The sequence below is a fragment of the Howardella ureilytica genome (assembly GCF_054657495.1).
Window position 1 is genome coordinate 57672 of the sequence record NZ_BAAHYP010000005.1, and the last position, 57671, is coordinate 115342.

Consider the following 57671-nt stretch of genomic DNA (forward strand, 5'->3'; position numbering starts at 1 on the left):
TATAGATCCGATAAATACAGCTGTCACAGCAAACTTTTTCCTCTTGCTTCTTTTCATACTATCATCTTCTTCTATAATTATCGTCGCTTTTGCCCGGTATTATTACAAAGTCATAAATAATCAATATATCCAACCGTCATCCGGTTTATTATCTTTCTTATCTGACTCGTTATTACCGTGTTCCTCATTTGAACCCTTTTCATCCTTTTGATCGGAATCGGAATCATCCGTGGTTTTAATGTCCGTAACATTATTTTCAACCGTCGAATTGTTATCGGCATTATTATGTCCGTTAATTCCTGCAGAAACGTTATCGGATTTTTCTTTGCTTTCAGCATTATTTGAAACACCTTCAGGATCCTCACCCCTGAAAATCGCTTCAAATTCTTCCCTCGATATCTTCTCTTTCTTAATAAGATATTTAGCCGTTCTCTCTAATACATCCTTATTGTCGAGAATAATCTGCTTTGCCCTTGCATAACACTCATCAATAATTTCCTTAACGGCTTCATCAATCTTTGTTGCCGTCTGTTCACTGAAGTTATTGCTGTGGGCAAGTTCTCTTCCTATGAATAATTCATCTGACTGTGTGCTGTAATCCAGGAATCCCAAATCTTTTGAGAAACCGTACTTGGTTACCATGTCTCTTGCAAGCTGAGATGCCTGCTTAATATCTTGTGAAGCACCTGTCGTAACATCGTCAAATATTATTTCTTCGGCTATTCTTCCGCCCATGGAAACCATAATGTTTTGCATCATTTTACCCTTGGTGTTAAATAACTCATCTTTTTCGGGAAGCGGCATTGTATATCCTGCCGCTCCCATTCCCGTAGGAATAATCGAAATAATATGAACCGGTCCCACATCAGGAAGCTCATGGAACAGTATGGCATGACCTGTTTCATGATATGCGGTAATAAGCTTGTCCTTATCCGAAATTACCCTGCTCTTCTTTTCAACACCTATACCTTCTCTGATGAATGAATTCTTTACATCTTCATTGGTGATATATTGTCTGTGGTCTATTGCGGCTGCAATGGCAGCTTCATTCATAATATTTGCAAGATCGGCGCCCGTAAATCCCACGGAAACGCTTGCAAGAGATTCCAAATCAACATCATCGGCAAGAGGTTTATTTCTGGAATGAACTTTTAATATCTGAAGTCTTGCCTCTCTGTCCGGATATCCGACAACTATCTTTCTGTCAAATCGTCCGGGTCTGAGTATTGCGGGATCAAGAATATCTATTCTGTTCGTTGCCGCCATAACTATAACGCCTGAATTGGCGCTGAATCCGTCCATTTCAACAAGAAGCTGGTTAAGGGTCTGTTCTCTTTCATCATGACCTCCGCCGAGTCCCGCTCCTCGCTGTCTTGCTACGGCGTCAATTTCATCTATGAAAATAATACAAGGAGCGTTGTTTTTAGCCTCGGTGAACATGTCTCTTACTCTGGCAGCTCCCACGCCGACAAACATTTCAACGAAGTCGGAGCCGGAAATGCTAAAGAAAGGAACTCCCGCTTCACCTGCCACCGCTTTTGCAAGAAGAGTTTTACCCGTTCCCGGAGGGCCCGCAAGCATAACACCTTTCGGAATATGAGCTCCGAGTCTTGTATACCTTTCCGGATTCTTCAGGAAGTCTACTATCTCTTCAAGTTCTTCCTTTTCTTCCTTAAGTCCGGCAACATCCTTAAATGTTACCGTCTTGGCAGATGAATCTTCCGACAATTTAGCCTTACTCTTGGCAAAATTGCCCATCATTCCTCCGCCCTGCATACTGCTCATTCCTCTTCTCATTATTGCAAATAATAAAAAGAGCGGAACAAACATAAACAGCATTTGAAGTATTATCGATCCCCAGCTGTTTCTCTGCTGTATGTCACTTACCAAAAACGGTATACCTTTTTCCGTGAGATATTCCTCAGATTTGTTAACATCCGATACGGATAATGATTTTACCGTTTTATCTTTTAATTGAACCTGCAGCGTTCCTGTAGGTACACTGGCGCTTTGGTTCACCACTACTTTCTCTACATTCTTATTGTCTACATCTTTCTGAAATTCAGAATAAATATAGGAATTATTACTGTCAGAATTATTCCCTGTCATCGTATATATCATAATTAAAGATATTACAAGTAGGACAATTAAGAATATAAATGAAGTTAGGGCACCTCTGTTCCTATTATCATTATTTCTATTGTTCATTTATTACTCCTTAATTAAGTTAACGGTATCCATTCAATGCAAAGCCCGTATAAACCGTCTCTGACAAATGAATCAACGGACTGACGTACCCCGACTGCCCAAAGACAGGCTTTATCATCCGCCAATATCCATATATCATCTCTGACCGCTTTTGGTACTTTGCTGTCTCTAAACAGATTCTTAACTTTTTTTGCAGATCCGTCTGCCCCCACTGTCATAACATCGTGAGGGCGTCTTTTCCGAAAGCATAAATTCCCTTTTATTCTATCATAATCAAAATACTTGGTATAGCATTCATTGTCATTTTTAATAACTTTTTCAGTTTTGTACAGTCTTAATGCAAATTTATCAAATTTTAATTCCGCAATTTCACCGTTTTCTATCTTTTTTCTTGTATTATCGTCCAGAAAATACACGCAGTCATCATTTTCGGCGTTGACATTTTCAACCGGTGATTTTTCATATTCAAAGCTCAATTCATTATAATCCAACCTTGCGACAATACCTTTTCCGATCTGAATACTTTTACCTGTCGTCCCGTTAAGCAACAGGTTGTCTGCCGCATCAAACCTCGTACCGTAAATATCCGAAGAATCACCGGACAAACACTCTGCCGCATAAGCATATATGCTCTTTCTTATTACAACATCACAATTCTTAACATCAAAGCCGATAATAACCCGGGATATCCTGTTATCGTTTCCGTATTCAATACCGCAGCACCGGTCGAAAATCTCTTTAGATTGATTGTTTATATAATCATATGCTTCTTTGGCTCTGTCTGCGGCCTCGTTGATATGTAAAACGGCGGTTTTGTTTATATAGGACATGGGTTCTATAATTCTGTGCCTTATATAGTTTCTCGTATAAATATCATCTGAATTAGTGGAGTCGGTTACGTAGGAAATATTGTTTTCTTCGCATATTTTCTCTATTTCATCTCTCGACAGGCAGAGTATCGGTCTTATTATGTCTCCGTTAACGGGCTTTATACCCGACAGCCCCCTAAGGCCCGCTCCTCTCACAAGATTAAAAATATATGTCTCCGCTCTGTCATTGGCATTGTGAGCCACCGCAATTTTATATTTACCGGGATCTGTCCCCGTTAATTCTGCATGCTCTCTTGCAAAGGACCGAAAGCTTTCATATCGTATCTTTCTTCCGGTCTCTTCTTCGCTCATTCCGAGTTCCTTGGAAAGAGCAGGAACATCAAAACGGTATGATTTGAAATTCACACCGAGAGAATCGGCAAATCTTTCGGAAACATTTTCATCTCTCACGGCTTCTTCTCCCCTTATTCCGTGATTAATATGTATTGCATGGACATGACACTTTGGTATTTCTCCCGATTCAATAAGTCTGCATATTAAAAACAAGAGGCAGCTTGAATCAGCGCCTCCTGAAAGTCCTGCTATAATATTGTCATGTTCTTCTAACATAAAGTTGCCGGATATATATCCGGCAACTTTTTTAAGTCCCCTAATCGTATAATTCATATCATTCATTTGTTTTAAATATAATTTCGTTAGGATATACCAGTCCGAGCTTTTCCTTTGCGATCTTTTCTATATATTCTCTTGTCTGTGTGTATGCCTTTTGAGCATCCAACTCTTCGCTTCTCTTTTTTTGCTCATCTATGGAATTATTCAATTCCTGTATTTTAGCCTGATTCTCAGCGGATTTTGATTTGAGGCTGTTGTTGGCAATTATAAACAATACCAAAAACACACATACAAACGCAGCAATAGACAACAGACCTATTCTTGCGTTACGTCTGTTCTTCTTGGCCCTTTTTTCTTTATCTTTCCTTGTTTCCAGCTGCATAAACACACCTCTAAAGAACGTTTCGTATTATAACAGTTCCGTCATTAAGTCGGCCTCTTCTTTGCGAATCACATCTTTAACCAGCAAAACCTTTGCTCTTGTAACTTTATTTCCGAACTGTATCTCAATGATATCTCCGACTTTAACCTCTGCAGATGCTCTTGCAACTTTGCCGTTAAGAGACACTCTGCCCGCATCGCACGCTTCATTTGCAACAGTTCTTCTCTTAATAAGTCTTGACAGCTTCAAAAACTTATCCAATCTCATATCCTGAACCTCTTAATCAGTTGTTACCTACTCCGTTTTCAAGAAATAACTCCTTAAAATAAGGAAGTTCTTCGGCCCACCTACAAAATGTATGCCATTCTTCCAACTTGTGGTGCTTTCTGCTTATGTACATACTTATAACATTTTCATAGTTTAATGTACAGGTTCTTGTCTGATTATAACTTTCCGGAAGAAGCTGAATAATACTGTACCAAATTTCTTTATTCTTGGTTTCCGTATATTCTTTTCTGAGTTCTTCCAATGAAACTATTAACTTATCAAGCACCTTTCGTGCACTCTCCGTTAAATGATCATGGCTGAAATCTTCAATTTCAAATTCCTTTGAGTGAATTTTATGCATTGTACTTGTCGAATTGGCTACAGTACCCACTTTATATGTATCATACTCTTTCCACCAATACAACGGAGCCGTTATATCTGTCGATATGAATATCTGTCTGATAAACTTTCTGTGATCGGTACCGGCCTTTATAAGTCTTTTTGCAAGATCTATGTCATTGTCACCGAACACAAAATCACCTTCATCAGATACGGAGCTGTCCATTCTGTGCCAGCTGTTTAACGGATTTCTCGCACCGCGTATGGCATTGTGAAAGTTCATTACTTCAGTCTTAGCAAAGCTTATCATATTAATTAAATTCCTTTTCAACACATTTGAGTGCAGCTTCTATAACCTTATCCATGTCATAGTATTTATATTCGCCGAGTCTACCTCCGAAGATCACATTCGGTTCGGCATCCGCAAGCTCCTTGTACTGAGCGTAAAGAGCGGCATTTTTCTCATCGTTAACCGGATAATAAGGCTCGTCTCCGAGTTTCCATTCCGAACTGTATTCCCTGCTTATTACGGTTTTAGGCTGCTCTCCGAATTCGAAAAACTTATGCTCTATTATTCTTGTCCAAGGAGTTTCCCTGTCCGTATAATTTACAACGGCATTTCCCTGGAAATTAGGAGTGTCGATGGTCTCTGTTTCAAATCTTACGGAACGGTATTCCAAAGCTCCCAGCTTATAATTGAAATATGCGTCAATAGGGCCCGTGAAAACAACCTTGTCGAATTCACCGAGCTCATCCTTCGCTTTAAAATAGTCCGTGTTTGTAACTGTTTTTATGCCCTCAAGCATATTTTCAACCATTCTTGTATATCCGCCGATAGGAATTCCCTGATATATCGCGTTAAAATAGTTATTGTCATATGTATATCTTACAGGAAGTCTCTTTATAATAAATGAAGGAAGATCTTTACAATCTCTGCCCCACTGCTTTTCGGTGTACCCCTTAATCAGCTTCTCATATATGTCGGTACCTACAAGGCTTATGGCCTGCTCTTCAAGGTTTTGGGGATTGGTGATTCCCGCTTCCTCAACCTGACTCGCAATTTTTTCTCGTGCCTCATCCGGTGTTACGACATTCCACATTTTGTTAAATGTATACATATTAAACGGAAGAGAATATATTTCACCGTTATAATTTGCTACGGGAGAATTGGTATATCTGTTAAATTCCGCGAATCTGTTGATATAATTCCATACAAGCTTGTTGTTGGTATGAAAAATGTGTGCACCGTATTCGTGAACGTTAATACCTTCAACTTCCTTTGTATAAATATTTCCGGCAATATGATCTCTCTTATCTATAACCAAAACACTTTTGCCTCTGTCCGTCGCCTCTCTTGCAAATATGGCGCCGAAAAGTCCCGCGCCGACTACCAAATAATCATAATGCATAATAATCTCCAAATACTGTTGTCTTTCTGTTAAATATTATCCTCTTGAACCGGCTCTTTTTATCTTAGGTCTGAAACTGAATCCTTCCACGGTTCCCTTAACCAGTGTTTTTAATCGCTTACATTTGTTGTCCGGAGCATTCTTAATAATTCGGAGAGCATGAAGGTGTAATCTTGCCCACCAATACATTTTTTCTTTTGCTCCCTCTCTTCTGTATACAAATACTTCGTTGCGATATGCCAGCTTATATCTGTCCAGTCTGTCCATGGTATCCACGGAAATGTCGGAACCGCTGTTAGACGCCGTATCATGTACGGTAATGCTGTTTGAAACGTAATAACACGGATATAGCTTGGAAATTCTTCTTGTATATTCAATATCATCGGTCCATATAAAGAATTCGCTTATCGGAAGTCCCACCGTTGCCACTGTGCTTGCCTTAAGGAAGCAGGATACAAAGGTTGCGCACCATAATTTCTGCAAATTCCTGTCAAAGTCTTTTATACCCCTGTTAAAATCCGTCTTTTGCATATTCATTTTGCATATTTCACCGTCGGTATAATTAACCCTTCCTGACAGAAAACCGTATTTTCCGTCAAGTAATCTGTCCGCTTCCATGAATTTCTCAAGGGCGTCTTCATTCATTACGCAATCGTCATCCATAAGCCATATATATTTAAAACCCATTTTATAGGCTTTTTTTATGCCGTAAGCAAAGCCTCCGGCACCGCCTAAGTTTTTACCGGTATTGAAATATTTAATAACTCCGCAATTATAATATTTTTTTATGGCTTCGTATGTTCCGTCCGTACTTGCATTGTCAATTATAAGTATTTCCGGTTTTTCGGGTACCTGATGAAGCAGACTCTCTATACAATTTATTAACTTTTCTTTTCTGTTGTATGTTACGACAACCGCCGCAGTCTCTTTTTTATACATGCGTCATCTCCGTGAAGTTAAAAACTCTTGCTGTATTTTTTACCAAAAAGCTTAGCACTGGCGAACGATATTGCCTTTTTGGCAATATCAACCTTTTCCATATACACAAACGGGAGCTCTGCAATCTCGTCTTCGCCGATTTCGCCTGTCACAATCATTCTGTCCAGCCATACGTTAAACAGCCTTTCACTCACTCTTCCGTAAAGTCTGGCGTCAAATTCACTTAAATTTTCCGTCATTCCGCTTTCCGTAAGCGTCTTTTCCAATTCAAATAAAATAGGAAAAAGCCAGTCACAGTACGACTCCGTCAACTCTTTTCTCATAATCATCATGTTGAACATATACGCCGAATGAGATTTCATGACTCTGTCGAAACTTCTTAAATATTCTCTGCACAGTCTGCTTATTACCTCTCTTGCAACAAGCAAATGTCCCTCTCCGTGAGTATGCGCATAATGCGAAAAGATTGTTTCAACCCTGTAATTGCGTTTTTTGGGTAAAATAATTCTGTTATGAGGTATTAGTGTTTCTAATTCTTTATATGTAAGTACATTTGCAAAACGGGAATCCTCTTTGTTCATAAATATATTGTCGAACGTAGAGAATTTTTCCCCGGCAAAATGCCTTCTGTAGTGTGCAAGGCCGATGTATTCGGCATCCAAAACCCTTACCGCTTCGTATAAAACGGTCAGTTCCGAGAAGTTAGGGTTCTTGTCTGAAATATTATCCTCAATACAGTCATCTCTCATATACCCGAAGTCTTCATCTCTTATTGCCGCACCCGCAAGAAACGGAACATACATTTCATCATCAGGCATTCTGTATTGTTTATGGGTTGCTACCGCAATTTTTACACTTATATTATTGTCCATATGATTAAATTTCATATATCCAGCCTTCGGGAGCTTCTGTCTTGCCAAGCTGAATATCAAGTAAAGTCTCTCTGAGTTTCATACATACAGGTCCCGGTTTTTCCGTACCGGATCCGAATACAATTTCCTTTCCGTGGTCTACTACCTTTCCCACCGGAGAAATAACCGCTGCTGTACCGCACAATCCGCATTCCGCAAAATCCTGTATTTCATCCAATCTGATCTGTCTCTCTTCAACTTTAAGTCCGAGATACTTTTCCGCAACCGTTAAGAGAGATCTTCTCGTGATGGAAGGTAATATACTGTCTGACTTAGGTGTTACTACGGTTCCGTCCTTTGTTACAAAGATAAAGTTGGCTCCGCCCGTCTCTTCAACAAAAGTTCTTGTCTGAGGATCAAGATACATATTTTCGTCAAAGCCTTCATTATGTGCGGTTACAATGGCATGAAGGCTCATGGCATAGTTAAGTCCCGCCTTTACGTTACCCGTTCCGCGAGGAGCGGCCCTGTCGAAATCTGAAACCTTAAGTGTTAAAGGCTTTATACCTCCCGCAAAATATGGTCCTACCGGAGTCGTGAATACTCTGAACTGATATTCATCCGAAGGTTTTACACCTATAACCGGGGATGAAGCAAATATAAACGGACGAATGTACAATGTAGCCTCCGTTCCGAAAGGAGGAACATAGTCAATATTGGCCTTAACGGTCTCTTTTACGGCCTCAAGGAATCTGTCTTCCGGAAATACAGGTATTTCCAGTCTTCTTGCCGAGTTCGCAAGTCTTTCGGCATTTAAGTCAGGTCTGAATATTACGACTCTGCCGTCCACCGTTTCATATGCTTTCAATCCTTCAAAACATGTCTGAGCATATTGGAATACTCCCGCACACTCATTTAAAGCAATTACCGCGTCGTCCGTTAAAGTTCCTTCGTCCCATGCTCCGTTCTTGTAATTAGAAACATATCGCTTGTCTGTTTCTATATAATTAAATCCAATATGTTCCCAATCGATATCTTTCTTTCCCATAATGTATCTCTCCTCTGTGTTTTTTAATATGGCGTAATCCATATCAATCTTATATGCAATTCCACTTATACCGTGAGAATACTGCAAATGTTTTAATGAAAATAATACCCCTATTATTAACCGCCGTCAACTTGTGTACAATGTAAATAAAACAAAACAGAAGACTCCGGCATACGGAGTCTTCTGTTTAAAAGTATGAGTGTTAGGAAAATTTATGTTTTGTTTGTTATTAATCACTGCATTATTACCCAGATCACAGTGATTGCTGTTTAGTTCTTTAATGAGTTGTTTTGTTGTTTGCTTGTGTGTTTCTATTATTTAGAAGAGGAAATACCTCAGTGTTGTGTACGGTCTTTTTATTATTCTATGTTAGAAAAATCGAAATTATAAGAATGCCTTAGCTAAACCGGCCTTATCATTAAATCCTACGACTCTTGAAGCCTCAGCTCCGCCTTCGAATTTAACGAGTGTAGGGATTGATGCTACTCCGAACTTAGATGCAAGTTCAGGCTGCTCGTCTACATTAATCTTAGCCACCTTTACCTTGTCGCCGTATTCAGCTTCAAACTTTTCGAGTTCAGGTCCCTGAAGCTGGCATGGTCCGCACCATGTTGCCCAGAAATCCACAACTACAGGTACTGCTGAATTAATGATTTCTGCTTCAAAATTATCTTTTGTAATTGTTACTACTGCCATTATCATATCCTCCCTGTTTTTAATATCCTTTAATAGTCAGATGTTATTGTTTAGATTGACTATAATATATATTGTTTCAAATATAATTGCAATCTACACATTTAAGTTTTTGTAACCATTTTGTGATTTTTGCAGAATTCTTTCCCATAATATTTTATTGACTTCAATGTTCCGTAGTGATATTGTACAGAAAAAGATACATGTAAACAGGGGAGCCGGTGTGCCGGCTGAGAGTAAGTAATCAACTTTGACCCTTCATAACCTGATTTGGATAATGCCAGCGTAGGGAGTTTTATATTCTTATATAGTGCTTTATGCCTGTGAGTAATAATTCTTCCTATTATTATTCACGGGTTTTGTTATTTTGTTTTGTTATTTTACGGGAGATTCTGATATGGATAGAAATTATACCACTCAAATGGATGCCGCAAGAAAAGGTATTTTAACGCCTGAAATGATTGCAGTTGCAAAAAAAGAATACATGGATACCGATAAGTTAATGGATCTTATCGCTCAGGGTAAAGTAATTATTCCCGCAAATAAGGTTCATACATGTCTGGACCCTAACGGAATAGGAAACGCACTTACCACAAAAATAAATGTTAACCTCGGAACTTCCAGAGATTCCGAAAATTGGGAAACAGAATATAAAAAGGTAGAAATGGCCGTTGAATACGGCGCCGAAGCAATAATGGATTTAAGTTCATGCGGAGACACAAGATCTTTCAGAAGATATATAACTTCAAAATGTCCCGCAATGCTCGGAACCGTTCCGATTTACGATGCGGTTGTATATTACAACAAGGAGCTTGAAAAAATAACCTCAGATGAATGGATTGATATTGTAAGAATGCATGCGGAAGACGGCGTTGATTTCCTCACCATACATTGCGGAATCAACAGAGAAACCGCCGCTAAATTCAAAAGAAACAAAAGAACCATGAATATAGTTTCAAGAGGCGGCTCAATAATATATGCATGGATGGAAATGACAGGCAACGAAAATCCGTTTTTTGAACATTTTGATAGAGTTCTTGATATTTGCGAAGAATATGATGTAACTCTTTCATTGGGTGACGCATGTCGTCCCGGCTGTCTCGAAGACGGAACGGACCCTGCCCAGATTGAAGAACTTATTACGCTGGGAGAACTTACAAAGCGTGCATGGGAAAGAAATGTTCAGGTTATGATTGAAGGTCCGGGACATATGCCTATGAATCAGATACCCGCAAATATGGAGATTCAGAAAACTCTGTGCCACGGCGCTCCGTTCTACGTGCTCGGACCTATCGTTACGGATATATTCCCGGGATATGACCACATCACATCCTCCATCGGAGGTGCCATTGCAGCTCAGAACGGAGCCGCATTCCTTTGCTATGTAACTCCGGCGGAACATTTGAGATTGCCTGATACCGACGATGTAAAGGAAGGAATTATCGCAACTAAAATTGCAGCTCATGCAGCTGACATTGCCAAAGGTCTTCCTAACATAACCGAAAAAGATCACGCAATGGCCGTTGCAAGACAAAAGCTTGACTGGGAAGCCATGTTTGATGTTGCGGTCGATCCCGGCAAGGCAAGATCCTACAGAGCGTCTGCTCCACCCGCAAAAGAGGATACCTGCAGCATGTGCGGCAATTTCTGTTCAATCAGAAATATGAACCATATTTTAGAAGGTGAAAATGTAAAGATATTCGGAGAATAATAAATTTATGTTTACTGCACTTACAATCGCCGGATCTGATTCTTCGGGAGGCGCCGGAATACAGGCGGATATCAAAACCATGTCCGCTCTGGGCGTATATGCCATGAGCGTAATAACGGCCGTAACGGCTCAAAACACAACGGGAGTGTACGGCATTCAGTACACGGATGATTCCATGATTGAGAATCAGCTTCAATGTGTACTTTCCGACATTCCGCCCGATGCGGTAAAAATCGGTATGCTCTCATCTCCCGCATCCGTTGAAATAATTGCCGGGTATCTGTCCGATTATAATATACGCAACATTGTTATAGACCCGGTTATGGTATCGACAAGCGGAGATTCTCTTACGAAAAGCGATACCGTCCGTGCTTTGGAAAAATATCTGTTACCCGCGGCAGCGGTAATAACTCCGAATATTCCGGAGGCTGAAATCCTGTCCGGGCATAAAATATTAACACAGGATTCATTTATTGACGCTGCACGTGAATTATCAGAAAAATATAATACTGCCGTGCTGATAAAAGGAGGTCACGCCGTATTTAACGATACGCTTACCACCCTGCTTAATGAAGGAAAAGATAACAAATTAATCGAATACAGTACCGATATACTTGTATGCCCTGATTCGCACCCGCTGTATTTGGAAGCAAAAAGAACTGATAATCCAAACACCCACGGAACCGGCTGTACGCTTTCAAGCGCCATAGCCTCATATCTTGCAAGAGGATTAAGTCTTGAAGATTCGGTAAGGCTTGCTAAGAATTATGTAACCGGGGCCATAAATGCCAAACTGAATCTGGGCAAAGGGAGAGGCCCCTTAAACCATTTATATAACTTAAAATAATAACAATAAAAGAGGTTTTACATGAATATAGTTTTGAACGGAAAAAATACCGATGTAAATAATTCTTCCACCTTAATGTCCCTTATAGAAGAAAAGGGAATTAACCCTGCCTCCGTAGTTGCGGAAGTAGACGGAATAATTTACAAAACCGAAGAATTTAAAAATGTCACTCTTTCAGAGAGCAGTAAAGTGGAATTGCTGCATTTTGTAGGCGGCGGCTGATATTTCATAATAACCGTTTAATTATGAATATGGAAAGGAATTTAAAATGAATAATTCTTTGAATAATGACGATCCGCTTATTATCGGCGGCGTAACATTAAGAAGCAGGCTGCTGCTCGGAACAGGTAAATTCGGTGACGATTCTCTTATCCCACAATGTATAAATGAATCCGGGGCTCACATCGTAACCGTTGCCATGAGAAGGGTTGAATTCGGATCTAACGAAGGAAATATGGTGGATCTCATACCTAAAGACTGTATTCTCATGCCTAATACACACGGAGCGCGAAATGCCGAGGAAGCCGTAAGAATAGCCAGACTCGGCCGTGCCGCCGGCTGCGGTAACTGGATAAAAATAGAGGTTGTATCCGATAATAAATATCTGCTCCCGGACAATGAAGAAACATTAAAAGCCGTGGATATTCTTGCAAAAGAGGGATTTATTGTAATGCCTTACATGACTCCGGATCTTTATGCCGCAAGAAGAATGAGAGACGCAGGCGCCGCTTCCGTAATGCCGTTCGGTGCTCCGATAGGTACCAACAAAGGCTTTATGACTAAGGAAGTCGTTTCAATTATGGTTCAGGAAATGGATATTCCCGTAATTGTTGACGCCGGTATCGGACGTCCCAGCGAAGCTGCTGAATGCATGGAATGCGGCGTAAGTGCCGTGCTTGTTAACACAGCCGTTGCAACTGCGGGTAATCCTGTACTTATGGCAAAAGCTTTCGGTAAAGCGGTAGCCGCAGGTCGGGAAGCATATCTGTCCGGTCCGGGAGCTGTATCGTCGCTTGCAAGCGCTTCCACTCCGCTCACCGGATTTTTGAGAGATTAAATATTTTATTGATACAGGTTGAAATTATGGAATTCTATGATTTATTACAAAAATATAAAAATTTCGACTTTGAGTCTCTTTGGGAAAATACAACTGAGGATTACATTTTAAATATTTTGCAAAAACCCAAAAAAGAGCCCGAAGACTTCGCAGCATTATTATCTCCTTCCGCACAGGCTCCGAATGTATTGGAAGCCATGGCTGCCGAATCAAAACAGCTTACGGAGAGGTTTTTCGGTAAAACAATATCACTTTTTACTCCGTTATATCTTGCAAATGTCTGTAATAACGGATGCGTTTACTGCGGTTTTAACCGAAACAATCCGATTAAGCGAAGTATACTCAATGAGTCGGAAGTAGAAATTGAGGGTGCGGCAATTCGAAATATGGGAATAAGGCATATTATTATTCTTACCGGTGAAAACAGAAATGCAACGCCTCCGGAATATATTGCCAAATGCGCAAAAATTTTAAAAAAATATGTGGATTCCATAACCATAGAGGTATATTCTCTTACTGAAGAAGAATATAAGATGCTCTACGAATCAGGAGTCGACGGATTCACAATGTTCCAGGAAACTTATAACGAAGAATTATACCCTTCTCTTCACCCTATCGGAGAAAAGGGGAACTTCAGAAAAAGGTTAAATAGTCCCGAATTTGCATGTATGGCGAATTACCACTCCGTTAACATCGGAGCGCTTCTCGGACTTGATGATTGGAAAAAGGACACATTCTTCACGGGACTTCACGCATGGTATTTGCAAAACAAATACCCGGGAACGGATATAGCCGTATCTCTCCCGAGATTATGCGAACATGAAGGCGTAAGTCCCGCCTTTGCAAAATGTACCGTTGACGACATCTCATTGGTTCAGGCTCTCACCGCATACAGAATATTTATGCCTAGACTGGGCATTACAATATCAACAAGAGAGAGGGCTGATTTCAGAGATAATCTGATCGGACTCGGAGTAACAAAGATGAGTGCCGGCTCCGTAACGGAGGTCGGAGGACACGGAGAAGAAAAAAAGAGCGAAGGTCAGTTTGAAATAACCGATGAGAGAAGCGTCGAAGAAATGGCGGCTGCAATACAGGCTCACGGATATCAGCCTGTATATAAAGATTGGGAAATGATAATTTAATTCCGAAAGGAGTAAATATGGAAAAACAGGAAACTGCATTTGGTTATAATTACAAAACAAACGAAAAAGATACGTCTCTAATTACCGGACTCCGAAAATATTTTACCGATAAACAGCTTAAAAAAATAGGCAAAGTAAATATTTTCATCGCAGGCTGCGGAGGCTTAGGGTCCAATATTGCAGAAACTCTTGTCAGGAGCGGTTTTTCCCATCTCACTCTGTTAGACTGTGACCAAGTGGATGCTTCCAATCTTAACAGACAGTTTTATTATCCTGATCAGGTCGGAATGTTGAAAACGGAAGCTCTTGCTCAAAATCTCCTAAGACTTGCTCCCGAGTTGGATCTTACTCTGCTGAACGGCCGCCTCGAGGACCCTGATGATGTATTTAAGCTTTCCGGAGATTGTGATATTCTTGTGGAAGCATTTGACAGTCCGGAAAGCAAGGCAATATTTGTTTCGGGAGCATTAATGACCGGTAAGCCGGTTGTAAGCGCCTCCGGAATATGCGGTATAGGTAATACGAATGATGTGGTTACCTTACAAATGAGAAACAATCTGTATGTAGTGGGCGACGGAAAATCGGATTACTCAATATGTTCTCCGTATGCGCCCCGCGTAAGGATTGCCGCCAATAAACAGGCGGATCTTGTTCTCGAACTTGTATTAAATGACGGAGATGTTTCAGAATATAATTGATTCGACAGCAATTGTCCGATTCATGAATTGACAAACGACTCATTAATTCAATTTAAATAACAATTATATCCACGGAAGGAAAGATATGAACCAAAAGCAAAAAGAACTATTTTATGAGTTTCCCATATACGGAATGACCGCCGAAGACCTTTCATACAGTCATGACAATATTAAAGACGTTAAAGATATGCTTGAAGCCGGAATAAAGGTCATACAGTACAGAGAAAAGAAAAAAACATTTAAATACATGTATAATCAGCTTGTTATCATTCGACAAATGACAAAAGAAGCCGGTGCCATGCTTATCGTTGATGATTTTGTCGGTCTTGCACTTGCCGTGGGCGCCGACGGGGTACATGTAGGTCAGGAAGATATTCCGGTTCATGCAATCAGGGCAATCGCTCCAAAGGATTTTATCATCGGAGTATCCACTCATATGCCGGAACATGCCGGAAAAGCAGTCGAAGACGGTGCAGATTATATAGGAGTAGGTCCCATATATGCAACTCAAACAAAAGAAGACGTTGTGGATCCGGTAGGTCTTGATTATCTTGATTATGTATCCGCAAATATACATATTCCTTTTGTTGCCATCGGAGGCATTAAAGATAATAATGTTGACGATGTATTTGAGTCGGGATGTGATCTTGCATGCCTTGTAACCGGTATTGTCGGTAAACCGGATATTAAAAAGACCGTCAGAGAACTAAAGAGAATATATGACGAATCAAAAAAATAATTGATGTATGGTCACTTTAGATAAAATGAACGAGCGCCTGTTTCTGAAGATATGACTAATGATGCAAATCCGAAAACGATTTGTATTTCGAATAACAGTAAAAAGGCACCGCCCCTGTATTTCTACGGGACGGTGCCTTTTTTATATATGTAATTAAATATAATTCAAAAGAATATTATAAATTACTCGATGATTGTAGCAACAGCACCTGAACCAACTGTATGACCACCCTCACGGATAGCGAAACGAAGACCTGGCTCCATAGCTACCTTGTGGATAAGCTCAACTGTCATTTCTACGTTATCACCAGGCATGCACATTTCTGTACCTGCAGGAAGCTCACAAACACCTGTAACGTCTGTTGTTCTGAAGTAGAACTGTGGACGATAGTTGTTGAAGAATGGTGTATGACGACCACCTTCTTCTTTTGTAAGAACGTAAACCTGAGCTGTAAACTTGTCATGAGGTGTTACGCTGCCAGGCTTACAAAGTACCTGACCTCTTTCGATATCATCTCTCTGAACACCACGAAGAAGTGCACCGATGTTATCGCCAGGAAGAGCCTCATCAAGAAGCTTTCTGAACATTTCGATACCTGTTACAACTACCTTACGAACTTCGTCTGTAATACCAACGATTTCAACTTCGTCGTTAACATGAAGAGTACCACGCTCTACTCTACCTGTAGCAACAGTACCACGACCTGTAATTGTAAATACGTCCTCTACAGGCATAAGGAATGGCTTATCTGTCTCACGCTCAGGGTCTGGAACATACTCATCGATTGTATGCATAAGTTCCATGATCTTGTCGCCCCATTCGCCGTTTGGATCTTCAAGAGCCTTAAGTGATGAACCACGGATAACAGGAGTGTCATCGCCTGGGAAATCATACTCGTTAAGAAGCTCTCTAACTTCCATTTCAACAAGGTCAAGAAGTTCTTCGTCATCAACCATGTCACACTTGTTCATGTATACAACAACGTATGGAACACCAACCTGACGTGCAAGAAGGATATGTTCTCTTGTCTGAGCCATAACACCGTCTGTAGCAGCAACAACGAGGATAGCAGCATCCATCTGTGCAGCACCTGTGATCATGTTCTTAACGTAGTCAGCATGTCCAGGACAGTCAACGTGTGCGTAATGTCTCTTCTCTGTTTCATATTCGATATGTGATGAAGAAATTGTGATTCCTCTTTCTCTTTCTTCAGGAGCCTTATCGATGTTATCGAAATCAACAGTCTCACCTGTTCCGAGTCTTGTGTTAAGAACCTTAGAAATAGCAGCTGTTGTTGTTGTCTTACCGTGGTCTACGTGACCGATTGTACCAATATTAACATGTGGTTTACTACGCTCGAATTTAGCCTTAGCCATGTTTAAAATCCTCCTTAAAAATAACTATATATAGTTATAATACAACTTTATGTATTATATTTTATTTTAGTAAATAATTCAACCTTTATATACAGATTACTCAGCCTTGCTGCTTATAATCTTCTCCTGTACATTCTTAGGTGCTTTCTCATAGCTGTCGAAGAACATTGAGTAGTTTCCTCTTCCCTGTGTTCTTGAACGAAGGTCTGTAGCATATCCGAACATCTCTGAAAGAGGAACGAAAGCCTTAACAAGCTTACCGCCGCCGATATCTTCCATACCTTCGATACGGCCTCTACGACCGTTAATGTCACCGATTACATCACCCATGTATTCCTCAGGCATTGTAACTTCAACCTTCATAATAGGCTCTAAGATAGCAGGCTCAGCCTTTTCCATGGCGCTCTTAAATGCCATTGAACCGGCAATGTGGAATGCCATTTCAGATGAGTCGACATCATGATATGAACCGTCGAATACAGTAGCCTTAATACCGAGAACAGGATAACCTGCAAGAATACCGCTGTGTGAAGCTTCTTCGATACCCTCGCCTACGGCAGGAATATATTCCTTAGGAATGGCACCGCCGACAATCTCAGACTCGAATACAAATGTTTCTTCAGCGTTAGGATCCGTAGGCTCAAATCTAACCTTACAGTGACCGTACTGACCACGACCGCCGGACTGCTTAACATACTTGCTGTCCTGTTCAACGGTCTTTGTAAAGCACTCTTTGTATGAAACCTGTGGAGCACCTACGTTAGCTTCTACTTTGAATTCTCTGAGAAGTCTGTCAACAATAACCTGAAGGTGAAGCTCACCCATACCTGCGATAATTGTCTGACCTGTTTCAGTATTTGTTCTTGCCTTGAATGTAGGATCTTCTTCGGAAAGCTTTGCAAGAGCCTCGCCCATCTTACCCTGGTCGTTCTTTGTCTTAGGCTCGATTGCAAGCTCAATAACAGGATCAGGGAATTCCATTGATTCAAGAATAACAGGTGCATTTTCATCACAAAGTGTATCACCCGTGATTGTATTCTTAAGACCTACCGCAGCTGCGATATCACCTGAATAAACCGTTTCAATTTCTTTTCTCTGGTTGGCATGCATCTGTAAGATACGTCCGACTCTTTCCTTCTTACCGTTTGTGGCATTAAGAACATAAGAACCTGTATTGAGAATACCTGAGTATACTCTGAAGAAAGCAAGCTTTCCTACGAAAGGATCTGTCATAATCTTGAACGCAAGAGCTGAGAAAGGCTCGTCATCGGATGACTTTCTTGTGATTTCGTTGCCGTCTAAGTCAACACCGCCGATATCAGGGATATCTACAGGTGCAGGCATGTATTCAACAACGGCGTCAAGAAGCTTCTGGATACCCTTGTTCTTATATGCACTACCGCAGCATACAGGGATTGCGGTACCTGCAATTGTTGCAGCTCTGAGGGCCTTCTTCATGTCCTCAACCGCAGGCTCTTCACCTTCAAGATACTGCATCATAAGATCATCATCAAGTTCACAAACCTTCTCAACGAGTTCCGTATGATATGTTTCCGCATCATCCTTCATGAAATCAGGAATTTCACATACTGTAATGTCATCACCCTGATCGTCGTTGTAGATATATGCCTTCATTTCGAAAAGATCGATAATTCCCTTGAATTCGTCTTCCTTTCCGATTGGAATCTGTAAGCAGATAGGATTTTTACCTAACTTATCAATAATCTGCTGTACACAGCCGAAGAAGTCTGCTCCGACAACGTCCATCTTATTGATGAAAGCCATACGCGGAACATTATATTTATCAGCCTGTCTCCAAACATTTTCGGACTGTGGCTGAACACCGCCTGATGATGAGAAAACACCTACAGCTCCGTCAAGAACTCTAAGTGAACGCTCAACCTCAACGGTGAAATCTACGTGTCCCGGTGTATCAATAATGTTGATACGGCAGTCAGGACCCTGAGGTAATGGCTTTGTTTCTTTCTGCAATGTCCAGTGGCAAGTTGTAGCCGCAGAAGTAATTGTAATACCTCTTTCCTGCTCCTGTACCATCCAGTCCATGGTTGCAGTACCGTCATGTGTATCACCTACTTTGTGGTTAACACCTGTGTAGTAAAGAATACGCTCTGTAAGAGTTGTCTTACCGGCGTCGATATGCGCCATAATACCGATATTTCTAGTGCGCTCCAATGGATATTCTCTTCCCATCGGTTTCTCCTCCCTTTTATAAATGCGAATAAATTAGAATCTGTAGTGAGCAAATGCTTTGTTGGCTTCTGCCATGTTGTGCATCTCTTCTTTTCTCTTTACAGCCGCACCTGAGTTATTCGCAGCGTCAAGGATTTCTCCTGCAAGACGATCTTCCATAGTCTTCTCGCCTCTTTTACGAGAGAACTTTGTAAGCCATCTTAAAGCAAGTGCCTGGCGTCTGTCAGGTCTTACCTCAATAGGAACCTGATATGTGGCACCACCTACTCTTCTTGCTTTTACTTCGAGAACAGGCATAAGATTATTCATAGCCTCTTCAAATACATCGATTGCAGGTCTTTCAGACTTAGCTGCAATCTTGTCAAATGCTCTGTATACGATTTTCTGAGCTGTACCCTTCTTACCATCGAGCATGATGTTGTTTATAAGCTTTGTTACGATCTTATTATTGTATACTGGATCAGCTAATACATCTCTTTTAGATGAATGTCCTTTACGTGGCACGTAACTTCCCTCCTTAATAATAATTAATTCATAGGTACTCACAAATATTACTATGTGTTGTGCTCAGTATATAGATTTGCAACCATAAATCTCTATCCGGCACTCAATATTAAATATTCTGAAATACTACATTGTATATGAGTAAATATCACTCACAAAACTGCAATTAAATTACTTTGCAGCCTTAGGTCTCTTAGCACCGTACTTTGAACGTGCCTGCTTTCTGTCGGCAACACCGGCCGTATCAAGCGTACCTCTGATGATATGGTAACGTGTACCTGGAAGGTCCTTTACTCTTCCTCCTCTAATAAGAACAACTGAGTGTTCCTGAAGATTGTGGCCTTCACCTGGAATATATGATGTTACTTCAACACCGTTTGAAAGACGAACTCTGGCAATCTTTCTTAAAGCTGAGTTAGGCTTCTTAGGTGTTGCTGTCTTAACTGCTGTACAAACTCCTCTTTTCTGTGGAGAAGGTACATTTGTTACTTGCTTGTGAAGAGAGTTAAAGCCTCTCTGAAGTGCTGGTGAGTTAGACTTCTTAGCTTGTGACTTTCTTCCCTGCTTAACTAATTGGTTAAACGTTGGCATTACTTCACCTCCCGGATTATTTTGATTATCGGTTGCTCAATTACATAAAAAGAACGCCTAATGTAAGGCGTACTTTCAAAGTATAGTTATAAATAATTTACGTGTCAAGTGCATATTCGCATCTTCATAAGATTTTTATTTACTGAGTTATAAACACCCGAATTCTTTATTTTAAAAATTATTCACATTTATAATATGTTTATCACCATCATATAAGGCTGTAAAGATTATGCGGAGCAGAAGTCCGGTAATCCCTACAGCCTTTAAAATATGTTTATTTAAATATATTTATCCGAATACTGTTATTCCGCTGCAGTCGTTTCATCGGCTGCATCCGGATTGTATCCCGTATCGATTTTAATATCCTGATATCTCTTTAAGCCCGTACCCGCAGGTATGAGTTTACCGATAATAACATTTTCCTTAAGACCGATAAGGTGGTCGATCTTGCCGTGAATTGCGGCATCCGTAAGAACCTTAGTCGTCTCCTGGAAGGATGCGGCGGATAAGAACGAATTAGTCGCAAGAGATGCCTTTGTGATACCGAGTATTATCGGCTGTCCCTTGGCTTCCTGCTTTCCTTCTTCCCTGAGCCTTTCATTTGTTTCTTCATATTCTATCGTATCGACCTGAATACCCTTTAAGAAACCTGAATCGCCCGGATCGGCAATTTCCGTTTTTCTAAGCATCTGTCTTACGATAAGTTCAATGTGCTTGTCATTAATCTCAACGTCCTGACTTCTGTACACTTTCTGAACTTCACGAAGCATATAGTCCTGAACGGCTTCCTTACCCAGTACTCGAACAATGTCATGCGGATCTTTGGAGCCGATGGTAAGTTCATCACCCTTTGTAACAATCTTACCTTCGCTTACCTTTAATTCACTGTCTCTTGAAAGTGCATGGCGCTCCAATTCATTGCCGGCACCGTCAACAACCACGATTTCCTTTTTCTTTTCGCTTTCCTTGATTTCGATTGTACCTGAGTTCTCCGCAATCATTGCGAGTTTCTTAGGCTTTCTTGATTCGAAAAGCTCCTCTACTCTAGGAAGACCCTGTGTAATACTGTCTCCGGCAACACCACCCGTATGGAACGTTCTCATGGTAAGCTGTGTTCCCGGCTCACCGATTGACTGAGCGGCTATAATACCTACCGCTTCACCAACCTGAACTCCCTTACCCGTGGCAAGGTTGGCACCGTAACACTTTGCGCATACTCCCGTATGGGATCTGCATGTGAGTATTGTTCTGATTTTAATCTGTTCAAATCCTTTGTCACAGATCTTTTTGGCCATGTCAGGCGTAACAAGCTTGTTGGATTCAAGTATAACTTCGCCTGTCTCAGGGTCAACAACGTCTTCGGCAAGAAATCTTCCGGTAATTCTCTCTTCAAGAGGCTCAAGAACAACTTCTCTCTGGGAGTCTTCCGTTGCCTTGTCATTATTAAACTTGGAAACGTACATACCCTTGATTTCTGAACTGTTGGCGCAGCAGTCATCTTCTCTTATTATAAGTTCCTGGGCAACGTCAACAAGTCTTCTTGTAAGGTATCCCGAGTCTGCCGTTCTCAGAGCGGTATCGGAAAGACCCTTTCTTGCTCCGTGAGCTGAAATAAAGTATTCAAGAACGTCAAGACCCTCACGGAAGTTGGATTTAATAGGGAGCTCGATTGTATTTCCCGATGTATCGGCCATAAGTCCACGCATACCCGCAAGCTGTTTAATCTGCTTATCGGAACCTCTGGCACCTGAGTCCGCCATCATGAAAATATTGTTATATTTGCCGAGTCCCGTAAGAAGAGCCTTTGTTAACTCCTCATCCGTCTGTTCCCAGATTCTTACCACGTCTCTGTGTCTTTCTTCATCTGTTGTAAGAAGTCTCTGATAGTTTCTTGTAACCTGCTCAACTCTCTTTTCTGCGTTTGCAATAAGTTCTCCCTTAATAGGAGGCACCGTCATCTCGGAAACCGAAACCGTCATTGCAGCCTTTGTTGAATACTTGTAACCGATGGCTTTAATATCATCCAGAACTTCGGCAGTCATAACGGTTCCGTGAACATTTATGACTCTTTGAAGTATTCCCTTAAGCTGCTTCTTACCTACATGAAAATCTATTTCCAGACCGAATTTATCAACATCTCTGTTAACATATCCCAGGTCCTGAGGAATAATCTCATTGAACAGACATCTTCCGAGGGTCGAATCTATATTTCCGTATTCCTTTTCGCCGTTTTCGTTTGTAATACATGTACGTACTCTTATTTTTGAGTGAAGGGTTACGGCACCGTTTTCATATGCAAGAATTGCTTCATTGATGTTTTTAAATATCTTGCCCTCGCCCTTAGCACCCGGTCTTTCCTGTGTAAGATAATAAATTCCGAGAACCATATCCTGTGAAGGAACGGCAACCGGTCCGCCGTCTGAAGGCTTAAGAAGGTTGTTTGGAGAAAGAAGCATAAATCTGCACTCAGCCTGAGCCTCAACCGAAAGAGGAAGATGAACAGCCATCTGGTCACCGTCAAAGTCCGCGTTGAAAGCCGTACAAACAAGAGGATGAAGCTTAATCGCCTTACCTTCCACAAGAATAGGCTCAAAGGCCTGAATACCGAGTCTGTGAAGTGTAGGGGCACGGTTAAGCATTACAGGATGTTCTTTAATTACATCGTCAAGTACATCCCAGATTTCGTTTTCAAGTCTTTCAACACTCTTCTTTGCCTGCTTTACGTTGTCCGATATTCCTCTTCTTACCAATTCGCGCATAACAAACGGCTTGAATAATTCAACCGCCATTTCCTTGGGAAGACCGCACTGATATATCTTAAGCTCCGGTCCTACCACGATAACAGAACGTCCCGAATAGTCAACTCGCTTACCGAGAAGGTTCTGTCTGAATCGTCCCTGCTTACCCTTAAGTAAATCGGAAAGTGATTTTAATGCTCTGTTTCCTGGACCCGTTACAGGCTTTCCGTTTCTTCTGCCGTTATCGATTAATGCGTCGACAGCCTCCTGAAGCATTCTCTTTTCGTTTCGAACGATGATTTCAGGTGCATGAAGCTCCATAAGGCGCTTAAGTCTGTTATTTCTGTTTATGATTCTTCTGTATAAATCATTCAGATCGGATGTGGCAAATCTTCCGCCGTCAAGCTGAACCATAGGTCTGAGATCCGGCGGAATAACCGGAATCTCGGTGAGAATCATCCATTCAGGCTTTGTTTCGGAGCTTATGAAAGCTTCCATGGCCTCAATTCTCTTAATGAGTTTAGGAGTATCCTGTGATTTCTCTGATTTCTGTTCTTCAAGCTTCTGCTTTGCCGCTTTGACTTCTTCTTCAAGATCCACATTTCGTAAAAGTTCAAGAATGGCTTCGGCGCCCATTCCCACTCTGAATGTATTGCCGTATTCTTCATAAAGTTTGCTGTATTCAGCTTCTTTTAATACGGTCTTAACCTTAATATCTTCGTTGCCGCCGTTATCAAGTACTATATATGCCGCAAAATATAATACCCTCTCCAATTCCTTAGGCGTTATGTCAAGTATAAGACCGATTCTGCTTGGAATACCCTTAAAGTACCAAATGTGGGATACCGGCGCCGCCAAATGTATATGTCCCATTCTGTCACGACGAACGCTTGCTTTTGTTACCTCAACGCCGCATTTATCACATATGATGCCTCTGTCTTTGATTTTCTTGTACTTACCGCAATGACATTCCCAGTCCTTGATAGGTCCGAATATCTTTTCACAGAATAAGCCGTCTTTTTCCGGCTTTAATGTACGGTAATTGATTGTTTCGGGCTTGGTTACTTCCCCATGGGACCAGTTGCGAATGTCTTCAGGAGAAGCAATCTTTATCTGAATTTTGTCAAACTTGATGCCTTTATTCATCTTGACATCGTTATTAGTATTATTTGCCTTAATACTTTCTTCCATTAATGCGCTTCCTCCTTAAATTACATATCATCAGAGTTGTCGTCAAATCCATAATCATCTTCTTCACTTACGGAATCATCCACAATATCGCCTGACTCTTCGTCAATTTCACCTACGGTCATTGTCTGCTTGTATTCGCTTTCAATGTCATTGTCCGATCTGCTGTATTCAGGTGTTTCTTCAAGCAATTCCTTTATTTCATCCGTATTTTCGGAATTATCGGACATTTCTCTCTTGTGTCCTCTGTTACCGTCATCGAGAACCTTGTTAAAGCTGATATCTTCATATTCCGCATTATCAAGAAGTCGTACCGGATTATATTCCTTGTCAAGAACCTGCACGTTAAGAGCAAGAGACTGAAGCTCCTTAAGAAGCACCTTAAACGATTCCGGAATTCCGGATTCCGGAATATTTCCTCCCTTTATGATTGCTTCATATGTCTTAATACGACCTACGACATCATCGGACTTAACGGTCATAATTTCCTGAAGTGTATAAGCCGCACCGTAAGCCTCAAGCGCCCAAACCTCCATTTCTCCGAATCTCTGTCCGCCGAACTGAGCCTTACCGCCGAGAGGCTGCTGAGTAACAAGTGAATAAGGGCCTGTGGATCTTGCGTGAATCTTATCGTCAACAAGGTGGTGGAGCTTAAGATAGTGCATGAAACCTATGGTTACGGGGTTATCAAAATATTCTCCCGTTCTTCCGTCACGAAGGCGTACTCTTCCGTCTCTTGCGATAGGAACTCCCTTCCACTCTTCTCTGTGGGCTCTGTTTTCGGATAGGTAATCAAATAATCCTTCATTGAGCTGTTCTTTGTACTTAGCCTCAAAATCTTCCCACTCCATATTTGCATAATCGTTGGCAAGCTCAAGAGTATCCATAATGTCATGCTCGTTGGCGCCGTCAAATACAGGTGTTGATATATTGATTCCGAGAACCTTTGCCGCAAGTGATAAATGAATTTCAAGTACCTGTCCGATGTTCATTCGGGAAGGAACGCCGAGAGGGTTAAGAACGATATCAAGAGGTCTTCCGTTAGGTAAAAACGGCATGTCTTCAACCGGAAGTATTCTGGAAACGACACCCTTGTTACCGTGACGTCCGGCCATCTTATCACCTACCGATATCTTTCGTTTCTGAGCGATATATATTCTGACCACCTTATTAACACCAGGTGAAAGTTCGTCTCCGTTTTCTCTTGTAAATTCCTTAACGCCTACAACAATACCGTATGCGCCGTGAGGAACCTTAAGCGAAGTGTCTCTTACTTCTCTTGCTTTCTGGCCGAATATCGCACGAAGAAGTCTCTCTTCTGCTGTAAGTTCAGTTTCTCCCTTAGGAGTAACCTTTCCGACAAGGACGTCTCCCGCTCTTACTTCGGCTCCTACTCTGATAATTCCGTCGCTGTCCAGATTCTTTAACGCTTCTTTTGCGGCTGTAGGAATATCTCTTGTAATTTCTTCCGGTCCGAGCTTTGTATCTCTTGCTTCCGTCTCATATTCTTCGATATGAACAGATGTATATACATCGTCTTTAACAAGTCTCTCACTTAAAAGAACGGCATCTTCATAGTTATAGCCTTCCCATGTCATGAAACCTATGAGAGGATTCTTTCCGAGAGCGATTTCTCCGTTATCCGTTGAAGCTCCGTCTGCAATAACATCTCCCTTTTTAACCAAATCGCCCTTAAATACAATAGGTCTCTGATTATAGCAGTTACTCTGGTTACTTCTCACAAACTTGGATAACTTGTATTCTCTTTCGTTTCCGTCTTCCTCTTTTACGATAATTCTGTTTGACTCCGCAACGGATACTATTCCGTCCTTCTCGGCAATAACGCACACGCCTGAATCGATGGCTGCCTTATGCTCCATACCGGTACTGATAACCGGAGCTTCCGTTGTAAGGAGAGGAACCGCCTGACGCTGCATGTTAGATCCCATGAGGGCACGGTTGGCATCATCGTTTTCAAGGAAAGGAATCATGGATGTTGCAACCGAGAATACCATTTTAGGAGAAACGTCCATAAGGTCTATTTCTCTCTTGTCAAATGTAGCGTTATCTTCCCTGTATCTTCCGGCAATACTTCTCTTTACAAAGTATCCGTTTTCGTCAATTTCCGTATTGGCCTGAGCAACATGATAATCATCTTCTTCATCTGCGGTGAAATATCTTACTTCGTCCGTAACTCTCGGATTCTCAGGATCGGACTTATCCACCACTCGATAAGGCGACTCGATAAAGCCGTATTTATTAATTCTTGCATATGATGCCAAAGAGTTAATAAGACCGATGTTTGGTCCTTCAGGCGTTTCAATAGGGCACATTCTTCCGTAATGTGTATAGTGAACGTCTCGTACTTCGAATCCTGCTCTGTCTCTTGAAAGACCGCCCGGTCCGAGTGCAGACAGTCTTCTCTTGTGAGTAAGCTCTCCGAGAGGATTGTTCTGATCCATAAACTGTGAAAGCTGTGAGCTTCCGAAGAACTCCTTAACTGCGGCGGTTACCGGCTTAATGTTTATGAGAGCCTGAGGATCAACGGCCGTAAGATCCTGAGTGTTCATTCTCTCTCTTACAACTCTCTCCATTCTTGTTATACCGACTCTGAACTGATTCTGAAGAAGTTCTCCCACGGCTCTGATTCTACGGTTGCCGAGGTGATCTATATCATCCTTTGCTCCGATTCCGTATTCGATGTGCATGTTATAGTTGATTGAAGCTTTTACGTCATCAACCGTAATACACTTAGGTACGAGGTCCTTAATATTTTCCGCAAGAAGAGCAATAACGGCTTCTCTGTTATCTCCGCACTCTTCTAAAATGTCCTTAAGAACAGGGTAGTATACGGGTTCCGTAATACCTATTTCTTCCTTTTCTTCATCCGAAAGAGTTACAAAGCCGTCAATGTCAACCATCATGTTGGAAAGAACTTTAACTGTCTTTTTAACTTTAACGAGCTTGTCAAATGTCGCTGCATCCGCATCTTCTCCGGCTTCCAAGTCCGCAACTCTTTCTTCGACTTCAACCTCCAACAATACATAAGGAACGGCTGCATTCTGTATTCTGTCCGCAACTTCCGCCGTAGCGATTTCTCCGGCTTCAGCCAGAACTTCTCCGTTTTCCGTAATAACGTCTTCCGCAAATGTGAAACCTGTTATTCTGTTTCTTAAAGATAATTTCTTATTGAACTTAAATCTGCCCACATGTGCCAAATCATATCTTCGAGGATCAAAGAACATGCTGTTAATAAGCGATTCGGCATTTTCCCTCTGATAAGGCTCACCCGGACGAAGTTTTTCATAAAGCTTTCTGGTACCATCCTCATAATCCTGCTCTCTCTGAGGATCGGAAGAATTATCCTTTTCAATTGTAGCTCTGAGCTTTTTGTTATCATGTCCGAATACTTCTTCTATTTCGGCGTCTGTTCCGGCAATTCCGAATGCTCTTATGAGAACAGTTACCGGAACTTTTTTATTACGATCGACCTTTACATAGAAAATATCATTAGCATCTGTTTCATACTCAAGCCAGGCTCCTCTGTTTGGAATTACCTGAGAACTGTAAAGAAATTTCTTACCGTATTTATCTTTTTCGATGTCATAATAGATACCCGGAGATCTTACAAGCTGGCTGACAATTACTCTTTCCGAACCGTTTATTACAAATGTTCCGGTATCCGTCATAAGAGGAAGATCGCCCATAAATATTTCCTTTTCGGTTATACTGTCATCTTCCTTATTATACAGTCTGACAACGACTTTAAGAGGTGCAGCATATGTTGCATCTCTTTCCTTACATTCTTCAACTGTATATTTAGCTTCATCTTCATATAATTTATAACCAACGAATTCGAGGCTAAGCTTTCCGTTTAACGGATTAATAGGTGAAACGTCAGCAAATACTTCCTTAAGACCTTCTTTTAAAAACCACTGATATGAATCCTTCTGGACTTCGATAAGGTTTGGCATTTCCAAAACTTCTTTCTGTCTTGAAAAGCTCATTCTTGTGGCTTTTCCGAATTTCTTTGGAATAATTCTGTTCTTTTCCATAAACGACATCACTCCTTGTAATTTATCTGATATACATTTATACAATGAGGTTAGAGATTTCTTTAGTATCTAACCATATACAGCTCCAACAAATGCTAATACATCCATAATAGCGTAATTTCTATCATATTATAATAAAATAATTTTGTCAAATTCTTCTTGACAAATATAAAATGCGTGTTCTTTTTTTACATATATTCATATAAAAGTATAAAATATTCCCTGATTATTTATCCGAATATAAATATCGCGCATAACTTATACCGGACGAAATAACAAATTCCACACTTACACATGAATATATGTGTAAAGGCCTGATCTGTTTATTTATAAATTACACGCTTAAAAAGGGCTCATATATGAATGCAATTAATTATATGTAAAATATGCTTTCATACTATGAACCCTTTTAAAAACTACATTAAATTTGATAAATATATCCGACCGGGTCCAATTCCCCGTATCAGACAATTAAATCTCACCGATTAATTATATTAATCGGTGAGATTTATTATATTCGGTTTAATTACTTAAGTGTAACTTCTCCGCCTTCAGCTTCGATCTTAGCCTTGATTTCTTCAGCCTCAGCCTTCTCTACGCCTTCCTTGATAACCTTAGGAGCGCCGTCAACTAATTCCTTAGCTTCCTTAAGTCCGAGACCTGTGATCTCACGAACAGCCTTGATAACCTTAACCTTAGAAGCGCCTGCGCTTGTAAGCTCAACATCGAACTCTGTCTGCTCTGCTGCTGCATCTGCGCCTGCACCTGCTGCTGCAACTACAACACCTGCTGCTGCTGAAACGCCGAATTCTTCTTCACAAGCCTTAACAAGTTCGTTAAGCTCTAATACTGATAATCCCTTAATTACCTCAATGATTTCCTCTTTAGTCATTTTATTGTCTCCTATGTAAAATAAAGTTATAAATTACCGTGTTAAATAACAAATTAAATTATTCTGCTGTTTCTTCAGCCTGAGCCTCTGCAGGAGCTTCCTCTGCCGCAGGAGCCTCTTCGGCTGCAGGTGCTTCAGCAACACCTTCACCGGCTTTTTCCGCAATCTGATTAAGTACGCGTGCAAAGTTGGTAATAGGTGACTGGAAGCTGCCAAGGAGACGTCCGATAAGGATATCTCTTGATGGGATTGAAGCTACTTCTTTGATACCGTCTGTATCATAGTAGTCACCCTCTACAACTCCTGATTTAAGTGTAAGTGCTTCTGCATTCTTGCTGAAATCCGCAAGGATTCTTGCAGGTGCAGTAGCATCTGTTGTACTGATTGCGATTGCAGTAGGTCCCTTTAAATCATCAGATAAAGATTCAAATTCAGTACCTTTGATAGCTCTCTTAACCAATGTGTTCTTGTATACTTTGTATACAACATCAGCTTCTCTAAGTTGCTTACGAAGCTGTGTGTCCTGCTCTACCGTTAAACCCTTGTACTCAGCAAGAACAACGCCCTGTGCACCTTCAAGATTAGATATAATCTCATCTACAATCGGCTGCTTTAATTCAACTTTAGCCATGTTCTTTCCTCTCTATAATTATTCCTAAAAACAAAGCCGGTGAATGCTCCATTACAGCATTCACCGGCTAAGCATAATAAATCACGATCTAAAATGCCCTCGGCCGGCGAAAATCTTTAACCCCGTAAGGGGACCTGCTGTCTTTAGGTACGTGTATCAGTCTATCATAACAACAAAATTTTTGTCAATAAATTACTGAACAAATTTTGCTGTGTTAACTTTTACGCCCGGACCCATTGTTGAAGCAATTGTAACACTCTTTAAGTACTTACCCTTAAGTGCTGACGGTCTTGCCTTAACGATTGCAGACATAAGTGCGTCAAAGTTCTCCACAATCTTCTCTTCATCAAATGAAGCCTTACCGATCGGAACATGAACAATGTTAGACTTATCAAGTCTGTACTCAATCTTACCTGCCTTGATGTCGGCGATAGCCTTAGTTACGTCCATTGTAACAGTGCCGGCCTTAGGGTTTGGCATAAGACCCTTAGGTCCGAGAACCTTACCCAATCTACCTACAACGCCCATCATGTCCGGAGTTGCTACTACTACATCAAAGTCAAGCCAGTTATCGTTCTGGATCTTTGGAATAAGTTCCTCGGCACCTACATGATCAGCGCCTGCAGCAAGCGCCTCATCAGCCTTAGCGCCCTTAGCAAATACAAGAACTCTTACCTTTTTACCTGTTCCGTGTGGAAGAACTACGGCTCCTCTGATCTGCTGATCTGCATAACGACCGTCACAGCCTGTTCTGATATGTGCTTCGATTGTCTCATCAAATTTTGCAGAAGCGAGCTTCTTAACAATACCGCAAGCTTCCTGTGGATCATATAAAGCTGTCTGATCAACGTTCTTAACAGCCTCTAAATACTTCTTTCCTCGTTTCATAATTCAGTTTAACCTCCATAGTGGTAATTACAAAACCAAACAATTGATTTCTCCCACTTTTATCATAGAATACTTAGCGTTATTATTACTCTTCGATCTTAACACCCATACTTCTTGCAGTACCTGCAATCATGGACATTGCTGCTTCAAGAGATGCAGCATTAAGGTCAGGCATCTTTGTTTCGGCAATCTTCTGAAGATCTGCCTTTGATAAAGTTGCAACCTTATCCTTGTTAGGTACTCCGGAACCTGACTTAATGTTGCATGCCTTTTTGATAAGGACTGCAGCAGGCGGAGTCTTTGTGATAAAGCTAAATGTTCTGTCAGCATAAACTGTTATAACAACAGGAATTATAAGATCACCCTGATCTGCTGTTTTAGCATTGAACTGCTTTGTGAATTCTACAATATTAACACCGTGCTGACCGAGTGCTGGTCCGACAGGTGGTGCAGGTGTTGCCTTACCTGCAGGAATCTGTAATTTAATATATCCTTCTACTTTCTTTGCCATTATGGCACCTCCTATTGTGGTATTTCGACTTCTTGTCTCCCACGTTCGAACGCGAACGAACGGCAGGATCAGATAATTCTAACATCTCCGAAATTAACTTCAGCCGGAGTTTCGCGTCCAAACATATCTACAACGATAGTAAGCTCCTGCCTACTGTCATTAATACTCTTGATCTTTCCCTGCATTTCCGCAAACGGACCCGAAAGAATAATCACGCTGTCGCCAACCTGACCTTTGAATTCAATACGTTCTCTCGGTTTGTCTTCCGGAAGATCAATTCCCATTGCTTTTATTTCAGCTGCAGTCAAAGGAATAGGCTCAGAACCCGGTCCCACGAACCCCGTTACTCCTCTGGTGTTTCTGACTACATACCATGTGTCGTCATTTTGTATCATCTTAACCAATACATAACCGGGGAACATCTTTCTGGACATGGTCTTCTTTGTACCGTCTTCCTTATGTTCCGTTACCTGCTCTGTAGGAACAACTACTTCAAGGATCTCATCTCCAAGATCTCTGTTTTCAACTGTTTTTTCTATATCGACCTTTACTTTATTCTCATACCCCGAATAAGTATGGACAACATACCATTCAGCTTTATTGTCTTGGTTCATGCTATTCCCCTTCATTCATCCCTGTCATATCAAAATTGAGTTAATGCTTCGATACCGATACGTAAACCGAAGTCCATTGCCGCAATTATAATCGCAAGTGCAGCCATAACTATAATTACCGTGATTGCCTCAATCCAAACCCTTCCGGCTTTCGGCCAAACAATCGGCGCAATCTGAGCAATCTCAGGTTGCGATGATGAGCGGATGCCGTTATCCGCAGATTCAGCTTCTTTCGCAGTCTTATTAGGTTCCATGTTATCTTCACTCATAATAATACTACCTCACTCAGCCGAATTACTTTGTTTCTTTGTGTAATGTATGCTTTCTGCAGAACTTACAATACTTCTTTGTCTCCATTCTCTCCGGATGAAGCTTCTTTTCTTTCATTGTGTCGTAATTGCGCTGCTTGCACTCTGTACACTCTAATGTAATCTTTGTACGCACTTCTTACTCCTCCTATTAATAATTGTAGAATTTGCTTTAGGTTTTTGGCATAAAAAAAAGACCTACCCCGTAGCCTTTCTAATATATCATATATATTTTATTATAGTCAACCGTGTATTTAAAAGCGGGATATACCGGATCAAAACCCCGCTCCTATACACACGGTCAGTCCGAACACTCCGGATACTCCCACATTTTTCACGGCTTTTGCGCACTCGCTCAATGTAATGCCCGTTGTATAAATATCGTCCACAATAAGTACGTTTTTATATTTTTTATCGCCCTTCGCCTCAAAGGCGCCTCTTATGTTAGACATTCTTTCAATGTCTGTCAGCTCCTTCATAGGTGACGTCTCCCTTATCCTTTTAAGATAATTTCGGTCCGCGGGAATTCTTGAATACTTGCTGAGAGACAGCGCGAGCAGCTCCGCCTGGTTATATCCTCTTGAACGGACTTTCTTATCGCTCATTGGCACCGGTACCAAAGCGTCTATGTCCCACGATGTTATTTCGGTGCTGTATTCTTGCCACATTTTTTTGGCAAATGTATCAGCAAGCCGTCTTTGATTTTCATATTTAAACCTATATATTGTTTTTCTTAAGAATTCATTATATTCAAATGCCGAAATATGTCTGTCATATAAATGATTTCTGTCTTTACAGTCGTTACATATGGGGTCGGAAAACGAAGACAAACTCTTTCCGCATTTCTTACACCTTATACCGGAAGTGGGTATAAAAATCTTTTCACATATACCGTGAAATTCACCTTTTACCGTAATTTCGCCGCACACCGGACATGTCTTCGGGAATACGGCGTTTAATATGATATTAAATATATTTTCAAACGATTGTCATCACTCCTTTTCAATATCGTAAACCTTTCGGCATATTTGTCTTTTTTTATTATATTAAGTGCAATTTCAGGAATTATAATGCACTGTTTATCTGTAAGCACTGTCTCGCGCTTTATGTTACAGGCACCGTGTAACTCGCACATGTTTCATACATAACCCGATTTCACTGCTCCGTTTACATGAATTCCGCATACGCCTCTTTAAGCCTTTTATCAAATGTCGAATATCTCTTCAATTCATATTCATTGTCTTTCATTTTATTGAATATTTCTTCAACACCGACAAGACATACGCATTTCCTGGCACGTGTAACGGCAGTATATAAAAGCCTTCTGTTAAGCAGCATTCTCGGAACATTGTACATCGGTATTATTACTGCCGGATATTCACTTCCCTGAGCCTTGTGAACCGTCAAAGCGTAGGCCGGTTCCAGTTGTTCCAATTCCGATTTGCTGTATGTGACATATCTGCCGTCGTCAAATACAACCTCAACCTCTCCTACCGAACGGTCTATGCCGCGAATCAAACCGGTATCTCCGTTAAATACTCCGACTCCCTCCGTTGACATTCCAAAACCGTCGTACTTTCTCCATTCCATGTTGTAATTATTTTTTATGTGAATTACTTTGTCTCCGACTCTGTATATTTTACCGAATACCTCAATTTCATCCCTGCTTTCCGACGGAGGATTAAGCAGAGACTGCATTATTTCATTTAACCTGTTTACTCCTACGTCCGTCATTTTGGAAGGCGCAAGAATCTGTATGTCTTTAGAGTCGCATCCGACGTATTTAGGCAGCTTGTCATGCAGCAGCGCATATATTGCATTAATAATATCATTGGGATTATCCCTTTTAATAAAAAAGAAATCATTACTCTTTTTGTGTAAATCCACACCTTCGCCTCTGTTAATCCTATGAGCGTTTGCAACGATGTCACTTACGGCATCCTGCCTGAATATCTTCTCTAACTTAACCACGGGAATGCAGCCGGATTTGATTATATCCCACAGGACATTACCCGCCCCAACGCTCGGCAGCTGATCCGCATCACCGACAAGAACGAGTCTCGTACCTACATTTACCGCTTTAATCAGAGAATACATGATATTTAAATCAACCATGGACATTTCATCAATAATAATTACATCCGTTTTCAGCTTATTCGTTTCATTATATTCAAACTGTACATTTACTTCATCGTCAATATTTTCACTTTGCGGTTTGAACCCCAGTAATCTGTGTATGGTGCCCGCCTCTCTTCCGGTGGATTCGCTGAGCCTTTTAGCCGCCTTCCCCGTGGGAGCGGCAAGGGATATCGAGAAACCTTTGTTTTCAAATACATTTATTATGGTCTTTATTACGGTGGTCTTTCCCGTTCCGGGTCCTCCCGTAATTACAAAAATTCCGTTGTTGACAGAACCCTCTACAGCCTTTCTTTGAAGGTCGTCAAGTGTTATCCCGCTTCTCTTCTCCGCCCTGTCAATATCGCAATCATCAAACACACTGTCAACATCTCCGTCAAGTCTGAGAATCCTTAACGCAAGAGAAGATTCTAATCTGTAGTAAAGAGGAAGATATACAAATATATTATCGGGGGAAGCATCTTTGGCATGCAGACCTGCATTTTCCGATGATTCAGATCCAAGTTCCCTGAAAAGATCTTCCGGAGATAATGTTTCATCCGCCGCAGCTCCGCTTACCCCTGTTTCGCTCTCATCCTCTGCGGTGTTGTATTTAATGATAATTTTGTTGTCAATATCCATTTTTTCAAGACATAAATCCACATCTGATTTATTGACATCTTTTATCAGGTTGCCTATATATCCGTACAATACACTCTTTGGCAAATATGTATGTCCGTTGGCTGCGGCCTGTTCCAGGCTGTATATTACGGCAGCCTTTATTCTGAAAGACGAATTTTCATACGCTCCCGTTTTTATCGCAATCTGATCGGCGGTTTTAAAGCCTATATTTTTAATATCCTCAATAAGCCTGTATGGATTTTCTTTTATTACCGAATATGCCTTATCACCGTAAAATTCATATATTTTCGCGGCTGTTTTTATGCTTATTCCGTACTGTTGCACATAAATTGAAAGGTCGTTGGAATTCCTGTTGGCCTGAAGAACCTTTTGATATTCTTCCGCTTTCTTTTTCGATATTCCTTTTACGGCCGCCGCAAGTGTCTGAGGTGCGTTAAGCATAATATCATATGCGTTGTCACCGAATTCGTTTATGATTTTTTTTGCAGTAGCCTCTCTGATTCCGGGAATTCCTCCGTTCTTTAAAAATCCAAAAAAAGCCTCTCTTGAGAGAGGCTCTACTGTCTTGTATGTCTTAACGCTGAATTGCCTGCCGTACTTGGAATGTTCCGTATATTCGCCCTTAAGCTCCAATCTGTCTCCCTCGTGAAGCTCAATAAACAAACCGACGCAGCGTTCTTCTTTATTATTGTCTGTAATTAAAGTAAAGACGGAATACCCGTTATCATCATTTCTGAATGTAATTCTTGAAACATTTCCCTCTATGATTATATGTTCCGATTCCTGTCCGTTGTTCATTTACTCGTCCTTATTGTCTCTTTCTCCGGCCATAAATTCTACGAATTTACCTGTTCCCACGGCAACCGCAGTCATTGGATCCTTGGCTGTTACGGTATGTATACCTGTTTTAGATTCTATAAGTTCTTCCAAGCCTCTGAGGAGACTTCCTCCCCCCGTAAGGATAATTCCTCTGTCCGCAATATCCGCAGCCAATTCCGGAGGAGTCTGTTCCAAAACCGTATGAACCGCGTCCACAATCTGAGTTGTTGCCTCTCTGAGGGCAGCCTCAGTCTCATCGGAACTGATTTCCACTGATTTAGGAAGTCCCGTTACAAGGTTTCTTCCCTTAACCGTCATTTTCTTAACCTCAGGAAGAGGGTATACGCATCCTACTTCTATTTTAATCTCTTCAGCCGTTCTTTCACCGATATACAGGTTATGATTCTTTCTCATGTAACGAACAATCGCCTCATCAAAGTCATCACCCGCAATCTTAATGGATGCGCTTACAACCGTCGAACCGAGAGAGATAACGGCTATATCCGTTGTACCGCCGCCGATATCTATGATCATATTGCCGCATGGCTTTGAAATGTCCACTCCGGCGCCTATTGCAGCCGCAATAGGCTCCTCAATTATGGCAACTTCTCTTGCCCCGGCCTGAATGGTTGCGTCTTCAACGGCCTTTCTTTCAACTTCAGTTACGCCGGAAGGTACACATACGCTTATTCTCGGCTTTCTGAACATATGCTTTCCATATGCCTTTTGTATGAAATATTTAAGCATTTTTTCCGTTACTCTGTAATCAGAGATAACTCCCTGTCTAAGAGGTCTGACAGCGACTATGTTTCCCGGCGTTCTGCCGATCATAAGTCTTGCTTCTTCACCGATAGCTTTAATCTTGTTAGTTTCTTTGTCAAATGCAACTACCGAAGGCTCCTTTAATACAACGCCTTTGCCTTTTATATATACAAGTATACTTGCCGTTCCTAAATCTATACCAATATCTGTAGATGACATATACTACCCCTCTCAATCTTATAACCGTAACCCCCATTATATACAATGGCTATATAAAATAAAAGAATTAAAATATTAAAAGAATGTAAAACAGGATGCCTGTTTCTTTACCCAAAAAAAGACATAGTATATACAAGAAACCTTATTCTTTGCATATCTATGTCTTTGTATTATAAAGTATCAGAGTACGTACTTCTTAAGGTCATCTACCTTGTCAAGCTTCTCCCATGGAAGATCGACATCAGTACGGCCGAAATGTCCGTAAGCTGCCGTCTGCTTGTAGATAGGACGTCTGAGGTCAAGAGTCTTGATAATTCCCGCAGGTCTGAGGTCGAACTCCTTACGGATAATCTCTACAATCTTATCCTCGCTGAGTTTGCCGGTACCGAATGTATCAACCATGATCGATGTAGGTGTTGCAACACCGATGGCATATGAAACCTGGATTTCAAGCTTATCTGCAATGCCTGCCGCAACAAGGTTCTTTGCAACATAACGTGCCGCATATGCCGCAGAACGGTCAACCTTTGTGCAGTCCTTGCCTGAAAATGCACCGCCTCCGTGTCTTGCTGCTCCGCCGTATGTATCAACGATAATCTTACGGCCAGTAAGTCCCGAATCACCGTTAGGACCTCCGATAACGAAACGACCCGTAGGATTGATGTAAATCTTTGTATCGTCATCAATCATGTTGCCGTCAACAACGGCATCGATAACATACTTTCTGATATCGCTCTTAATCTGTTCCTGAGTAACTTCAGGTGAGTGCTGTGATGAAACAACAATGGCATCAAGTCTTACAGGCTTATTGTTCTCATCATATTCAACCGTAACCTGTGTTTTACCGTCCGGACGAAGATATACAAGTGTACCGTCTTTTCTTACCTTTGTAAGCTGTCTTGCGAGCTTATGTGCAAGAGCTGCGGAGTAAGGCATGAATTCAGGCGTCTCGTTAGTCGCAAAACCGAACATCATTCCCTGATCTCCCGCACCTACGGCATCAAGTTCAGCATCCGATTTGTCGGATTCTCTTACTTCAATGGCCGTATCAACACCCTGAGCAATGTCAGGTGACTGCTTATCAACAGCAACCATTACGGCACAAATATTACCGTCAAATCCCTTTTCCGATGAATCATAACCGATTTCCTTAACGGTATCTCTTACAATTGTAGGGAAATCAACCTGAGCCTTTGTAGTAATCTCGCCCATAACCATTACAAATCCCGTATTGGTAAGAGTTTCACACGCAACTCTCGCAAATGGGTCCTGCTCATATATTGCATCTAATATCGAATCCGATACCATGTCACAGATTTTATCCGGATGTCCTTCTGTAACAGATTCAGATGTAAACAATCTTTTTTCCATTCGTAAATTACCCTTTCTGAACATTAAAACTCTTTGAATAATATAATTAAGTCGTAAGTATGTCAAGACAACAAGTGGTTACATATCCCCGAAAATGTTTTGTCATTCCCTGTCCCGGCGCAAAATTTATCAAAATAATCTCATGCGCGGATTACAAATTTTAATCTTTTATGACTTTGTTTCTTAGTTTCCGGTTGTCTCCTTTGCCTCCGTTGTCTCCGTTGTTCCGGTTGTTTCGACGGCCTGTGTACTCTCATTTGCATTGTTTTCAGTTGTCTGTCCTTCGGATTCATTTGAATCGCCGCGCTCCGAAACACTTATAACATATGATGCAACTTTTGAATAAAGGCTCTGGTATCCCAGTTCGCAGTTTATTTTCTTACCGTATTGCTTGATTAATGCATTAAAATCGTCAAATCCGTAATATGCGGCAAGAGTTCCTCCGAGGAACGTAATATCTTCCGTGGATACTTTAATATGGTTCTCTCTCGCAATCAGAGTAACTATCATCTTCTGTTTAAGATATGTCTCCGTTGTATCCTGTACATATTTAGAAAATTCTTCTTCGTTCTTTCCGTATACCTTCTGAATATAATCATCGTATGACTGTACTCCGTATGCGGAACCGTACTGTTCATATTGAGATTTAATATTCTCTTTATATGTATTTTCAAGAGCATTCTTTTCCTCTTCCGGATAACCCTTGATTTCCGTTTTTTCCAAAATCTGATTATATACCGTTTCAAATTCCGCAATATCGTTATTTTGCTTTGCCTGTTTAGCCATAGACTCCTTTATGTTGTTTTTGAGTTCGCCTATGTTCTCCGGTTCTCCGTATCCGAAATTGTTAAACATCTTGCGGTTATCTTTTACCCACTCGTCATTGGCTTCGGGAGTTGTTGTTCTTGTAATTTTTGTAATATGAACCTTAAATACCGCATTTTTTCCTTTTAATGCTTCAGATGAATAATCGTCCGGGAATTTTACCGGTATGTCATAATCCTTATTTGCCTGCAGCCCCACAAGCCCCTTGTCCAAATCGCTTATATACTGCCCGGAACCTATCGTATAAGTCTGATCCGAAGCGGTTCCGCCGTCAAATGGCTGACCGTCTATGGTTCCCGTATAATTAAGAACTATCTGATCTCCGGATGCCGTTGTTCCTCCGTTCGTTATATCTTCCGTTTTCTTACTCTTTGAAATCAATTCCTGAATCGCTCCGTCAACAGCCGAATCGCTGATATTTTCGGAGGATCTGTCTACTGCCGTCGTCTTAAGGCCTTTGTATTCACCGAGAGTTACATAGTTCTTATATACGTCTGCGGTATGCTTCATAAAAGCTTCATAGTCTCTTGCTTCTATTTCCTGATTGGAAGTATCCGTACCGGAAAATGTCTTACATCCGGAAAGAATTACCGTACCTGCCGCCATCATGCACACTCCGATTATTCCTGTTTTTTTATTTAATAATTTCATATTAACTCCTAACATCTGATTATATTAACCTGTCCGCATAAGCGTTAGGTTTTACAAACTAATCTATACTTTAAAGGTTTGATGCCGATAAGTAAAGATATTATAGAATTCTCAATTTCTCCGTATAATAAAAATAATCTACCGTAAAGTAGATTATTCAGAAAATATTATATCTTATAAAATTGTATATAAAAACTTACATTCCGATATTCTCAAAGGGTATGTCTTCAATTAATGTTGTTTTGCGGTCCTGTCACATTTAAACAAACAAGCCCTTACGGTTTCATACTGCGAAAAGTTTTTGGGATTATTATTTATTAGGGATTATTTATTAGTATCACAAAATATTAGGGTTTTGCAAAATTCTGAAACCGTAAGGGCTTATTCTGTTTGTTTTGTTTGTTTTGTAGGAATGTATATCTCTATACAATGTGCATGATACATTCGTAACCTTAAACGAACTTAAAAAAAACGATATGTTTTTTAAGTTTATTCTTTATTTACTTTCAGTTTATTGTTTCATAATATCCGCCTCACCCGTTTCGACTCTATCCTGTACCGAAACACAAAAAGGACCGCGAGACGTCTCTGCATACCGCCTGAAAAGTAAGATTATAATCTTACTTTTCAGGACACTGCATTCATCTCTGCGGTCCTTTTTCCGATTTCCGTTACCGATTATAAATATTTATCAAAACACAATCATAATCTCATTCCGGATACGGATTTTATTAATTTACGGCATAACCATATTGCATCAGCCTTCTGACAGTTTCATAAGGAGCTGTCCGCCTTTAACGGTGTCGCCCTCTTTTACGAGTATTTCTTCAACCACACCGCTCATTCCGGCAATAACCGCCGTTTCCATCTTCATTGCTTCGATGGTTGCAATGGTCTGGTTCTCTTCAACTTTGTCCCCCACCTTAACGGCAATGTTGGCTATTGCGCCCGGAATTGAAGCTCCTACCTGTGATTTATCTTCCGGATTAACCATAGGCACTTTAATAATTGTCTTCTGAGCTTCTTCATCCGGAACCTGAACTTCACGGCGGATACCGTTCAATTCAAATACCACCGTCCTCATTCCGTCTGAGTCAATATCTCCGAAGTCTAAGAACTTAATGTTCAATGTCTTTCCGTTGGCAATATTGACTTTAGTTGTTTCACCCTTATCAAGACCATGGAAATAAACATGCGAAACAAGTTCCGTAGTATATCCGAACTCATCCTGAGACTTAACAAAGTCCTTAAATACCTTAGGATAGAGAGCATATGAAATAACATCTCTGTCTTCGGCATCATGACAGAATTCCTGTACTTCCTTTTTCATGGCATCGAAATCCGCAGGCTCAAGCATTTCACCCGGACGGCACGTAATAGGTTTTACGCCTTTAAGAACAACCTCCTGTAAATCCTTAGGGAATCCCCATGCAGGCTGTCCCATCATGCCTGAAAAATAACTTATTGCCGAATCAGGGAATGCAAGATATTTGCCCTTTTCAACGATGTTGTCAGGAGTGAGCTCATTCTGAGTCATAAATATTGCAAGATCTCCGACCATCTTTGATGAAGGCGTTACCTTAACAATGTCTCCGAGCATGTCGTTAACGACCTTGTAATTCTCCTTTACCTGAAGGAAACGATCTTTGAGTCCGAGGCTCTCAACCTGTGGCTTAAGATTAGTATACTGGCCTCCCGGAATCTCATATCTGTAAATATCCGTAGCCGGAGATACAAGGCCCGACTCAAACGAAGAATATCTTTTACGAACATCTTCCCAGTAATCCGTAAGGTGCTGAAGTCTGCCGAGGTCAAGTCCCGTATCTCTCTCTGTTCCCTGCAGTGCCGCAACAACAGCATTAAGAGAAGGCTGAGAAGTAAGACCTGACAATGAAGAAATGGCAAGATCCACAACATCGGCTCCTGCTTCAACTGCCATAAGAACGGCCGCCACCTGGTTGCCCGACGTATCATGTGTATGAACCTGAATAGGAACGCCTACGGCCTGCTTAAGTTCCGAAACAAGTTTCTTGGCCGCATAAGGCTTTAACAGACCTGCCATATCCTTAACGGCAATCATGTGAGCACCGCGCTTTTCAAGCTCTTTTGCCATATTAATATAATAACTTAACGTATACTTATCACGGTTCGGATCAAGGATATCTCCGGTATAACAAAGAGTAGCCTGACAAATCTTACCCTGATTAAGCACTTCATCCATGGCAACTTCCATGCCCGGAATCCAGTTCAGTGAATCAAAAACTCTGAATACGTCAATTCCGCTTTTAGCCGCATGCTTTACAAATTCTCTTATTACATTATCGGGATAATTCGTATATCCTACGGCATTAGATCCTCTGAGAAGCATTTGAAGAAGGATGTTCGGAACTCTTTCTCTTATCTTGTCAAGTCTCTCCCATGGTGATTCATGAAGGAATCTGTATGCAACGTCAAACGTCGCACCTCCCCAACATTCAAGAGAAAAAGCGTCCGCTTCAATCTCGCTTGTGGCATCCATGGCTTCGACAATATCCTTAGATCTCATACGTGTTGCAAGAAGAGACTGATGAGCGTCTCTCGTCGTGGTATCACAAATAAGAACTTTTTTCTGCTCTTTTACCCAGTCTGCAACAGCCTTAGGTCCCTTACTGTCAAGAAGCTGTTTTAAGCCGTCAGGCTTATGTCCCGTGAGAGGCGGTATACGAACGTCGTCATATCTCTTATGGTGTCCCGATTCCGCAAGGGTCTTTGTGGCAATATACTTAAGCATCTTGGTTGCCTTGTCTTCGCCGTTGTCAAGATTAAATAATTCAGGTGTCTCATCAATAAATTTTGTATGACATTTGCCTTCAATAAATGTCTTATTGGTAAGAATGTTGGAAATAAATCCGATATTTGTTTTAACTCCGCTGATTCTTATCTCCTGAATGGCTCTGAGCGTCTTCTTGCACGCATTCTCAAATGTATTGTCCCAACATGTTATCTTAACTAGAAGAGAGTCGTAATAAGGACTGATAACGGCACCTACGCCGGATGTCGCTCCGTCAAGACGCACACCGAAACCTCCCGGTGAAAAATATGAGGTTATCTTACCCGTATCAGGTGCGAAGTTGTTAGATGGGTCTTCGGTTGTTACACGGCACTGAATTGCATATCCGTTCTGGTGAATATCCTCTTGGGATTTAATTCCGATCATATCATCGGATAATTCATAACCCTCGGCAATGAGAATTTGTGAACGAACAAGGTCAATACCCGTACACATTTCCGTAATCGTATGCTCTACCTGTATTCTCGGATTCATCTCTATAAAATAGTGATTACCGTCTTTATCAACAAGGAATTCAAGAGTACCTGCATTTGTATACTTAACATGTTCCGCTAACTTTAACGCATCATTTAAAATATTTTGCTTTACATCTGCAGGGAGCGAAAATGCAGGAGTAAATTCAACAACTTTTTGGAATCTTCTCTGAAGAGAACAGTCACGCTCATAGAGATGAACTATATTTCCGTGTTCATCTCCGAGAATCTGAACTTCGATATGTTTAGGCTCAACCAAAAATTTTTCCATAAAGATATCGTCATTATCGAAAGCTTTCTTTGCTTCTGCCTTAACAAGGTCAAAGTTAACTCCCACTTCTTCGATGGTATCGCAACGTCTCATGCCTCGGCCGCCGCCGCCGGCTGCCGCCTTTAAAATAACGGGGAAACCGAATTCCGCCGCAAGTTTCTCGGCTTCTTCTCTGCTTGCAAGAGGTTTTTCGGTTCCCGGTATCGTAGGAACATTACATGCTAAAGCCATTTCCTTTGCCGAAAGCTTATCTCCCATCATATCCAATATATCTGACTTAGGTCCGATAAATTTGATTCCGGCTTTCTCACACTCTCTCGCAAATTCGGCATTTTCGGCAAGGAAGCCGTAACCCGGATGAATTGCGTCTACGTTATGAGTCTTTGCAATGTCTATAATCCTTTGGATATTTAAGTATGCTCCGAGAGGACTGTAATTATCCCCGATAGGATATGACTCATCCGCCTCTGTTCTGAAAAGCGCATTTATATCCTCATTTGAATAAATAGCAACTGCCGTAAGTCCCAAATCATGACACGCTCTGAATATACGCATCGCAATTTCTCCACGGTTGGCCACTAAAACCTTATTAAATCTTTTTGGCATTTAATATTCCCATCCTTTCTTTGTCAATTAAGATAATCTAAGAGACATAAATACCCTTTTACTATCTGCTTGATATATATGTATAGATTAACAGAAATCCTTAAAAAAATAAATATCCTATAGCGATAATTGTATTTAACTTAAAAATATTATGTATTTATTTCATTTTACTTGTATAATATTAGCATATTTAAAAAAATTAAACTATATAACGGAGCACATTATGACTTATAACGATTTTTCCGAAAAAAACATACTTAAATACATGGATAAGGATCATCCCCGCCTGTATTTTTTTGACTCAACGGACTCTACCAACAACTTCGCAAAGCATCTTATAGCAAATAAAGAAGCCGCCGACGGAATATGTATATGCGCCGACGAGCAGACTGCCGGTCGGGGAAGACAGGGAAGACCTTTCTTTTCTCCTCCCCATTCCGGCGTCTATCTTACATTGATAAGGGATATGAATTGCATGAGAGATCCGGTGATACTTAAAACAACCATTGCCGCATGTGTGGCGGAATATGAGACTCTTCTTGAAGTCATGGGAGTTGACACGTCAATTAAATGGGTAAACGACCTCTTTTTATACGGAAAAAAGATTTCCGGAATTCTGACGGAAGCCATCGATCATTATATTATTATCGGCATAGGCATCAACTGCAATACGTCCGATTTTCCGGATGAACTGCAAAATATCGCAGGTTCCGTTGAAAGCGGTTCGGAGGGCGAAGACAATTCCGCGGACAGAAGCCGAATTGCCGCCGTATTGTGGAAAAAGTTAATGTATTGGACAGACAGAACCGGTTCCCGAGAATTAATTGACATATACAGACAACATTCATTCCTTATAGGAAAAAACATAACATTCACAACGGACGGCATAACACAATGCGGACTTGTAGAAAACATAGACGATGACGGCGCTCTTATTGTGATAAACAAAAACAACGGCGAAAAAAAGGTTTTGAATACCGGAGAAGTTCATTTGACATCATGGGATTAAACGACTGAAGATGATAAAAACGATTTCAAATAACAGATATTTAAGCCGAATTGAATAAAATATAAAAAGCGAGACGGTAACGGCAATTCAAAACATACCGCAAAACCCTCTCGCTTATTTTTATGCATTGTAATCTAATTCTTTATATTCGTGAGCGTCAGATGTTAAATCTTCCCATTTCTCTTCGGATTCTGCAAGAACAACTCTCCATGAATCTCTCTCAGCCTGGCTGTTGGCATGGCTTCTGTAATATTCTTCTTCCTGAGCACCGGCCTTTGCTTCTTCCAAGTCAGTGAACTTCTCACAGTTCTTGATACTTGCATCATTTACGTTCTTACGAAATACATAATAATACATCTAATACCTCCCATAATAAGCCCTGAGGCTTAATTGATTATTCCGTGATATTATAACATATAATTAGTATTTCCCAAACACTAATTTATATTTATAAGGACAAATCCTTCACTATAATATATAATAATTTATCTGAATATATTAAGGAGACTTTTTATGAATTTTAAAACTATATGCTTAGCTTCCTGTGCGGCAGTTTCATCCGGCGTCATACTGTCCGGATGCAGCTCCGGTTCCGTTATCATCGATACACCGATTAAATCTGAAGGATTTAAGCTGGATACCATAGTTTCTGTCAGTTCTTATGACAATGTTGACAAACAGGTTATTGATAACGCTTTAAATATATGCGATACATATGCGGATTTGTTTTCCATGTATGACGAAAATTCCTTGCTTTGGAAAATCAATCACAATATAACTGATGAAATGCCTGCGGAAATGGGGCATATGATTGACGACGCTCTTAAATATTCATCCATGAGTGACGGAGCGTTTCAACTTTCCATAGGAAGCGTGTCTGAACTCTGGGATTTTACAAACAGAACAAATAATTCAACCGTTCCGTCCAAAGAGTCAATAGATAACGCTTTAAAGTATGTGGACGACAGCAAGGTGTCAGTACACCCGAAAGACGAATCCGATCCCAACGGCACATGGGTCATTAATAAACCGAGCGAAACCAAACTGGATCTCGGAGCCGTTTCCAAAGGCTATATAGCCGATAAGATAAAGGTATATTTATTGGAAAATAATGTACACCATGCAATAATAAATCTCGGCGGAAATGTTCTCTGTGTAGGCGGAAAAGGTGACGAATCTTTTAATATAGGCGTGCAAAAGCCCTTCGGCTCAAGTTCCGACACATCCGCAACCTTGAGTATCTCCGATATGTCAGTCGTTTCATCGGGAACATATCAACGCGGTTTCACGGCATCCGACGGAAAATATTATCATCACATATTGGATGCGAGAACGGGTTATCCAATAGAAAACAACCTTCTCCAGACCACAATTATATCCAAAAACTCATTCGAGGGTGACTGCTTAAGTACATTAACATTTATTCTCGGACTCGAAAAAGGTATGGAATTAATTAATAAAACAGATAATGTTGAGGCTGTCTTTATTACAAATGACTATAATCTTCATTATTCCGACAATGCAAAAGGATATGTAAAAGAATGAATTTTTTTAGAACCATCGCAGGATATGCCTTTCTTATTTTCTTCATGATAATAAGCTGGCTTTTCCTTCTTCCCATCGGATATTTCATCGGAAGATCAAATAAAGAAAAGGGGCAGAGATTCTCCGTAAAAATTATTAAATGGGGATTCTCCTGTCTGTCCGCGATTGCGGCCGACGTAACCGTAAAGGGAACGGAAAATATTCCAAAGGATGAGCCTGTTGTATTTATGGGTAATCACAGAGGATATTTTGACGTAATCATCACATATCAATACCTTCCGTTTCTTACTTCGATAATTTCAAAAGACGCATTAAAAAAGTTCCCGGTTGTAAGCAACTGGATGTCCAGAATAGGCTGTCTCTATCTGGAAAAGGATAATATAAAACAAAATCTCGGAACCATTATGACAGCCATAGATTATATTAAAAACGGAACGAGTATGCTCATCTTTCCTGAGGGTAAACGAAATTTAGGCGCCGGAACAGATACCTTTCAATCCGGAAGCTTCAAGCTGACACAAAAAACCGGTGCGAGAATAGTTCCGTTTTCAATTACAAATACAAGAGAGGTATGGGAAAGACAGTTCCCATGGCTCAGTCGTCAGAAAGTAGTACTTGAATTCCTCCCTCCGATAACAACTTCCGATTTGACAAGAGAAGAGCAAAAAGCTCTTCCTGAAACCGTGAGATCCGCTGTTGAAGACTCATTTATAAGAAACGGCGGTAAATAATCTTTTTTAATATGCACTTTTATTACACACCTTAAATATGGTATAATTCAAAATCAGTGATTTTATCAGGTAATATTTATTATTTTCAGGAGATTATTTATGGACTTGTGGCTTATACTTCTTATTGTCGTTGCCGCTCTTATCGCTGCTCTTATAATATTCTACTTCGGATTTGTAAGGCCGAGAAAGAAGCAGATGAATGAACAGCAGGAACAAATCGATGCAACAAAACAGACAGTTACAATTTATGTCATCGGAAAGAAGAAAATGAAGATTTCCGAGGCGGGATTTCCTAAAAGCGTTCTCGAATCTACACCTGCAAAATACCGCAATCGTAAAGTGGATATCGTGAAAGCTAAAATAGGTCCTCAAATAGTTTCGCTTGTTGCATCCCGCGAAGTTTTTGATTTGGTTCCGACCAATACCAATGTAAAAGCCGAGATAAGCGGTGTTTATATCACAAATGTTCATGCGATGAAGGGCAACAAGCCTCTCGAACAGCCAAAGAAGAAGAAAAAATAATTCGGTGCCCACCGAATATATAAAAGTCATTGTATTATGAGATTCGTCTTAATTTCGAATCCTTGCCGATACAATGACTTTTTATTTTATGCAGTGAATTTATCTTGCTTTATTCTCCGTAATAATATATAACGGTTTATATTTACATTTATCATGAACTATAACAGCGGGGGGACAACTATATGCCAAGAGATTTATCATTATTAACGGATCTGTATGAATTAACCATGATGCAGGGATACTTTAAATCAAAAAAGAATAATACGGTGGTATTTGATGTATTCTACAGAACAAATCCCTTCGGAGGCGCATATTCCATATGCTGCGGAATAGAACAAATGGCGGACTATATTAAAAATCTGTCATTCACATCCGAAGATATAGATTATCTCAGAAGCACGGGATACTTTGAATATGATTTTCTTGCATATCTGTCTGATTTCCGTTTTACCGGAGATGTATATGCCATTCCGGAAGGGTCCGTAATCCTCCCTAAAGAACCGATAATTAAAATCGTAGCACCGATTATCGAAGCACAGCTTATTGAACCCGCGGTTTTAAACATCGTTAATCACCAAAGTCTTATAGCCACCAAGGCCGCAAGAATAAAACACGCCGCAGGCGATAATGCGATACTTGAATTCGGACTCAGAAGAGCACAGGGCCCCGATGCCGGCATATACGGTACAAGAGCCGCATATATTGCCGGCTGCAGCGGAACAAGCAATGTTCTTGCCGGCAAGATGTTTGACATCCCTGTACTCGGTACTCACGCACATTCATGGATAATGTCATTTGACAATGAATATGAAGCCTTTAAAACATATGCGGAGATTTACCCGGACAACTGCACTCTTCTGGTAGATACATACAGCACGCTGCGCTCGGGTGTGCCTAATGCCATAAGGGTATTTAAGGAAATGAAAGAAAACGGCAAAGATATGAGCAGGTGCGGTATAAGAATTGATTCCGGAGACCTTGCGTATCTTACGAAACGGGCACGTACAATGCTTGACGAAGCAGGCTTATGTGAAGTAAAAATATCAGCATCCGGAGATTTGGACGAAAACCTGATTTCCTCTTTGAAGGATCAGGGAGCAAGGATAGATTCCTGGGGCATAGGCACAAGAATGATTATTGCGGAAGGCAATCCTTCCTTCGGAGGCGTATATAAGCTTGCGGCAATAGAAGAAAACGGAGAATTTATTCCCAAAATAAAAATATCGGAAAACTCTGTCAAGATTACCAACCCCGGCAATAAGTCTCTTTACAGAGTATACAATAACGAAGGAAAGATTGTAGCAGACCTTATCACCCTGGATTACGAAACATATTCAGAACGAGACGACCTTCTGCTCTTCGACCCGATTGAAACCTGGAAGCAAACAATTATGCACAGCGGAGAATATACAATAAGGCCTATGCTTGAACTTATATTCAAATCCGGACAATGTTTATTCAATCCGCGTCCGATCAGGGAAATTCAGGAATATTGCAAAAAAGAACAGGATACCTTATGGGAAGAATCCAAACGACTTTTAAATCCTCATACCATACATGTAGACCTGTCAAGACCTCTGTATGAAATGAAGCAGGACCTCCTTAATAAATACGGCAAAGATCAGCTTAATTACAGAAGGAAGGATTGATTGTCGGAGATTATTGCGTTATATATTAATACGTGCATAACACCCAAATGACTGCATTTGTTTCGGTTAATAATTAAATATGACATAAAAAGGGATACCGGCTGTGTACCAACCTCCCGATCGTCGGATTTTCAATCCGGCTTTCGGCGGTCACCTCACTGTACGGTATCCCTTCTTTTAACTCTTATTATTTCTTTTATCAGCTTTCGGATATTGTTCTTTCAATATCTTTTTCCTGATTGGTTATATGTTCTCTTATTAAATCGCAGGCCTTTTCCTTATCTCCGTTCTCTATATATTCTATCAGACTGTTGTGTTCCTTTATCAAAGTCTGGTGCGAAGATTCATTTTTTATATATTCAAGACGATATCTGTATAACTGTTCTCTTAAATTATTAAGCATCTGCATAAGGCGAAGATTGTTTGTTGACTTGTAAATAATGTCGTGGAATTTTACATCCGCATCTACTATGTCAAATATATCCCCTGCTTCCACGGCCTTGTCAAATAATTTATTGGCTTCCTTTAATTGTGTAATCTGAGACTTTGTTATTCTTTCACAGGCCAAAGCCACCGCAAGATCCTCAAGTGTCGTCCTCACCTCAAGCACATCACGCATGTCTTTTTCCGTTATGCTTGCAACTTCCGCACCGCGTCTCGGTATCATTTTCACAAGCCCCTCAAGTTCAAGCTTTCTTATGGCTTCCCTTACGGGCGTCCTGCTTACGCCCAGCATATTAGCGAGCTGTATCTCCATAAGTCTCTCACCGGGCTGCATTTCGCCCTGTAAAATAGCTTGTCTGAGTTTAAGAAATACCACCTCTCTGAGCGGCAGATTCATATTGTCATCTATTTTTGCGTCTTGCATAAAAATTCTCCCTAAAATAATTCACATGAACAAATTGCATTACGTTCATAACATAAATTCTGCCTGATTATGTAATCATATTATGTATACATTAATTAGGAATTACATTATATCAACTCAGTAACATAAATATCAAGATTTGAATATTCCGACTTTAATTTATTTGCCGCGTTTTCTGCCTCTTCTTTTCTTTCAAACATAGCAAAAACCGAAGGTCCGGAGCCGCTCATCATTGTTTTTATCGGTCCGGTTTTTTCAATTCCGTCAATAATATCTTTTAGGACAGGATGAGCGCTGCATATGACATTTTCAAATGTATTGCCCATGTACGGAGCAATATCCGCAATGCTTGCGCTTCTCTCCTCCAAAATCTTCTTTATTGAAGAAACGTCGGGATGAATATTGTCGGAAGCTTTATCAATCGCTCCGTATGCTTCGCCGGTTGAAACTCCGAAACCGGGTTTAACAAGAAGGACATATGCCTTATCCGGACTTTCAAGGTGTCTGAGCTTTTCACCTCTGCCATATGCATACGCACATCCTCCCATTATACAATACGGTACGTCAGATCCTATCGACGCTCCCATATCGAGCAATTCATCTCTTGTCAGGATAAAATTATACAGTTCGTTTAAACCCTTCAATACCGCTGCAGCATCCGTACTCCCCCCCGCAAGCCCGGCGCTTACGGGTATGTTCTTCTCTATATGTATGCTTACTCCGTCCTTTTTATTGTGTTTCTCCGCCAAAGCTTCAAAGAACAGTACGGCGGCTTTGTAAGCAAGATTGGAACCGTCCCGAGGTATGTCCGAAGAATCTGACGACAGGCTGATTTCACCTGAGTCGTTAAGCTTTAGCGATACAACATCATGTAACCCTATTTTATTCATTATCATACGAACATCGTGGTATCCGTCATCTCTTCTGTCAAGCACGTCAAGAGCAATATTTATTTTGGCATATGCTTTTATCTTTATCATATTCATATCTGTCACCTTTATGAAATCAATTATCCGTAAACAGACTTATCGGCAGAAACACTTAATTGCATTTATCCTTAATAAAGTCTGCCAAATGTTCTGCCTCTTCACGGCATGTCCCGTCGTCTTTCGCTTCCACCATAACCCTGACCACAGGTTCGGTTCCGCTCTTTCTTACCAATACACGACCTTCTTTGCCGAGAAGCTTCTCTGTTTTTTTGATTTCTTCAAGCACTTCTTCATTTTTCATTGCCGCATCTTTATCGTCAACCTTCACATTGATAAGCACCTGAGGATATTCCTTCATCCCGCTTGCAAGGCTTCCCACGGATTTCTTGGAAGATATCATAACTTCCATTAATTTAATGGCTGTTATAAGTCCGTCTCCGGTTGTTGCGAACTTGGAAAGAATTATATGTCCCGACTGCTCGCCTCCGAGTCTGTAGCCGTTCTTCGCCATGGCGGCATATACATTTTTATCTCCCACGTCCGTAACAACACAATCAATCCCTTCGGCCTCCATGGCTTTTAAGAATCCAAAATTGGACATTACGGTACAGACAACGGTATTATCCTTAAGTATGCCTCTTGCTTTCATATGTTTCGCATACATATATATAATATGATCGCCTGTTAAAATATTTCCCTTCTCATCAACGGCAAGACACCTGTCGGCATCCCCGTCAAATGCAAATCCTATGTCAAGTCCCTCATCGACAACCAGTTTTTGCAGCGCCTCCATGTGAGTAGATCCGCTGTTTTCATTTATGTTTAATCCGTTCGGTTCGGCGTTTATAACATATGTATGGGCACCGAGAGCATCAAATACGGCTTTTGCAAGAGACCATGCACTTCCGTTTGCCGCATCTATTCCGACTTTTATACCTTTAAAGGAATATTCGGCAAGACCTATCAGATAACCCATGTAGCGATTTCTTCCGTTGATATAGTCCACCGTTTTTCCTATATGTTCTTTATTGGCAAACGGAATACTGATTTCTCCGTCGATGTATTTTTCAATCTCGCCTATGACATCCTCGCTCATTTTTTCGCCGTCACTGTTGATCAACTTAATTCCGTTGTCATAATACGGATTATGACTTGCGGAAATCATAATTCCGCAGTCAAATGAATCCACTCTCGCTATATATGAAACGCTCGGCGTCGTTGTAACATGAAGAAGATATGCATCCGCTCCGGAAGCCACAAGCCCCGATACAAGAGCATATTCAAACATATAACTCGATCGCCTTGTATCCTTTCCGATAACAATATGTGCCTTTTGATCCGGTTTATCCTTTCCAAAATACCATCCCAAAAATCTTCCGACTTTGTATGCATGTTCGACAGTCAGAGTTACGTTAGCCTCTCCTCTGAAACCGTCCGTTCCAAAATATTTTCCCATTGTATTTCCTCTTATTCAATCGTTGTCATATCCGTTAGGATTGTTTTTCTGCCAGTTCCATGAATCTGCACACATTTCTCTCAAAGTCTTTTCGGCTTTCCAGTGAAGTTCTGTCTTGGCCTTGTTGGCATTACAATACATTTTGGCAATGTCCCCGGGTCTTCTGTCCTTTATTTCATACGGTATATTTACGTCGGTAGCTTCTTCAAACGCTTTTACAACGTCTAAGACCGAGCTGCCGTTGCCCGTGCCGAGATTATAGACATCGACGCCGTGAATAACTTCTATGTCACTTTCTTTACCGTCCGGTATAACACCGATTCTCTTAAGAGCCGCCACATGTCCCCTTGCCAGATCCGTTACGTGTATATAATCTCTTACTCCCGTTCCGTCATGAGTGTCGTAATCTCCGCCGAAAACATTGAGCTTATCAAGCTTACCGACGGCTACCTGTGTAATGTACGGCATAAGATTATTTGGAATACCGTTTGGATTCTCACCTATTCTTCCGCTTTCATGCGCACCGATAGGGTTAAAATATCTCAATATTACTGCATCCCACTCAGGATCGGCATTTGCCATATCACATATAATGTCTTCGAGCATGGCCTTTGTTCGTCCGTATGGATTGGTCACCGCGCCCTTCGGGCATGATTCCGTAATAGGTATCTCCGCAGGATCTCCGTATACCGTTGCCGATGATGAGAAAATAAGTTTCTTAACTCCTCTTTTTCTGATTTCATCGAACAGTATAATAGAACCCGTCACGTTATTTTCGTAGTATTCCAAAGGTTTTTTCACGGATTCTCCTACGGCTTTAAGACCTGCAAAATGTATGCAGGCATCAATAACATTATCCGCAAATATTTCCTTATAAATATCTCTGTCCGCAATATCTCCGTCGTAGCATGGGATTTTTTTCCCCGTTATTTCTTCGACTCTTTTAACGGCTTTTCCCGATGCATTTACAAAGTTGTCCAATATAACCGCTTCATATCCGGCTTTGATAAGCTCTATTATGGTATGGGTACCTATAAATCCGGCACCTCCAGTAACTAAAATTGCCATTTATAATCTCCTTTACATATACCTTTTGATTATATAATACATTTTATGCAAGGGCAAAATCATTCTTTATTAAAGCATTGTAACAATTACATTCTTCGGAATGTTAATATAGTGGAGTTTATTATCTCTCGGTACGTTTTTAAAAAGGTTGTTTACAATATCCGTTTGAGATTCATCTGTTTTTATCAATGCCCTTACTCTTGAGACCTCATCATCACTTCCGTATATGAGTATTTTTCGCACCTGTCCCGCATCCTTTACTCCGCTTCCGACATACATTTTCCCGCTGAACTTCTTTGGATTTACAATCAGTTCAATGTCACTGTGGGCCGTATCACCCAGCTTCTCCGCAAACACTCCTGCATGAGGCGTATAAATTTCGGGCATGTTATCCAATACATATTTTGACGCCGCATTAAATCCTGCCGTATGCCCGTTTATGGCATTCACATACAGCAATATACCCGCAACCACCGATGAGAATATCAATATGGCTGCTTTGTGAATCGTTTTTATGATATTCATGGTTCCGAAAGCCGTTCCGCACAATACCATCGGCATAACCCAAAGCGCATATGCGGATATAAATGTATTTTCATCCATATAGACAGGCATAAATGACATAATTCCGAGTATCAGTATTATTCCGATAAGAAAAAATATATGTTTAAAATTCTTCTTAACGAGGTTTAATATTGTTATTATTACAAAAAATACCAATGTAACTGGAATATATCCAAGCAAGCCTATATTTAAATCCAAAATATACGAAAAAAATCTGTCCGTATAATATTCCGTTCTGATACCGGCAAGCATACTTCCGTTTGCAATGTTTAATCCTCCGCTTAAATCAAGAGAGATAAGCATTAACGCAGCACTTATAATTATATATACAGAGCCCGCAACGGTTCTTCCGCCGTTTAAGTGGACACATACACCGGTCAGAGCCGCATATGCTCCCATAATCCATACGGGAGCGGACAGAAACAGCACTGCCGGAGATATAAGAAACATAACCGTTCCCATATTTTTTACCGCGCCGCTTCCCTTACTCCGAAACCCTACAAGAAATATTGTATACATGTATACGACGGCATTGATAAAATCGGCCTTCATATATATGCACAAAGGAATTGCGGCCGATAATACAATGATTCTGAACCATGCGCTGTTCTTACTGTTTTCTTCCATAATCCATCCCACTTTGCCGATTGTTCAGATTATTCAAAAAATCATTGCAGGTTCGCAAACCGCATTACATCATGTTTTAACATGATTTTGCAGAGATGCAAACCGGCAATGATTTATTAAATCAGCTTATCATTTTGTCATATGACCATATTTTAACTTTAAAACGGTTAGATTTGTTGTATCTTTTTTTAAGTTCAAACAACTGCTTAATATATTCAAGAGTCACCTTTCCCGACAACTTGGATTCGCCCTCGGTTCTCTGATGAAATTTATAAGGAATTTCTATTACTTTGCTGTAATTACCCATTGCAAGAACCTCAATCATGATTTTCCAACCTATCGGCTTGAGTTCGACATTATCAATTACTTCCCTTCGGAACATGAATAATCCGCTTGTGGGATCGGTGAACTTTTTAAGGCACGGAAGAATGACCTGGCCGATCTTTCTTGCCGTTCCGGATACGAACTTCCTGTATGCATTAAGTCCTCCGTCGGAACCTCCGGGTATAAATCTGCTGGGAACACATACATCTGCTCCGCCGACAACAATTGCCTTGTACATATATTTTAAAACTATCGGAGGATGCTGCAAATCCGCATCCATACATGCAATATAATCACCCTTTGCAATTCTGAATCCGTCGAGAACGGCGGTTGCAAGTCCGCTCTTATTCTCTCTGTGATACAATTTTACGGACGGATATTTCTTTGATACCTCTCTTATGATGTCAGGCGTATTGTCTCTGCTGTCATCCACAAATATTATTTCATAGTTGATGCCTTTAAGAGCTTCGTCCGTCTGTTTTACCAAATTTTCTATATTGCCGCCCTCATTGAATGTAGGTATTACTACCGAAAGCATATCGCTCATTTTACTGACCTTACCTTTTGTTAATTATACTTAATAATACAACTTCTGATATTTATTACTTTAACAGATCCATTGCCGCTTTAAGCTGTGTATCCGTGCCTGCGTTTTCGTCATATTCCACAACCACGTCGGGAGTTATGCCCGTTCCGTGCCATGTCGTGCCGTTTGGCGAACGGAGTTCCGCATCCGTATATGTCAGACCGCTTCCGTCCGAAAGCTGTTCTATCTTCTGTGTTATTCCCTTTCCGAATGTCTTTGTTCCGACAATCTTGGCCTTACCCAAATCCTTCATTGCAGCTGTCATTATCTCTGCGGATGAAGCGGTATCTCCGTTTACAAGAAGTACTATAGGCACATTTACCGAATCGTCGCCGGTTCCGGAAAGTTCTACGGTAGATCCGTTCTTAAATACCTGAGTACCGTAAACTCCCGCAGGCAAAAGTCTGTCCAAAACCTTTACGGCAGAAGCCACAAGTCCGCCGGTATTGTTTCTTAAGTCAATTATAAGACCTGTCATGCCCTTTGATTCAAGATCGCTTACGGCATTATTGAACTGCTCCGGAGTAGGTTCCTCAAAATGATTTAATGCCACATATCCTATGGTTGTGCCTTCAAGCACGGTTCCTGCTGAAGATTTGGACTGAAGCTCCACTCTTTTAAGCTTTACTGTATTTGATGCTCCGTCCCTGTTATAAGTAACGCTTACTTCGCTCCCCACTTCTCCGCGAAGACCGTTAACCGGATTGCTGTCAAGATTAGTGATATCTTTGCCGTCTATTGCCGTGATTACGTCTCCCTGACGTATCCCTGCGGCAGCGGCGGGAGAACCGTCTTCCGTGCCCGATACGTTAAGCCCTTCTCCCTTTGTATAAGACACCCTTACTCCGATGCCTCCTATTTTGCCTTCATATGACGAAATAAGTTTTGAATATTCATCAGCCGTATAATAGGATGTGTACGGATCGCCGTATGCGGCAACATATCCTTTGTACATTCCGTCCATTAAAGCCTGCTGATTAACTTTATCCGAAAAATAGAAATCGCTCATCTTACTCTGTATTTCAGAGAGCTTTGCCGTTCCGTCGGTGTCTCTTCTTGTTCCGTCCGCATTAAACTTGTTAAGAGTTATAAATCCTAAATTTAAAAAAACGATAAATATTACGGCTGCAAATCCAAGAGATATAAATACGCCGGCTGTAACCGCAAGAAAAACATTTTTATTGGTTTGTCTTGCCATTTTCTGAAGGTCGGTTTCATTATCCTTGTTGTAATCCGGCTCCATATTATCAAAATTCATAAATGTCTCCTATTCAAAGAAATAGGGCTGTTGCCACTATGCTTCTATATGCAACAACCCTATGATATTTTATACGTTTGCGTGTTTTCTTAACGCAAAGAAACTTCCAAGGAATCCTATGGCAAGTCCGAGTACAAGCGATACCGGAATAAGCACCGCAAATACCTGACCCGCAGGAAGGAATGTAAGTATACTGCTGAGCAGTGAAAACTTTGAAGCTATGGCTCCGATAATATTGTTATATAAGAAATATAACACGGTAACCGGTACTGCGGCTCCGATCAGGCCTATCGTCAGACCTTCAACAAAGAAAGGCGCTTCAACGAATCCGTCCGTCGCTCCCACATACTTCATAATGGTAATTTCTTCCTTACGAACCGTGATACCGAGAATAATGGTATTCGTAATAAGGAATATGGATACCGCAAGCAGTATTATAATAATCGCTACGGAAACATAGCCCACAATCTGGGTCATGCTGGAAATATTTCTTGCGACTTCGTCCGATCTGTTGACTTGTCTTACTCCGTCAATGCCTTCTATATACTTAACAAGTTCCGTCTGCTTAGACGCATCATTAAGGTATACGGAATATGAGGCGGAGTTTGCAAGAGGATTGTCATCCTTAAAACCTTCAGCCAAATACTCATATTCGCCGAAGTATTCGGA

General features: G+C 40.8%; 51 protein-coding genes and 1 riboswitch (2 of these 52 cut by a window edge). Of the genes, 12 read left to right on the forward strand and 39 right to left on the reverse strand.

Going from position 1 to position 57671, the window contains the following annotated elements:
* From ACYQ1N_RS03645 to trxA, 11 genes are all read right to left on the reverse strand, one after another.
* Nucleotides 1–57, reverse strand: the 5' portion of a protein-coding gene (locus ACYQ1N_RS03645) for a M15 family metallopeptidase (RefSeq protein WP_459832854.1). The gene continues 705 nt to the left of window position 1, outside the view; only the first 57 of its 762 coding nucleotides appear in the window; the start codon lies at nt 55–57; the stop codon falls past the left edge of the window.
* Nucleotides 58–120: 63 nt separating this feature from the next.
* On the reverse strand, nt 121–2208 hold the full coding sequence (gene ftsH / locus ACYQ1N_RS03650; protein ID WP_459832857.1) for an ATP-dependent zinc metalloprotease FtsH: 2088 nt from the start codon (nt 2206–2208) through the stop codon (nt 121–123).
* Between the two features lie 14 nt (nt 2209–2222).
* Nucleotides 2223–3704 (reverse strand): tRNA lysidine(34) synthetase TilS, encoded by a 1482-nt coding sequence (gene tilS / locus ACYQ1N_RS03655; RefSeq protein WP_459832859.1) that lies wholly within the window; start codon nt 3702–3704, stop codon nt 2223–2225.
* 1 nt (nt 3705) lies between these two features.
* Complete coding sequence (locus tag ACYQ1N_RS03660) at nt 3706–4032, reverse strand: FtsB family cell division protein (RefSeq protein WP_459832861.1); 327 nt, start codon at nt 4030–4032, stop codon at nt 3706–3708.
* Nucleotides 4033–4059: 27 nt separating this feature from the next.
* Complete coding sequence (locus ACYQ1N_RS03665) at nt 4060–4299, reverse strand: RNA-binding S4 domain-containing protein (RefSeq protein WP_459832863.1); 240 nt, start codon at nt 4297–4299, stop codon at nt 4060–4062.
* A gap of 16 nt (nt 4300–4315) precedes the next feature.
* A complete protein-coding gene (locus ACYQ1N_RS03670; RefSeq protein WP_459832865.1) occupies nt 4316–4948 on the reverse strand; it encodes a hypothetical protein in 633 nt (210 codons plus the stop codon).
* A 1-nt stretch (nt 4949) separates the two neighbouring features.
* Complete coding sequence (gene glf / locus ACYQ1N_RS03675; protein ID WP_459832867.1) at nt 4950–6047, reverse strand: UDP-galactopyranose mutase; 1098 nt, start codon at nt 6045–6047, stop codon at nt 4950–4952.
* 36 nt (nt 6048–6083) lie between these two features.
* Nucleotides 6084–6986 carry a glycosyltransferase family 2 protein gene (locus tag ACYQ1N_RS03680; protein ID WP_459832869.1) on the reverse strand — a complete coding sequence of 301 codons (903 nt, stop codon included), beginning with the start codon at nt 6984–6986 and terminating at the stop codon, nt 6084–6086.
* A 17-nt stretch (nt 6987–7003) separates the two neighbouring features.
* The gene (locus ACYQ1N_RS03685) at nt 7004–7873 is read right to left on the reverse strand and encodes a DUF4422 domain-containing protein (protein ID WP_459832871.1); all 870 of its coding nucleotides are present in this window, start codon (nt 7871–7873) and stop codon (nt 7004–7006) included.
* Nucleotides 7863–8885: a branched-chain amino acid aminotransferase gene (locus tag ACYQ1N_RS03690; protein ID WP_459832873.1), complete on the reverse strand. Its 1023-nt coding sequence runs from the start codon at nt 8883–8885 to the stop codon at nt 7863–7865. The genes ACYQ1N_RS03685 and ACYQ1N_RS03690 overlap by 11 nt, the downstream gene beginning before the upstream one ends.
* Nucleotides 8886–9269: 384 nt before the next feature.
* Nucleotides 9270–9581, reverse strand: a complete 312-nt coding sequence (gene trxA, locus ACYQ1N_RS03695; protein ID WP_459832876.1) for a thioredoxin — start codon at nt 9579–9581, stop codon at nt 9270–9272.
* Between the two features lie 198 nt (nt 9582–9779).
* A riboswitch (TPP riboswitch) is annotated at nt 9780–9887 on the forward strand.
* Between the two features lie 88 nt (nt 9888–9975).
* On the opposite strand from trxA, the gene thiC reads away from it, so the two are divergent.
* From thiC to thiE, 7 genes are all read left to right on the forward strand, one after another.
* Entirely contained in the window at nt 9976–11289 is a 1314-nt protein-coding gene (gene thiC / locus ACYQ1N_RS03700; RefSeq protein ID WP_459832879.1) for a phosphomethylpyrimidine synthase ThiC, read from the forward strand.
* A 7-nt stretch (nt 11290–11296) separates the two neighbouring features.
* Nucleotides 11297–12136, forward strand: coding sequence for a bifunctional hydroxymethylpyrimidine kinase/phosphomethylpyrimidine kinase (gene thiD / locus ACYQ1N_RS03705; protein WP_459832881.1), 840 nt, complete (start codon nt 11297–11299; stop codon nt 12134–12136).
* Between the two features lie 21 nt (nt 12137–12157).
* Entirely contained in the window at nt 12158–12358 is a 201-nt protein-coding gene (thiS, locus tag ACYQ1N_RS03710) for a sulfur carrier protein ThiS (RefSeq protein ID WP_459832883.1), read from the forward strand.
* 46 nt (nt 12359–12404) lie between these two features.
* Nucleotides 12405–13193 (forward strand): thiazole synthase, encoded by a 789-nt coding sequence (locus tag ACYQ1N_RS03715; protein ID WP_459832886.1) that lies wholly within the window; start codon nt 12405–12407, stop codon nt 13191–13193.
* 26 nt (nt 13194–13219) lie between these two features.
* Entirely contained in the window at nt 13220–14338 is a 1119-nt protein-coding gene (gene thiH, locus ACYQ1N_RS03720) for a 2-iminoacetate synthase ThiH (RefSeq protein ID WP_459832888.1), read from the forward strand.
* A 17-nt stretch (nt 14339–14355) separates the two neighbouring features.
* Nucleotides 14356–15036, forward strand: a complete 681-nt coding sequence (gene thiF, locus ACYQ1N_RS03725; protein WP_459832891.1) for a sulfur carrier protein ThiS adenylyltransferase ThiF — start codon at nt 14356–14358, stop codon at nt 15034–15036.
* Between the two features lie 85 nt (nt 15037–15121).
* Entirely contained in the window at nt 15122–15775 is a 654-nt protein-coding gene (gene thiE / locus ACYQ1N_RS03730) for a thiamine phosphate synthase (protein ID WP_459832894.1), read from the forward strand.
* A 182-nt stretch (nt 15776–15957) separates the two neighbouring features.
* Here thiE and tuf read toward each other — a convergent pair whose 3' ends face one another.
* The 19 genes from tuf to ACYQ1N_RS03825 form a co-directional block, all read right to left on the reverse strand.
* Nucleotides 15958–17151: an elongation factor Tu gene (tuf, locus tag ACYQ1N_RS03735; protein ID WP_459832896.1), complete on the reverse strand. Its 1194-nt coding sequence runs from the start codon at nt 17149–17151 to the stop codon at nt 15958–15960.
* A gap of 96 nt (nt 17152–17247) precedes the next feature.
* Nucleotides 17248–19362 (reverse strand): elongation factor G, encoded by a 2115-nt coding sequence (gene fusA / locus ACYQ1N_RS03740; protein WP_459832899.1) that lies wholly within the window; start codon nt 19360–19362, stop codon nt 17248–17250.
* A gap of 33 nt (nt 19363–19395) precedes the next feature.
* Entirely contained in the window at nt 19396–19866 is a 471-nt protein-coding gene (gene rpsG / locus ACYQ1N_RS03745) for a 30S ribosomal protein S7 (protein ID WP_459832901.1), read from the reverse strand.
* 171 nt (nt 19867–20037) lie between these two features.
* Nucleotides 20038–20457, reverse strand: coding sequence for a 30S ribosomal protein S12 (gene rpsL / locus ACYQ1N_RS03750; protein WP_459832904.1), 420 nt, complete (start codon nt 20455–20457; stop codon nt 20038–20040).
* A 302-nt stretch (nt 20458–20759) separates the two neighbouring features.
* Entirely contained in the window at nt 20760–24386 is a 3627-nt protein-coding gene (gene rpoC, locus ACYQ1N_RS03755) for a DNA-directed RNA polymerase subunit beta' (protein ID WP_459832907.1), read from the reverse strand.
* Nucleotides 24387–24406: 20 nt separating this feature from the next.
* Nucleotides 24407–28438 carry a DNA-directed RNA polymerase subunit beta gene (gene rpoB / locus ACYQ1N_RS03760; RefSeq protein WP_459832909.1) on the reverse strand — a complete coding sequence of 1344 codons (4032 nt, stop codon included), beginning with the start codon at nt 28436–28438 and terminating at the stop codon, nt 24407–24409.
* A gap of 526 nt (nt 28439–28964) precedes the next feature.
* Entirely contained in the window at nt 28965–29330 is a 366-nt protein-coding gene (rplL, locus tag ACYQ1N_RS03765; RefSeq protein ID WP_459832912.1) for a 50S ribosomal protein L7/L12, read from the reverse strand.
* 58 nt (nt 29331–29388) lie between these two features.
* On the reverse strand, nt 29389–29961 hold the full coding sequence (rplJ, locus tag ACYQ1N_RS03770; protein ID WP_459832914.1) for a 50S ribosomal protein L10: 573 nt from the start codon (nt 29959–29961) through the stop codon (nt 29389–29391).
* 192 nt (nt 29962–30153) lie between these two features.
* Nucleotides 30154–30849 carry a 50S ribosomal protein L1 gene (rplA, locus tag ACYQ1N_RS03775; protein WP_459832917.1) on the reverse strand — a complete coding sequence of 232 codons (696 nt, stop codon included), beginning with the start codon at nt 30847–30849 and terminating at the stop codon, nt 30154–30156.
* A gap of 85 nt (nt 30850–30934) precedes the next feature.
* Nucleotides 30935–31360: a 50S ribosomal protein L11 gene (gene rplK, locus ACYQ1N_RS03780; RefSeq protein ID WP_177955615.1), complete on the reverse strand. Its 426-nt coding sequence runs from the start codon at nt 31358–31360 to the stop codon at nt 30935–30937.
* Between the two features lie 68 nt (nt 31361–31428).
* Complete coding sequence (gene nusG / locus ACYQ1N_RS03785) at nt 31429–31974, reverse strand: transcription termination/antitermination protein NusG (RefSeq protein ID WP_459832920.1); 546 nt, start codon at nt 31972–31974, stop codon at nt 31429–31431.
* A 29-nt stretch (nt 31975–32003) separates the two neighbouring features.
* Nucleotides 32004–32243 carry a preprotein translocase subunit SecE gene (gene secE, locus ACYQ1N_RS03790; RefSeq protein ID WP_459832922.1) on the reverse strand — a complete coding sequence of 80 codons (240 nt, stop codon included), beginning with the start codon at nt 32241–32243 and terminating at the stop codon, nt 32004–32006.
* Nucleotides 32244–32268: 25 nt separating this feature from the next.
* Entirely contained in the window at nt 32269–32418 is a 150-nt protein-coding gene (gene rpmG / locus ACYQ1N_RS03795; protein ID WP_177955618.1) for a 50S ribosomal protein L33, read from the reverse strand.
* A 139-nt stretch (nt 32419–32557) separates the two neighbouring features.
* Entirely contained in the window at nt 32558–33256 is a 699-nt protein-coding gene (locus ACYQ1N_RS03800) for a ComF family protein (protein WP_459832986.1), read from the reverse strand.
* Between the two features lie 193 nt (nt 33257–33449).
* Nucleotides 33450–35837, reverse strand: coding sequence for an SF1B family DNA helicase RecD2 (recD2, locus tag ACYQ1N_RS03805; protein ID WP_459832925.1), 2388 nt, complete (start codon nt 35835–35837; stop codon nt 33450–33452).
* Nucleotides 35838–36839 (reverse strand): rod shape-determining protein, encoded by a 1002-nt coding sequence (mreB, locus tag ACYQ1N_RS03810; RefSeq protein ID WP_459832927.1) that lies wholly within the window; start codon nt 36837–36839, stop codon nt 35838–35840.
* A 180-nt stretch (nt 36840–37019) separates the two neighbouring features.
* Nucleotides 37020–38210, reverse strand: coding sequence for a methionine adenosyltransferase (metK, locus tag ACYQ1N_RS03815; RefSeq protein ID WP_459832930.1), 1191 nt, complete (start codon nt 38208–38210; stop codon nt 37020–37022).
* 183 nt (nt 38211–38393) lie between these two features.
* Nucleotides 38394–39686: a trigger factor gene (locus ACYQ1N_RS03820; protein ID WP_459832933.1), complete on the reverse strand. Its 1293-nt coding sequence runs from the start codon at nt 39684–39686 to the stop codon at nt 38394–38396.
* Nucleotides 39687–40443: 757 nt separating this feature from the next.
* Entirely contained in the window at nt 40444–43866 is a 3423-nt protein-coding gene (locus tag ACYQ1N_RS03825; protein ID WP_459832936.1) for a pyruvate carboxylase, read from the reverse strand.
* Nucleotides 43867–44089: 223 nt separating this feature from the next.
* Here ACYQ1N_RS03825 and ACYQ1N_RS03830 point away from each other — a divergent pair, with 223 nt between their 5' ends.
* Nucleotides 44090–44875: a biotin--[acetyl-CoA-carboxylase] ligase gene (locus ACYQ1N_RS03830; protein ID WP_459832939.1), complete on the forward strand. Its 786-nt coding sequence runs from the start codon at nt 44090–44092 to the stop codon at nt 44873–44875.
* A gap of 120 nt (nt 44876–44995) precedes the next feature.
* Here ACYQ1N_RS03830 and ACYQ1N_RS03835 read toward each other — a convergent pair whose 3' ends face one another.
* A complete protein-coding gene (locus tag ACYQ1N_RS03835; RefSeq protein WP_459832941.1) occupies nt 44996–45232 on the reverse strand; it encodes a hypothetical protein in 237 nt (78 codons plus the stop codon).
* A gap of 156 nt (nt 45233–45388) precedes the next feature.
* Here ACYQ1N_RS03835 and ACYQ1N_RS03840 point away from each other — a divergent pair, with 156 nt between their 5' ends.
* From ACYQ1N_RS03840 to ACYQ1N_RS03855, 4 genes are all read left to right on the forward strand, one after another.
* A complete protein-coding gene (locus ACYQ1N_RS03840; protein ID WP_459832943.1) occupies nt 45389–46420 on the forward strand; it encodes an FAD:protein FMN transferase in 1032 nt (343 codons plus the stop codon).
* The gene (locus ACYQ1N_RS03845) at nt 46417–47151 is read left to right on the forward strand and encodes a lysophospholipid acyltransferase family protein (RefSeq protein ID WP_459832946.1); all 735 of its coding nucleotides are present in this window, start codon (nt 46417–46419) and stop codon (nt 47149–47151) included. Before ACYQ1N_RS03840 ends, ACYQ1N_RS03845 begins: the two co-directional genes overlap by 4 nt.
* A gap of 99 nt (nt 47152–47250) precedes the next feature.
* Entirely contained in the window at nt 47251–47673 is a 423-nt protein-coding gene (locus ACYQ1N_RS03850; protein WP_459832948.1) for a hypothetical protein, read from the forward strand.
* 182 nt (nt 47674–47855) lie between these two features.
* Nucleotides 47856–49322 carry a nicotinate phosphoribosyltransferase gene (locus tag ACYQ1N_RS03855; RefSeq protein WP_459832950.1) on the forward strand — a complete coding sequence of 489 codons (1467 nt, stop codon included), beginning with the start codon at nt 47856–47858 and terminating at the stop codon, nt 49320–49322.
* Nucleotides 49323–49521: 199 nt separating this feature from the next.
* Here ACYQ1N_RS03855 and ACYQ1N_RS03860 read toward each other — a convergent pair whose 3' ends face one another.
* The 8 genes from ACYQ1N_RS03860 to ftsX form a co-directional block, all read right to left on the reverse strand.
* Entirely contained in the window at nt 49522–50190 is a 669-nt protein-coding gene (locus tag ACYQ1N_RS03860; RefSeq protein WP_459832952.1) for a GntR family transcriptional regulator, read from the reverse strand.
* A gap of 107 nt (nt 50191–50297) precedes the next feature.
* Entirely contained in the window at nt 50298–51176 is an 879-nt protein-coding gene (gene ispE / locus ACYQ1N_RS03865) for a 4-(cytidine 5'-diphospho)-2-C-methyl-D-erythritol kinase (protein ID WP_459832954.1), read from the reverse strand.
* Between the two features lie 55 nt (nt 51177–51231).
* Nucleotides 51232–52575 carry a phosphoglucosamine mutase gene (gene glmM, locus ACYQ1N_RS03870; protein ID WP_459832957.1) on the reverse strand — a complete coding sequence of 448 codons (1344 nt, stop codon included), beginning with the start codon at nt 52573–52575 and terminating at the stop codon, nt 51232–51234.
* Between the two features lie 15 nt (nt 52576–52590).
* Nucleotides 52591–53643, reverse strand: coding sequence for a UDP-glucose 4-epimerase GalE (gene galE / locus ACYQ1N_RS03875; RefSeq protein WP_459832959.1), 1053 nt, complete (start codon nt 53641–53643; stop codon nt 52591–52593).
* Between the two features lie 69 nt (nt 53644–53712).
* On the reverse strand, nt 53713–54834 hold the full coding sequence (locus ACYQ1N_RS03880) for a hypothetical protein (RefSeq protein ID WP_459832962.1): 1122 nt from the start codon (nt 54832–54834) through the stop codon (nt 53713–53715).
* A gap of 121 nt (nt 54835–54955) precedes the next feature.
* Nucleotides 54956–55705: a polyprenol monophosphomannose synthase gene (locus ACYQ1N_RS03885; protein ID WP_459832964.1), complete on the reverse strand. Its 750-nt coding sequence runs from the start codon at nt 55703–55705 to the stop codon at nt 54956–54958.
* 55 nt (nt 55706–55760) lie between these two features.
* Nucleotides 55761–57002, reverse strand: a complete 1242-nt coding sequence (locus ACYQ1N_RS03890; protein ID WP_459832966.1) for a S41 family peptidase — start codon at nt 57000–57002, stop codon at nt 55761–55763.
* Between the two features lie 69 nt (nt 57003–57071).
* Nucleotides 57072–57671: the 3' portion of a permease-like cell division protein FtsX gene (ftsX, locus tag ACYQ1N_RS03895; RefSeq protein ID WP_459832968.1), read on the reverse strand. It continues 309 nt past the right edge of the window; only the last 600 of its 909 coding nucleotides appear in the window; the start codon falls outside the window, past its right edge — the gene reads right to left on this strand; the stop codon is at nt 57072–57074.

Bases quoted from the DNA above. Each gene is read 5' to 3' on its own strand.
- ftsH (WP_459832857.1), bottom strand. From the start codon at position 2,208: ATGAACAATAGAAATAATGATAATAGGAACAGAGGTGCCCTAACTTCA.
- tilS (WP_459832859.1), bottom strand. From the start codon at position 3,704: ATGAATTATACGATTAGGGGACTTAAAAAAGTTGCCGGATATATATCC.
- ACYQ1N_RS03660 (WP_459832861.1), bottom strand. From the start codon at position 4,032: ATGCAGCTGGAAACAAGGAAAGATAAAGAAAAAAGGGCCAAGAAGAAC.
- ACYQ1N_RS03665 (WP_459832863.1), bottom strand. From the start codon at position 4,299: ATGAGATTGGATAAGTTTTTGAAGCTGTCAAGACTTATTAAGAGAAGA.
- ACYQ1N_RS03670 (WP_459832865.1), bottom strand. From the start codon at position 4,948: ATGATAAGCTTTGCTAAGACTGAAGTAATGAACTTTCACAATGCCATA.
- glf (WP_459832867.1), bottom strand. From the start codon at position 6,047: ATGCATTATGATTATTTGGTAGTCGGCGCGGGACTTTTCGGCGCCATA.
- ACYQ1N_RS03680 (WP_459832869.1), bottom strand. From the start codon at position 6,986: ATGTATAAAAAAGAGACTGCGGCGGTTGTCGTAACATACAACAGAAAA.
- ACYQ1N_RS03685 (WP_459832871.1), bottom strand. From the start codon at position 7,873: ATGAAATTTAATCATATGGACAATAATATAAGTGTAAAAATTGCGGTA.
- ACYQ1N_RS03690 (WP_459832873.1), bottom strand. From the start codon at position 8,885: ATGGGAAAGAAAGATATCGATTGGGAACATATTGGATTTAATTATATA.
- trxA (WP_459832876.1), bottom strand. From the start codon at position 9,581: ATGGCAGTAGTAACAATTACAAAAGATAATTTTGAAGCAGAAATCATT.
- thiC (WP_459832879.1), top strand. From the start codon at position 9,976: ATGGATAGAAATTATACCACTCAAATGGATGCCGCAAGAAAAGGTATT.
- thiD (WP_459832881.1), top strand. From the start codon at position 11,297: ATGTTTACTGCACTTACAATCGCCGGATCTGATTCTTCGGGAGGCGCC.
- thiS (WP_459832883.1), top strand. From the start codon at position 12,158: ATGAATATAGTTTTGAACGGAAAAAATACCGATGTAAATAATTCTTCC.
- ACYQ1N_RS03715 (WP_459832886.1), top strand. From the start codon at position 12,405: ATGAATAATTCTTTGAATAATGACGATCCGCTTATTATCGGCGGCGTA.
- thiH (WP_459832888.1), top strand. From the start codon at position 13,220: ATGGAATTCTATGATTTATTACAAAAATATAAAAATTTCGACTTTGAG.
- thiF (WP_459832891.1), top strand. From the start codon at position 14,356: ATGGAAAAACAGGAAACTGCATTTGGTTATAATTACAAAACAAACGAA.
- thiE (WP_459832894.1), top strand. From the start codon at position 15,122: ATGAACCAAAAGCAAAAAGAACTATTTTATGAGTTTCCCATATACGGA.
- tuf (WP_459832896.1), bottom strand. From the start codon at position 17,151: ATGGCTAAGGCTAAATTCGAGCGTAGTAAACCACATGTTAATATTGGT.
- fusA (WP_459832899.1), bottom strand. From the start codon at position 19,362: ATGGGAAGAGAATATCCATTGGAGCGCACTAGAAATATCGGTATTATG.
- rpsL (WP_459832904.1), bottom strand. From the start codon at position 20,457: ATGCCAACGTTTAACCAATTAGTTAAGCAGGGAAGAAAGTCACAAGCT.
- rpoC (WP_459832907.1), bottom strand. From the start codon at position 24,386: ATGGAAGAAAGTATTAAGGCAAATAATACTAATAACGATGTCAAGATG.
- rpoB (WP_459832909.1), bottom strand. From the start codon at position 28,438: ATGGAAAAGAACAGAATTATTCCAAAGAAATTCGGAAAAGCCACAAGA.
- rplL (WP_459832912.1), bottom strand. From the start codon at position 29,330: ATGACTAAAGAGGAAATCATTGAGGTAATTAAGGGATTATCAGTATTA.
- rplJ (WP_459832914.1), bottom strand. From the start codon at position 29,961: ATGGCTAAAGTTGAATTAAAGCAGCCGATTGTAGATGAGATTATATCT.
- rplA (WP_459832917.1), bottom strand. From the start codon at position 30,849: ATGAAACGAGGAAAGAAGTATTTAGAGGCTGTTAAGAACGTTGATCAG.
- rplK (WP_177955615.1), bottom strand. From the start codon at position 31,360: ATGGCAAAGAAAGTAGAAGGATATATTAAATTACAGATTCCTGCAGGT.
- nusG (WP_459832920.1), bottom strand. From the start codon at position 31,974: ATGAACCAAGACAATAAAGCTGAATGGTATGTTGTCCATACTTATTCG.
- secE (WP_459832922.1), bottom strand. From the start codon at position 32,243: ATGAGTGAAGATAACATGGAACCTAATAAGACTGCGAAAGAAGCTGAA.
- recD2 (WP_459832925.1), bottom strand. From the start codon at position 35,837: ATGAACAACGGACAGGAATCGGAACATATAATCATAGAGGGAAATGTT.
- mreB (WP_459832927.1), bottom strand. From the start codon at position 36,839: ATGTCATCTACAGATATTGGTATAGATTTAGGAACGGCAAGTATACTT.
- metK (WP_459832930.1), bottom strand. From the start codon at position 38,210: ATGGAAAAAAGATTGTTTACATCTGAATCTGTTACAGAAGGACATCCG.
- ACYQ1N_RS03820 (WP_459832933.1), bottom strand. From the start codon at position 39,686: ATGAAATTATTAAATAAAAAAACAGGAATAATCGGAGTGTGCATGATG.
- ACYQ1N_RS03825 (WP_459832936.1), bottom strand. From the start codon at position 43,866: ATGCCAAAAAGATTTAATAAGGTTTTAGTGGCCAACCGTGGAGAAATT.
- ACYQ1N_RS03830 (WP_459832939.1), top strand. From the start codon at position 44,090: ATGACTTATAACGATTTTTCCGAAAAAAACATACTTAAATACATGGAT.
- ACYQ1N_RS03835 (WP_459832941.1), bottom strand. From the start codon at position 45,232: ATGTATTATTATGTATTTCGTAAGAACGTAAATGATGCAAGTATCAAG.
- ACYQ1N_RS03840 (WP_459832943.1), top strand. From the start codon at position 45,389: ATGAATTTTAAAACTATATGCTTAGCTTCCTGTGCGGCAGTTTCATCC.
- ACYQ1N_RS03845 (WP_459832946.1), top strand. From the start codon at position 46,417: ATGAATTTTTTTAGAACCATCGCAGGATATGCCTTTCTTATTTTCTTC.
- ACYQ1N_RS03850 (WP_459832948.1), top strand. From the start codon at position 47,251: ATGGACTTGTGGCTTATACTTCTTATTGTCGTTGCCGCTCTTATCGCT.
- ACYQ1N_RS03855 (WP_459832950.1), top strand. From the start codon at position 47,856: ATGCCAAGAGATTTATCATTATTAACGGATCTGTATGAATTAACCATG.
- ACYQ1N_RS03860 (WP_459832952.1), bottom strand. From the start codon at position 50,190: ATGCAAGACGCAAAAATAGATGACAATATGAATCTGCCGCTCAGAGAG.
- ispE (WP_459832954.1), bottom strand. From the start codon at position 51,176: ATGAATATGATAAAGATAAAAGCATATGCCAAAATAAATATTGCTCTT.
- glmM (WP_459832957.1), bottom strand. From the start codon at position 52,575: ATGGGAAAATATTTTGGAACGGACGGTTTCAGAGGAGAGGCTAACGTA.
- galE (WP_459832959.1), bottom strand. From the start codon at position 53,643: ATGGCAATTTTAGTTACTGGAGGTGCCGGATTTATAGGTACCCATACC.
- ACYQ1N_RS03880 (WP_459832962.1), bottom strand. From the start codon at position 54,834: ATGGAAGAAAACAGTAAGAACAGCGCATGGTTCAGAATCATTGTATTA.
- ACYQ1N_RS03885 (WP_459832964.1), bottom strand. From the start codon at position 55,705: ATGAGCGATATGCTTTCGGTAGTAATACCTACATTCAATGAGGGCGGC.
- ACYQ1N_RS03890 (WP_459832966.1), bottom strand. From the start codon at position 57,002: ATGAATTTTGATAATATGGAGCCGGATTACAACAAGGATAATGAAACC.